Source organism: Sphingobium fluminis, assembly GCF_037723805.1.
Lineage (GTDB): Bacteria > Pseudomonadota > Alphaproteobacteria > Sphingomonadales > Sphingomonadaceae > Sphingobium.
Window position 1 is genome coordinate 1 of the sequence record NZ_JBBJUK010000003.1, and the last position, 57671, is coordinate 57671.

Here is a 57671-nt window from a genome sequence, read left to right on the forward strand (position 1 = left end):
TATCGTACGATTAGCGTTCGACCCGGAACAGGGTCGCCGCGCTTCGGGCATGAGTTGGAAGTGCCGGGACTGCGGAGCAGAAAAATTGCACGGTTCCCTTTTCTGATCTTCTATCTGGAGAGGGATAATTACGTTGACGTTTGGCGCGTCCTCCACGCCCAGCGCGATCTTGCATCCTGGCTCAACCAAGAAAGCTGACAGTCACCTGACGACCTTTCCATGTCATTCAGCCAACGATTTTCCATTCCCAAGTGCGGAACAGCCGCTTTCCCCGTGCGGTTAGGAAGGAGATTGCTCCTGACGCTACTCTGCAATACTAATGATCTATTCGGATCGTTGGTGGACACAACTGCGTTATATTTCGAGATACTTCGCCTCCTCCCCGGTCTGCAGCCCGTTGTGCCGCTGCCTAACGATCTTCTTGGAGACGACGCGGACACTGGGAATGGTGCGGTGTAACTCACGAAACGCGGCCGCATGCGATGGGCTTGCAAATGATGTGGTCGTCTGCCCGTCGGCTGGTGCACTTAGAACGCCTTCCGGGATGCTGTCTTGCTCTCACTCCGCCAAATGCACGCGGATTGGTTTGTGATGTCCCTCCCCGAAGAACAGAGCGTTATATCGCTCAAGCGATTTGAGCCGGTCGGCCGTTTGCTTCTCGTCTGCCGAAGCACCCGTCATTCGGGCCAGCGTGCGGGCATCAGCTTCTGTCACACGCATCGTGAGGTAGTTGCCAACGGCTGAGAAGAGTGACGAGTTGAAGTCTTTCGCTTCCTGCGAGGCTAATATCAATGACAGGCCATACTTCCGGCACTCCTTCGCAAACTGTGGAATCAGCTTCAAACGGGCTGCCCGATGGGCTTCGTCGAAGATGATGGCGTGCGTCAGCCCCATTTGCACTCCTCGCCTGAACATATCCTTGTAGAGACTGTAGAGAATGAAGGACGAGAATGCGTTCTGTAGCATCCCATTCGTTGTCCCGTGGATTCGGATGATCGTGGGACGCGTCTCATCGAGCAGGCTGGGTTTCTCTCCAACGCCGTCGAAGAATCCGTAATCGGACAATTCTCGCAATCGGGCGAGAAGTCCGGCGTTGGGCTTCGGTTTCCCGCAGAGAATATCGTAAAATGCGCGAAATCTGGGTGTCCGACGTCCGGATGGAGAAGGATCTGCCCATCCAGCATCGTCATAGCTTTGCTTCAGTGCCTGTCTGAGCTCCTCGAGCTGGATATCCCCCAGGTCGGGAAAGATCGCCCCGAAAACGTCGCGCAAGGTCCCAGCAACATCGACATGCGCGGTCGGCTGGGATGAGTCGATCCGAAACGGATTGAAGCCCAGTCCGTCATAATCGACGAAATTCAGCGGTCCTAGTTCATCCGCGAGCTTGGCGTCTATGTCGTCATGATATGAGAATATGATCGGGCAGATGCCCGCTCGACTGAGCTGGCGACATATGTTGATCAGACAGGTTGTTTTGCCCATTCCCGGAAGACCGACGAGCATCAAATGCGGATTGGCCCGTATCGACAGTCGCCAGTTCACGTCATCATGGCCACCAGCCGTAGTACCAAGGTTGATCTCGGCGGGATCCAGCGGTCGCGGTGACTGATCGCCGGCAGAAGAGCAATCGACCGGTTCAGACCTAAAGGACGCAGCTGCGACCGGGGGCTCATCCTGCGCGAGGTTGGATTTGCTGCTCGTTACACCCTCGTTTGGGAGCAGCATTGGCACTGGCATTTCTAGTGGTTCTGGTGGGCCTTGGTCGTGCGGCGAGGGCAGAGTCCCCGGATCGTCGGGCAGCAATGACGGCCCAAAGAGCCACAACCTGGCTTCTTCGGCATCCGCCGCCTGGATGCGTTCCGGCGCACCGGTGCGATGCTCGGGACAAAAGACGTAACCGATGTCGGGTTGCTCGATCTCGGTCGGCACATAGTCGGCGTTGAGCACAATCTGATCGATCTCCCGCAGAAGCCGCGTCTTTGCGGCTGGCTGGAGACGATGGCGCGCGGCCCGTTCAAGGTAGAAGCGCAGGATTCGTGCGAGCTGAGAGCGACGAAGCGAACGCTCAAGCGGATGCAGATCCTTGGAGAAAAAGTAAGCTGACCACCTCCGTCGTAGGTCGCCTGTCTGGGCAAGCATCCCTTGGAACAGTTCGGGTTGACGCGCTGTGCGCAGATGCAGCCGGTGCTTGACCTCGACAAAGCGGAATTCGATCGCCCCGCGTCCGGTGGTTTGAACATGAATGAAGTCGGCTCGGCGGCCGCCTTCGCCATCATCTTCGCTTCCAGTCACCGGTGCCACGTCGAGTATCTCGTCCACTGGCACGAAGAAGCCTCGGCCCAGATCCAGCCATGGGCCGCTACTATCCTCCGCAAGGGCACAATGCGCTTGCATTAGGGCAAGAGAGATCATCTCACCAGTTCGAGAGCTTGGATTTGCCAGCCTTATCGCTAGCCTGCCTGACAATGCCTTGAGGTGCAGCAGCAGGAAGCGGCTGTTCCGCTCGCTTCCGCTGAGCCCCATATCGCCGAGGGCTTCATCGACGAGGGCACGAACTTCTTCCAGATTGCTCGTCGTGGTGACCAGCTGAAGGGCGCCGAGATCCGAACGCTCAGGAATTGCGTCGATAACGAACCGCTCATAGATGTCGGGCAACGCCACTGGCGCATCAAAATATTCCACACATGCGTTCCGATCGACGGTCACTACCCAGTCGCTATGTTCATGCATGAGGTCGATGCGGCCACGGTCCGCCAGCGGAAGGCGCGTCCTGAGAACAGGCCAGTCGTCGGCTGCTCCACCAAGGAATCGAGACGTCGCGCGGGCAATGGCGGCGTCCATGCGGAGCAAGCGATCGATTCCGGTTCGGTTTTCAGGTGCCTTTTCGCCTTCTGTCTTCGGCGGGGCATAGACGATCCATTCCGTATCCTCGCCGAAGGTCACACGGCGCTCCAATGCCCGGCTGAGTCCGAAAGCGTGGAGCGGCCGACTATCTCCCAACTCTTCGGCTTTGCGAATCGTCAGCCGAGTCTCGAAGCTGTCGAATGCGAGAGCAAGGTGACTCGTCCGTGGTACGTCTGACTCGGATCGCTTCGCCCAGCGCAGTCGCGGCGCGACGATTTCTCCGGGCCGCCGCGCCGTCTCCGTCATCCAGCGATCCTCGGCGCTGACGATGCCGCCGCCGGTGCGACGGCGGCGTCCAACTGCATTGAGGAATTTGCCAGATATGGAGGAGGTCTCTTCGGGATGGATGAGATCCAGCTTGAAGCAGAGTTCCGATTCTCGCTCTTCGTCATCGTCGGCTGCTGGCGTAACCGCCCTTAACGTCTCGCCGAGCGCGCGCGCGACTGTGGCTCCGTCACCAGGTCGCCATGCCTGGATATGGAGCATGTCGAGGCCGACACCGGCAAGGCCGCTGCCACGATGGTGGCAATCCAGATAGTGCTGAATCTCTCTCGCCAGAACGGCCGCGCTCTCTATGCCAATGGATGGAGCGATTTCCTGGGTACCACCGCCGAGGCAGGTCGAGAGCAAGGAGATTGCAGCCTTCGGTTCCGGATCGCCGTCCACGGTGAGAGCGACGGCATGGAATCCCAGCATGTCTGCAAAAACAAAGCCCGGCATATTCGGCGTTCCAGGAAGCACTGCCGGAAAATTCGAACCGTCGAGATCCTTTACCGCAGCGCGCACGGACGAAGCTGTCATGCCCTGCTCGTAGCGGGCATGAATGAGAAGCTGATCGTATGCAGCGTGCCACAGCATGCGGAGCGGATGCAGCGGCGTCGCGATGAGACCCCATGTCCGGCCAGATAGTGACCGCACCTCAATGGTTCCGTGAAGACAAAGAGCGGGTGGCCCTGCCTCAAGCGCCGCCGCCCACGCATTCGTATATGCCTCGCCAGCAGGCCACCGGCTCGCCTGAATTCGAGCCAGCAAGCCAAGCGGTCCAAGCTCCGAAGCCAATTTTCGGCAGCTATCGACCACTCGGTCCCAGACATTAGAGGATAGTGTACCGGACGACAGCGCCTCGAAGGCGAGTCCGCCGACGGGAGATCCATCGGAGCGGACCTTCAATATCCATCGTCCTGGCGGCCCGCCAAGACGCTGCCAGTCATCTTCGGCTTGCCGTATGAGCGTAGGGCGTAGGACCCGCGCGCTTCGACCACCCGGAAGGCTCCAACTGATAAACCCTTTCTTGTCCTCCGTGGCACGCGACGCAGGTTGGTTGACGTCCGCAGCTTCATCGAAAGCAGCTCGGTTCAAAATCGCGATGGCGCCGTCGATCAGGCTTCGTTCGACTTTGCCAGAAACTGCCGTGGATTTGCCTTCAGCCTCACCAAACTCAAGGACAAACTCCTCGCTCTGCACGGCCGGAACGTCCATGGCTCCAATGGCACTTATATGCACAGATGCTTCGAACTTGGCATCCGATCCCAGATGATCAAAGTATTCGATGGAGAACACGGCCCGCTGAGGATTCACCTCCTTGTGTGAAACCGTTTGTTCAGCCAGTTCTTCCTCGCCCGCCATAATGGCTACGCGATAATCGACCGCGCCGCGCGGCAAGTCATCTGGTTCTGTAGCCCAGCGAACTTCAAGTCGGCCTTGATCCTTTGTCGCCGCAGTGCGATCCAGGACCAGGCGGGGGCGCTCGTCTCCCGTTTCCTCGGTGGGCCTCAGGCCTGACCAGCCCACCAATTTCCCCGCGCCAGTCCGCCACGACGACAGACGGAGCGCACGTACATCTGCACCGGTGAACTGAGGATCGATCGCGCGAAGCCAGAGGTCTGGCCTGCCACTGAGACAATTCAGAATTTGCAAAGGGCCGCGGCCAGCAGAATCTCGTAGAAAGGATTCGAGCGCTGCAGCCTGGTCGCCATCCGGGTCATTCGCTAGCAGCAGACCGCGGACGCGATCACCAATAGCACGGTCATCATGTGCATAGAGCAGCCGCTCGGCGAGGGCTCCGCTCAGGTCGAGGTCGTTCTCGTCCGGAACTCCTTCAATGGCTATTGGCCAGAGGCCCAGCCGTGCCACCGCTGCCCCAGCGCCCACCGACTCGGCGGTCACAAGAAAATCGAAAATCTGGAATGGCGTTAAAAGGTGCCGGCGCCCGAGACGCTCAGCTCTACGTTGCGCAGCCCTGAGAAAAGCGCCCTTCCCCCAAAGCGGGCGGCGTGCACGCTCCTGTGCGCCCCTGAAAAGCTCTGCTTCGCCGATCTCTCGCGCCGCACTGTAGATGCCATCCAGACCTGCCCCGGCCCGAAGAGGGTCGATTATGAACAGAATAGGGTCGGCCTTGTTCTCGCGCAATTCGACGGCCCCATCGGCCGTAATCCGATTTTCACCCGCCGCATCAACCACCGCCCGAACTGTCCAGCCGTCAACGATCAGTCCCGGGGGAGCGACCAATGCGTCGACAAGCTCGGAGGAGAGGCATCGAAGGAACGCGATTTCACCTGACACGGGCGCGCCAAGAATCTGCGCGAGCGCCGTCGCAATATGGCCCGCGTGAACGTCTGTGATCATATGGCGACTGCCTCTTGGGATTCGCCCATGTCATCGTTTGGGATGTAGCGGGTGCGCAGCTTCTTCATGCGTTCGGCGTCATTGACGCCCACGAGCAGGCCAAGATCGCGTAGCCGACGCTCCAGCACTCGGCGGTTTCGTTGAAGGAGTTCGTTGGGGACCGCCATATTTGGGGGCGGCTGATCGATGTAAAATCCGTAGCGCTCGCGCAAAAGTTGCAGGAACTCTGGAAAAGAGAGGTCTTTTGGCTTGTTGCCCTTTCCGTCCCTTCTCAGATGGCGGTGCACCAGATACTCGAGTGCCGTGTTGGAAAGGACGAATGAGATTGCGTCCATCGTCTTTCGACCGCTGGGCAGTGCCTTGCGCAAGGTAATACGGCGGCGACGGGCCAGGCCGTGAGGTTCATCGGTCATGAGAGCCGCGTGAAAGCTCTCCTGGATTCGGCTCTTGGAAGATTGTTCCAGTGCGAGCGTCAGCGCTTCAGCAAGCCGTACCCCGTGCTTGCGTCCGTCCGTTTCGTTCTCAAGGATGTCGAGACGTAGATCCGTTGGCTGCTCGGGATCAGACGCCTGCACCAGTTTGCGGGCGGAATTGCGAAAGAATTTCTCGGCATCGCGTGATTCGTCATGGGCACCGCGAGCCAGTGATCCGAGTAGATTGAGCCATTCGGTAGCATCGGGCTCTTTGGGTGGCAGACCGTTCTTCTGTGATGCGAGATCCGACTCCGTGCTGACAAAAAAGTCCAGTAGACGCAAATACATGAGTATCGTCGACAAACGCTGCAATTGACGCCGGGCGAGATCGCCCGATTGTTCCGACGCGTCTCGCAATTGCGGATCAGCCGAGCCCGAGCAATCGACGAACCGCTCCCATGGCTGCTGCTCGTTCTGCTCCGGCACATTACCTTCGGTGAGCCAATGCTCGAGTATGCGAACGGTCGAGAGAATGATCGTGGAAAGCCCAACGGCGATGGCGCTTTCGAGCATTGGGAGGAGCGATAAGCGAGGAATCGTGCCGTCGCGGCCGTAGCTCTCAAAGAAAACGAGGAGATCTTTACGGAACTGGGCAGCCGCCTTGCTCGCGATTGGACGCTGATTGGGAATCGGACCGGGCTGCCCCTTCCCAACGGCCTTGCTTGGGGCCTCGCCGCAAAGTTGCGCCATCCGTACAGTCAGCAACTGGTCTAGGCCGACGGTGGTCTCTTCGCTGAATTTGTCGGATCGCAAGTTGGTCCTAAGATCGCCGTCGACCGATACCCCTGGTGCAAAGGCGGCGACGAACTCATTATCCGCTATCCGGGCGCCAACAGGATAGCGGCCACCGCGGGCGTCAAGTTCGAGGTTGGCGCCTTTGGGTTGATCGGCAACCAGCGCAACGATCATTTCGGGGACGCCACGCAGGTTGGCAGCATCCACCGGGAGGTCAATCCACGAAGCCATATAGTGCGGCGCGAAGCAGCGTTGGACCTGCTCGTCATGCCCTTCCGCATGTCGTCTGTTTTCGAGGATCGCGGTCAAAAGTAGGTCGCCGAGGATGGTTCGACCGGTTTCGGTATCGAAGCCAGCAAGGACCTCGCTTTGGGCAAGAACGTCAGCCACGCTCCGGATCGTCGGCTTGCCGCCATCGGGCCCGAATGAGCTGTTGAATTTGCCCCTACCGCGCCGATGCCCCCAACGAAACAAATACAGGATCATCGGCATCAGCGCCCCGATTGCAAAATCCTGGGGCGTGAAAGGGAAAACCGGTGCATAGTTGCCGGTCCAGATCTTGGCCGTCATGTGATTGCCAAGGGCGTTTTCGACAGTTTTCCGGGCTTCACTCGCCATGGTTCAGACCCTCATTTCAGCACGCTCAAGCGTGATGATCTGACCAATAGAGTTCATGTCGATGCCAACCGTGTAGACACGCTCTTCATCTGCTGGATTCCATGCCCGCATTCCCCGTTCATCTTCCTGGGCCAGCCGCTGAGTGAAAATCGCGAGGTTGGCGAAAACATCGTCCGAAAAAGCATCGAGGATCTGGACGCCTTCCGCGAGTTCCCGCAGCAGCGTGAAGAGGTCGAGCGGTACGATGAGGCGCTCGACACGATCGTTTGAAAGCCAGTAACTTAGCACGAGATGTCGATGAAGCGTCTCGAGGCCTGGCGCGCGCGCAAATTCTTCGGCCGCCAGCGTGAACCGATCAAGGGGCTTCGCGACCCAGAAGGAACTTTCGGTCGGAGTTCGTGGGACGATACGAACGGGAACGAACTCACGATCCCGGAAGGCAATGTCGGGTAGTGCTTCGAGCCGCGAAAGACCGCGGCAAAGCTCATCTCGTATCTGGGTTATGCGTTCATCGGACAATAGAGGGAAATCCCTGAAATCCGCGAGATGGCGTCCACCATGGAGGCCCAGCGCATCGATGCTCCGGCCAACCTTTGAAATCTGATCCGCGTTCCAGGAGAAATAACCTCGGCGTCGCGCGCTTCGGAGGGTCGCCTCGGGAAAACGAGGGGCTCCGTGTGCGGGATCGGGCGCGGCCGGACTCAACAAGTAGCGGTCTATACGGGCATTGGCATCGAGCGCCGGATCAAGCCGCGTGAGTTCCCGCAACAACTCTCCTTGCCGTCGCGGCGCTGATGGATCGAAACAATAGTCAGCTGGTTCGTGCTTTCCGATCGAAACGTCTTCATGCAGATCATCGCAGGCGTAAATTCCGAACAGGATATAGCTCAGCGCCGCCTTGAGCTCTCGGGCAGTAATGTGGACCTCATTGCGCTGATGGACTGCTTGCAGGGCATCCGTCAGGCGCGTCCGCAACAGGGCTCCGCGTGCCAAAGTGCTGGGATCACGGCTGGCGCCCATCATCGCAGCAGAGGCTTGCATGGAGCAGCGTGACTGAGCCGTGCAGCGGTTGCACGCCTCCCAGATTTTCGGTGCGTTCGATCCGCCGACCAACTTGGCGATCATTTGATCCACGAATTGCGTGGATACCTGATCGACCCCGTCCTCAATTCCGCCGACCAGCGACCGGAAGTTGAGCTCGATCAATCGAACATGGGCATCAAGCCCCTCGCCTTCACGCCCAAGCGCGTCGGCAAGTTGCTGTGTGAGCCGGCTCTGGCCGTTCCTTTGCTCGTAGGATTTAATCCATTCCATCAGGCGGCCATCGTTGACAGCGACAAGATGAATACGATTCGTCGGTGCTTTTTCGTGGAAGGGCTCAAAAATCTCGTCGAGCAATTCGTCGGCAGAGCGGCCATTCCACGATGCGGCACCATCGAGGTTGATCTTGATTTTCAGGCCGCCAATCAACGCATCGTGCACGCGGCGCTCCGAACGGAGGTCGTCGATGCCCAGCTGTGATGCCAAGCGCTGCAGAAGTGCGGTCTTTCCGTCACCGGCATTTCCGCACAGGATTACCAGAGCAAGATCGCCAGCCAGAATGGCGGGGCCAAGCATCCGGTCAAGCCCGGTTTCGACATAAGTGTCTGCTGCAAATGAAGAATCTAGACCACGCGTTTCGGCGTTCCCAAAACGGGAGCCCGGATAGGATCTGAGAATCTCGGTGACGCGAGGTACGACCATTGGACGAAGAGGTTCGGGTTCAGTCGATGCTATGGGTGCATCCACCGTTCCAGCAGAAGCGCGATCGAGCTGCCGCAAGGCATCCAAGGCCTGGCCGGCTCCGGTGAAACGGCGAGATGGGTCGGGATCGCAGGCCCGGTCGGCGAACTGTGCGAACAACGGGAATCGGGAACGATCCTCTTGTGACCAAGCCACTCCGGCCCCATCGCGACGGATCCCCTCAAAGAGAAATGGATGCTGGTCTGTCAGCGCATGGTACAGGCTTGCCGCCAAGGCAAAGACGTCGTCTGCCGGCGTCGCGGGCCGTAGCGCCCGCCGCTCGGGTGAGGCATAGAGTGTCGTTCCAGGGCTGTTGATCACCTCCCCGACGGGTCGAGCGAGATCGAAATCGATCAGGCATGCGGTCCGGCCATCGACGAGAATGTTGGAGAGGCTGACATCCCCATGCACCCAGTTCTGGACGTGAAGAGCGTTCAGTCCTTCACAGAGCACCTTAGCCCAGTTGAGGATCAGCGACTGTGCATCGAGCGGGGAATCGTCCTGGAGTTCATCAGCAAGGAGGCCGACATATTCGCCACGGAGGTTATCAAGCGGGTCACCGGGTCGCCACTTCAGCAAGGCCACCAGGGTGTCGGCTCGCCATTTGGCCGCGGTCTGATAGATTCCGGACAAGGCTGAGTGATCGGCGATGGAGCGTATCTTGCGATAGGCGATCAGTGCCGTCTCGCCGACCTCGGGATTGAGGACAACCTTGCCAACAAATGTGCCTATCGGTTCGTCAGTCTGGCCATCGAGTTGCTCAAGCTTGAACGTCCGGCCCGCCGCCCCCTCGCCAAGTCTTGAAACGACCCGAAACCGCTCATCATTCCATTCGATGATCGCTCCCTCGTCCCAATGAAGCGGTGATTTAGGGGGATTCGCTTGGCTTGGAACAACGGCTCCCGCTGTCAGAGCGTCGGCGATCTCGCGCGCGGGCACTCGATGCGCGGGCGCGTCGCTAAGTCCCTGCTGCAGGATTACACAGGCGTGGTCGGCCTCGGCAGAGCCGCCTGCAAAGAGTTCCAGAAGCACCTTACAAAGGCTGTACACGTCCGACCGTACATCGGCCGTGGCAAGGCCAGACCGTAGAACCTCGGGCGCAGCATATTGGTCAGCGCTGACATTCGCGCCAGCGCCAGCAATCGTCTCCGCCTTTGGCAATCTCGCCCACCGCCATCCGGCGAACAATGGCCGCCCGTCCGAACGAACGCGCACTGTTTCCGGCGTTAGAGAGCGGTGAACAAGCGTTTCTCCGTCCAGAGTGGGCTCGTGGAGATCTGAGAGTTCGCGCAAAGCTGCCGTGGCGAAGGCAAGCCGGCCAGCCATTGTCCAATCCAGATCCGTAGACGCCTCAGCGATGGACGTCGCAGCGCTATCAGCGGTCGAAAAGAAAAACAGCTCACCTGCATAGTCGGGCAACGCTTGAAAGCTGTCGACCAGGCTTGGAAGTGCGGGCGATTTCTGAAACCGGCGGACAGTGTCGAATTCACGGCGGGCCAGATTCTCCGCGTTTGAGGCGCTGCTGGCTGATAAATCATACAGGTAGATTGTAACATGGTCGCCACCGCTGACATCCTGCGCGGAATAGACGCGCACGAACTGATCTTCAGCCGGTGATAGGCGTTGAAGCTGGGCATAGCGGCCGAGGCGCCTCAACTCACCGCGTGTGACGGAAAGCTCATAAGGCGCGAGTTCCTTCGCCAGCCGCTGGGTATCAACGATCGCGCGGTCCGTAAGGATGTCCGCAAATGCCTCTTCGAGGTCTACCAGACCGTATAGCTTGACCCCTCGGACAGAGGGCAGTTGTCCATCGCGGCGAGCCGTTTTCGGCCCGGTGGTAAGCAACATGCCTGCTGCTACGTAGCCGAGCTCGGGATAGAGGCGTCGCAAGCGCGTAGCGACACGCTTGGCCTTAGTCGTGATGAGGTCGGCATGATGCTCGAACTCGCGCGCACGGCCCTTCAACCGCCCAATATCCCAATGCTTGACCTCGATCGCCGTCGCGCCACCAGGACCAATCACGACCAGATCGATTTCGTCAGGCTGACCGTCGGACTTCAGCGCATGGGCCAGGTTGGTCAGAACATAAACGGTGCCCTCGCCAACCGCTGCCCGAAAATGGGCGTCGACGGCGCGATAAGCGAGTTCCTCGCTCCGGTTTGCAAAAGGCCCGCAGGGAAGATGTTCAACGCGCAACTTCGTCCCTCGCTAATTCAAGCCCGGCGATGCGCGATTGATTGAAACGGTGCGCTGGCGTTGTCCTCACGAAGAAAAAGTTCACGCCGCCACCCCCATAAACATTGCGCCCAGTTGCCCCACGGTACCATAGGCGATTGCCCTCCCGTTCGTCGATGACGAAGATGCATTGATATCACCTTTAGGCGTTTTTGGTTACGCCCCGCGGGATAGATATCTCTCGCATTTTCACTGGCTTCTGGACATTTTCCCTGGCCGGAAGAGTCTGGTAGATGCGAGCTAGTGATAGTCTCAGGTAGGCCCGCTCGCCACCAGCGGACCGTTCGGAACGGCCGCGCGGACATCGCGGACCGATCTCCCCTCCATGTGAACTAACGATCGTTTACGTTTGAAATCCAAGGTCGGCCCTGCTCTTAGCCGGGAATCCGAGCGATCGTCCGCTTGTGCCCCTCACCTGTTGTTGCTGTCGGTCGGTGATCGACCGCCTTTGTTCACTCAGGAACGTAACGAAACTCAACGAGAGATAGATTCTGCCGGTAGTTGATGCTGCAAGGCTTGCCGGGAATGCCTAAGGGTGATCAGCGGCCCAAGATTGAGAGGTTATCCAAGGAACGTCCGCTTCCATACAAAATTATAGTCGCAGGGACGCCGATACATGACGTATTGCTGTCGCGGGCTATTCGTCACAATGCCTGCTGGGAACGTCCGTCAACCAATTGGTTGGACTCCGAAGCGGACAGAGCAAAATGTCCCAAGGCCTGCCCAAACCCGACCTTCCGCAAACTACCCTAGTTTCCAGCGGAGGATACATAATGGCGCTCTTAGATTTCGACCACTTTGAAAGGATCGAACGCCAAATTCTCTGGGCGACCTCCGAGCTTGAACGGACCGTAGCCCTTCGGATTGCAAACAATTCGGGTGTCGCCAATTTTGTAATCAAAGCTGGAGTGAGTGTGACCGTGAACCCAGACCCTAGCGCCGGACGCTTCGACGAGCTGCGAGAGGTCAGAGCAAAAGGCCGGGTTCAGACTATCCCCCGCGTAATGCGATGCGATCGATCGGGGGTGGGGGAGGTGATGCGTGACCACCACGGTTGCGCCATCAAATGCGCCTGGGCGCAGTCTCTCCTTTAGCCATGAAATGGAAGCCTTATGCCACTCGCGCGCTTGCTGCGGCCGCAATGGTTCAGATTCTTTGTCCGGGAAGATGAGACGATGATCGTTCATCATTGAGGCGGCGACGTCCATCGACAGGCGTCGCGTACCGTAAAGGTCGTAGTCGGTCCAAAGACTGGCACCGAGGAAGCGTACCCCTTCGATTTCCACCGATTCGTCGAGGAGTAGATGGACGCCGAGTTGTTCAGCAAGCTCACGGGCGCGGATAACCTCCTCCGCGACGGTGAACCTGTGTTTGTGGGCATACCATTCGTGATTGCCCATCACATACACGATCGGTCTATCTATGCGTTCGGCCATCCATCGAATACCATTACTCGCCGGATCGTGAATGTCGCCGGCGGCGATCAAGACATCGAAATCCGGAGGTGGGTAAGGCAACTCCCAAACCGACTGCTCAATATGCAGATCGCTTAAAATCCAAAGCCGCATGATATTCCTCGTGCATCGCCTCACGGGAGAGGATCAAGCCCATTGTGTTCCCATGCCCAATTAGAAGGATAATTCGACGCAGCCGGACGAGTTCAGCGTCGACATGTTGGGGTTGTCGGGACAGGAATTTTTGCTGGCGAACAGATGCGAGGGCAATTCATCGCGCTTCTACCGCTCAAAAGAGCGTCAAATTTGATCTTTAGAATGCCATTCTATCGATCAACGGTCTGCGATTTAGCGGAGGTGGCGATCAAGGATGATGCCTAAGTCACTGTCCATCCGTCGATTTTAGGGTGAGGGGGCCATCCCGCATTGACGGGTGGGCCGAGCATCCCGCTAGGCCGACACATATCGAATGGACCCGAAACTGATGTCATCCAAAGTAAGCCGGGCAGGCCGCCCGGTCGTGAAGCCTGCACATTCCAAGCGCGGCCCTAAATCTATCCCGTTTGCCGAGAAGCCTGTCGCCCGATTTGGGGAGTGGATCGATCCCGCAAACTTTCACGCTGCGCTCAATCTCCAGTTAGAACGTCACGACGAATCCCATTACCAGCTTTACAAGGCGATTATCCGGGCGGGAGACACGTTCGACAGGGTTACGTTGAGAACGTGGGCGGAAGGGAAGAAGGCTCCGCGTAGCGTCGCCAGCCTCGAAATTCTGGCCCGGATAGAGCAACGCTATGACCTACCAAGTGGCTATTTCAAAAGTAAGCTACCCCACCCAGGGCGTGCGCCGACAGGACATGCGCTGATCGGCGTTGCCGCCTCCGAACAGCGTCGACTGTCCTGGCATTTGCCGGACGATTTCAATCTTCGCAGCGAGGCCGAGCGAACTGAAATTCTCACATGGGTCAGGACCGTCATTATCTCCGGCGCAACCGAATATCGCCGGTATCAAGCCGCCGCTGCAAAGCATCGATACGCGATCCGGTTTCCGGCGCTCACGGGGCGTAAATCTCAGACAGGACGGCCGGTCTTCAATCCAGCTTTGGAAGAGGATAGCGACGCGGACCTCGTTTCCTACGCTTCGGACGCGCCATCCAGCTTGGAAAATGAGATGCGAGACCTTCTCCGTTTCAAGACCGCGACCCTCACCGATATAGGCTTTCAACGGAGCGGCGTTTGGGGCGAGGAGACATCCTCCCAAAAGGTCGAACATCTTGGCTTGATGTTCGGCGCGCTGGCCGCTTCTCCGAGAAGCGCTATTGCGGGATATGGGGTGCGCCGATCGGACCTGAGTTTCGCGATGCTGGTCTTTCCCAAGGTTTGGGACTGGTATGTGCAATGGCGCGAGCGAAGGCGGGGGTTCTACACGCATTGGGAACTCGACATGCTTCGTCTGGGCATGGCGCTGGCAAGGGTTGATACCGGGTGGCTGCGTCAGACGCCCCGGCTCGCGGACCGTCTATGTCCGATCGAAGGATTGATATCGCCGGAGGACATCGAGACTGCACGCGCCGATTGGGCGGGCGCTTGCGAAATCCTTTATGTCCACGCTGCTGCCCGCGCCAAGGAGATCGATCGCGTATCGCGGGTTCACCGCGATCCGTTCGAGCCGATCATGCCTGTGCTGGAGGCGGACAGCCCGCTAGGAGAATATCGAAAGATCACCGAGGAAATCCTACGCCTGATGCCCGACAGTGGCCGTTATCCTCGTCCAGCGGCAGAAGCAGTCCGGTCTTTTTTGATGATCCGGTTGGGGCTTCACTCAGGGCTCCGGCAGAAGAATTTGCGCCAGTTGATGGTCTGTCCGCGCAATCAGATACCGAGGTCAGATAGGCAGCTTGAAACTTTAAGGCGCGGGGAACTCCGCTGGAGCGAGCGGGCGCAAGGCTGGGAAATCGTCGTTCCCTCAATCGCGTTCAAAAATTCCGGATCGTCCTTTTTCGGCGGTAAGCCGTTTAGGCTCGTTCTGCCCGATCTAGGTGGCTTGTACGGTCATATAGCCCGATACATTGAGACCCATCGCGCTGCGCTCCTTAGCGGAGCAAGCGATCCGGGGACGTTCTTCGTCAAGACCGTGAAAGCTACCAGCGGAAGCGCCGAATATGATCAAAACACCTTCTACGAGGCTTGGCGGTTGATCACGCAGCGCTACGGCGTCTTCAATCCTTACACCGGACGGGGAGCGATTAAAGGGCTGCTACCGCATGGGCCGCATAACGTCCGTGACGTCTTAGCGACTCATATCCTCAAACAGACAGGATCGTACGAGCAGGCGAGCTATGCCATTCAGGACACGCCAGATATGGTTGCCCGGCACTACGGAAGGTTTCTTCCGCAGGACAAATCAGCGCTCGCAGCGCAAATTTTGAATCAGGTTTGGGAGGCCGCCTAAACTCCTGGGTCGGCGGTACTGGAAACGACGCCGACCCGCAAATCTGCTTCGCCGATGACGGGATATTTTATAAGATGCTCGGTTTTCCCTATGGTCGCGTGCCAGCAAGGAGCCGAGTTCCAGGATACGATCTCGTTAAAAGCCATCGACGTCAGGTCATGCCATTACAGGCGCGCCGGCTGTGAAATGCGCTCGGTATGACGCACGATCGGCTCGATCTGAGCGGTCTTACGCCTATCAACCGGTGATCGCGCAGGGCGCGAACGCGGGTACTTGAGGATCGCATCATCGGTCGGCGGTTTGAGCGCCCCCCGAGTAAGCTGCACAGGTGCGATTGATCGCCAACGGCCCATATTATGGTCCTTGGATATCAATTGTCAGTCTAAGGGGTGGGAAACGGATCGGGAACACCGCTAGACCCAAGCGCACCTGCATGTTAGTGCCTCGTGCTCCGTGGTGGACGAAAATCGTGGACGGTCCAGGTTGGAATGGGAGCGGGCATGCAACTCTGGAAGACTTCTGCCGCCGTCGTCTTCCTCGGTTCCTACCTCCCGCTGAGCGTGATCTTGATGGGTCAGGATCTCGATTTTCCGGCTCTGGGGAGAGGCGCTTGCCCGCTCCGCGATCTCGTCCATTTTGACTGCGCGAGCCCTCTGAGGCATCCTTTCGCGTCGGTGACGGCGATCGTCGTCTGTGCTCTTTGCTTTCTCGCTAGCCTATTGGCGCTGCGAATTCTTCCGACGAAGCACAAGATTTCAATCGTAGAATCAAAGCACATTCCGGCTGATCTCATCAATTATGTGATTCCATACGTACTGTCTTTTATCAGTCTCGACTTCGGCGATCCGGCCAAACTTTTGGGCTTTGCAATCTTCTTGGTCTGGCTATTTTGGATAACCTACAAATCTGGCCAAATAGCGTTGAACCCGATCCTTGCGGTCCTCGGATGGAAGCTTTTTGAGGTCAAATATAGTCATCTCGGGAGCACTGACGTCCTGACCGGTCGTATACTTTCGTCGACCGAAATCGGGCCATCGGAAACCTATAGGCAGGGCAGCCTTCAAGACGTGATGGTTGTGAAGGCATAGATTGGGAAACCCATGGCAGAATTAGCGGACCTAAAGGCTTTTGACATAGGCGAGGCAACCGTCTCCGTGTGGGTATTCAAGACATCGACGAACGACGGCATTCCCAAATTTACCGGGCATTGGATCGGCACGACCGATGCTCTGGACGACGCCGTGAAGGAGGCTGTCGTAGGGAGCCTAGACGGCATCTCCGAGACGATCGAGTACGACATCCTCGTCCAGAATAATGAAGGCAGCGCCCTTACGATTATGACGGATGAGACGTACGCCCATCTAATCGCCGCACAAGTTGTAAATGAAACGCTTGCGAAGAAAGTGACGAAGCTCAAGGAGCTTAGGAATTCCAAGTTTTATGCAATTAAATTTGTAGGCGAGGAAGGTACGATGCTGGCCGTCCGGCGCGCAGACCAATCTTGGAGTTCGCGCAAATCCGGCGGCATCATCAAAGTGGTTTATTCGGACGACGAGCTGGATCTAGACGAAAACCCGACGTTCAATATCGAACCATATTTCGACTTCTTCATATTTGATGATCGAATTTTCATCTCCAGCAAAAAGAGCTTTGAGACTGTGCTGGCCTACAAAGCCGGGCATGTCGAGGCGTTCGTAGAGCTTCAGAACGAGAACGAATTTGCCGCGGTATTCGCTGACATGGGGCCGATCGCGGAGTTCGTGGGGGCGAACAAGATGCACCTTCGGCGGGCTCTCGCGATCCGAGAGAAGGGACACTATAAAGACGCCGCGTTCATGGGCAACCTTCGGCAGCATGCGGTGGCGATGAACCTGCACATAGATTTCGATGAAACCGGGCGGATCGTCCCGACAGCGGAGAGCTGCCGCCACATCTTTCAGGCCCTACTCGACCATCGCTTGGATTCGCGGTTGTCCGCTCAGATGTATGACGTGCAGAACACTGAACCTGTCTCCTGAGAGACTTGGCGCCATTCACTTGCCCAAGTTCGATGCGGTGAGTGCGGTTAGATACTGGCGCACCACGGCTTTCAACCGTGAACGTAAGCGTGAGCGCTCGTTAGGCTGAACCACGCTGTTCGACAGACTGAAAGCTGACGGCGAGTGACTGTTTTGCCTTTCTTCTCCCTACAATCGCCATGCGACATGATCTGTCGCCCGAGCCCTCCACATTGTCCGCAGCGATAAACACGAGTCGCGGCAACGATGGAGAACGCAATGAGCAAGGGTCGAGGCGGCGGCTTCCGCAGCGCGATCAATGGGCGGTACGTCACCGCCACCCACGGCAAGGCCAATCCAAACACGACCTTGCGCGAGAGCGCTGGGCGGAGCGGCGGATCAGGCAGCCACTTCAGAAGTGCCATCTCGGGGCGGTACGTTACCACCGCGAACGGGAAGGCTAGCCCCAACACTACCGTCAAGGAGAACTAAAAATGGCCAAGCGCTACGTCCGCGCCAGCGGCAAGAACTCGCAGGGCGACATCACCCGCCTTTGTAATTCGGGTGAAAGTTGGTCGCCCCGCAGCAAGGTTGATGCGATCAGCGACATCGAAACCAACACCCATGAATATTGGGTCAATTGGACGCATTACCCGGAAACGAAAATTCGGGTCGTGAACGGTCCGACGGGGAAATATCTCCGCACCGACCGCGATACCACGACGCGGAACAACCTGGATGATTTGCCGGATTGCTGATGTCTGGGCCGGAGCCTCGCTCCGGCCCCTTATCGATCAAGGCATCGAGGAGAAATCCGAGCGTCTATGATCTTTGACCATCGCCGCGAGTTGGGGCGGCGATAGCACCTCTACCGTGTCACCCCACATGTAGAGATGCCAACACATTTCCAGCAGGCCTGCCGCGCGGAATCGAACGATCAGAGAACCGTCCGTGTCTTGCTCGGTCGTTTGTGTAGGATGGAACAGGAACCCCTCCGCCCGAGCGACCGCTTTCGGCGCGAAGCGCCACACGACGTCGTGAACCCCGCTTTCCTGCTGATAGGAGCCGAAGCAGCGTTCGGCATGCTCATCCAGATCAAACCCTTCCTTCTTTACGAACGACTTGGGCAGGACGGTCGCATCCTCGATCGCGTCCACGCGGAAGTGCTGCAATCCGCCCCCGACCTTTCCAAGATCGATGGCGACGAGGTAGCGGCGTGCGCCGAGCAGAAGGCCATGCGGCGCTAGCGTGCGATTACGGGCTACAGAATCTTTCCAGCCACGGTATCGGACTTGCAGGAGGGATGGTCCCTTGAGCGCGGTTGAGATCGCCACGTCGACGTTCTCCCGCCCCACCTGCCTCGGACCCGGTCGCGCCGCGTGGCCGAGTGCCATGAGAAGGGCTTCTTCGTCAGCCTCGATGCGGCGGCTACGATCGCCGGGGATCAGCGCAAGGATTTTGGCGTGCAGGCAGCGAAGCGCTTCGACCTGATCTATGCCCGCACCCTTGCCGAGTATCTCCTCCGCCAAAGTGAGGGCGGCTAGTTCTTCGGCCGTTGGGGTCAGCAGTGGTGCGACCGCCTTATATGGCAGCTTCCACCTTGCCTTACCGGTTTCCTCGTCTTTGACCTTCTCAAGTTCCGGAAACCGCTCGCCAAGTGCAGTGATGACGCGCTGAGCGGTTCGATAATCCCGTTCGAGGATTTCCTCGATTTCGGCGAGACTGATGCCCCTCATGGAGGCGGCACGAGCCGCGATCGTCAGCAGATCAATCGCGTTGCGATAGGAAATGTGAGCCTCCCCCGGATATGACAGCTTTTGTCGTCTACCGCGATCATGATCATTTGGCATCATGAGTCGAGCGGATCATGATCCGCATTGGGAGTGACGGGAATGCTGAGGCACCAAGGAAGGACGATCTTTTCGGCGAGCGACCTCGTCAACTTCATGGGATGCGCTCACGCCACCTTGCAAGACATACGGAACTTGGTCAGTCCCGCCAGCTTTCCGCCCGACGACGAGAGCGCGGTCCTTCTCCAGCAGAAGGGGATCGAGCATGAGCAGGCTTATCTACAGCGACTCCGGGACGAGGGCCGATCGGTCGTCGAGATTTCTTCAGACGGCAAGCTGCAGGATCGAGCGGATGCTACCCGTCGCGCCATGCAGGGCGGACACGATGTAATTTACCAGGGCGCGTTCCTGGTGGGGCGGTGGCACGGGTATTCCGATTTCCTTTTGAAGCGAGACGGCGTGACCTCGTTGCTCGGCAACTTCGCCTACGACGTGGCAGATACGAAGCTCGCCCGGTCAGCCAAACCAAAGCATGTTCTCCAGCTTTGCGTGTACGCTGACATGTTGGCTGACGTGCAAGGAATTGCGCCGCCATCGATGCATGTGGTGCTCGGGAACGGCGAAATCGCGACACTTCGTACTACTTCCGTGCTCCATTATTTTGCGATAGCGCGACAACGTTACGAAGCGTTCGTGGAGGACGTGCCTGCGACGTCGGCCGGAGATCCTTGTGGTCATTGCACCTTTTGCCGTTGGTCGGAACGGTGCAAAGACGACTGGGAAGCCGCAGACCATCTTTCGATCGTTGCCGGCATGGGCCGCAGCCAGACCGTCGCGCTCCGCGAGGCCGGTATCGATGACATCACCGCCCTGGCGACGGTGCCCGTCGGCACAAAGATCGCGGGTATTCAACCGGCAACAGTCGCCAAACTCTCGGCGCAGGCGCGCCTGCAAGCTCATCAGCGGCGGACGGGCGAGAAGCGCGTCGAACTTCTACCGGCTACCCGAGGTCGTGGCTTTGCTCGCCTGCCTCGCCCGAACGACGGCGACATGTTCTTCGACATGGAGGGAGACCCTTTGTTCGACGGTGGCTTGGAATACCTGTTCGGCCTCGTCGCCATGGACGGGGAAGAAGATCGCTTTCACGACTTCTGGGCGCACGACAGGGCTGCCGAGAAAGTTGCATTCGAGCAGACGGTCGATTTCATGACCGCGCGTCTCGCGCGTCACCCAAGCGCGCACATCTACCATTACGCGTCCTACGAGCAGACAGCTCTGAAGAAGCTGGCGATGTATCACGGCACGCGCGAGCGCGAGGTCGACGATCTGCTGCGCGGGGATCGTCTGGTCGATCTCTATAAGGTGGTCGCTGAGGCGATCCGAACGTCGGAACCGCGATACTCCATCAAGAACATGGAAGCCTTCTATTTGCCAGGCGGCCGTCACGGAGAGGTCAAGACCGCCGGCGACAGCATCGTGATTTACGAGCGCTGGCGTCGCCTCGGCGGCGAACAGCTTTTGCGGGAGATCGCCGACTATAATGAGATCGACTGCCGCTCGACACGCATGTGCCGGGACTGGCTGCTGTCTTTGCGTCCGACGGAAACTGAGTGGTTCACCGGTAGGGCTTTGAAGCCCGCCGATCCGGTTAAGGTGGCGGCGCGTGAAGAGGCGGATGAGCGCACTCGCCGATTGGCCGAAACACTCATTGCTGGCGATGACGCCCCCTGGCGACATCTGCTCGTCAATCTGCTTGAGTTCCATCGTCGTGAGGCCAAGCCCACATGGTGGGCAATGTTTGCGAGGCAGGACATGGACGCCGACGCACTGTTAAACGATGCGGAGAGCATCGCCAACCTTCATCCTCACCCGACCCGCCTGCCATGGAAAGACAAGAGGTCCATGGTTCACGCCTTCACCTTTCCCGCGCAAGACTTCAAGATGCGGGTCGGCGACGAGCCGTTGCGGTCCGGAACGTTGGAACCCGCTGGCGAGATCGTCTCGCTCGATGAGGATGAGCGCTTCATCGAGCTGAAAGTCGGGCCAAGCCGCTCGCCGATCGAGGCCGGTTGCGCGCTGATTCCCGAAGGACCAATTGGTGACAGGGTGCTCCGCGCAGCCGTTCACCGCTATGCCGAGGACGTTGCGGGGGGCGGCAACAGGTACTCCGCGGTCACCGCGATTATGTGCCGTGATCGACCGCGCCTCCAAGGCAGAGAACTAGGCCGAGCTGTCGTCCCCGAAGGCACCGATGTGACCGAGGGCGCGTTAGATGCCCTCCGAGCGCTCGACGACAGCTATCTCCTCATACAGGGCCCGCCGGGAGCGGGTAAGACCTATACCTCCTCGCAGGCCATCGTCGCGCTCCTGGCGGACGGTAAACGCGTTGGCGTCGCCTCCAATTCGCACAAGGCGATCAACAATCTCCTCAAGGAGGTGGAGATGATGGCCAAGGCGCAGGGACTGTCGTGCCAAGGCGTGAAGAAATCAACGCGAGAAGACCAGATGGTCGGCACCGGTGGCTGGATCGTCGATGTCGTGGGTGGGAGTGGCAGCGGCGTCGCGCCGCACCACCAACTCGTTGCCGGCACGGCCTGGCTCTTCGCCCGTGAGGACCTCGACCAAACGCTCGACTATCTGTTTATCGACGAGGCGGGACAAGTCAGTCTCGCTAACGTCGTGGCGATGGGAACCTCCGCGCGGAACGTCGTCCTGGTGGGTGACCAGATGCAGCTATCGCAGCCGATCAAAGGCACGCATCCGGGCGATAGCGGGCGGTCCGCCCTCGATCATCTGCTTGAGGGACATTCCACGGTCCCGCCCGATCAAGGCATCTTCCTTCCGATTACTCGTCGGATGCACCCGGACCTGTGCCGTTTCATCTCGGAAGCGGTGTACGACCGGCGCCTTGAGGCTGAGCCGACAACCGCGCGCCAGCGCATCGAGGTTGACGTTGCTGAAGACCCCGATGCGCTCGCACCCGCTGGACTTCGTTTTGTCGAGGTGGACCATGCGGGATGCACCCAGCGTTCGCAGGAGGAAGCCGAGCGCCTCGCTATCACCTATCGCGCGCTGATCGGGTCTCATTGGAACGACCGGCACGGTGAACGTCACCAGATCGGAACGGAGGAGATTCTCGTTGTCTCGCCCTACAACATGCAGGTCGAGATGCTTAGACGCTTGCTTCCTGAGGGCGCGCGTGTCGGCACCGTGGACAAATTTCAAGGGCAGGAAGCGCCGGTCGTATTGGTTTCCATGGCGACGTCATCGGGCGAGGATTTGCCGCGCAACATTGAGTTTCTTTACAGCCGCAACCGCCTGAATGTCGCAATAAGCCGCGCCAGATGCCTCGCGGTGATTTACGCGAATCCGCGCCTGCTCGAAATTCCCTGCTCGACAATCGCACAGATGGAGCTTGTCGACGGCCTGTGCTGGGCAAAGCAGTTCGCCGATGTGCAACGCGCACAGGTTGGCAACCCATCACCGCTATCTTAGGTAGGTCCTACCAGACCCGGTCGTACAGGTTTTCGGAGCCGCCAGATGACAGCTGCAGATGTGCTGCCGCTGTGAACCTCTATTAGCGGCTGACTGTCACGCGTGGTGATCAAGTCAGCCTGGAGGTGTGCAGCATGGTGTCTCTGGGAGGAGGTTGGGGTCCGACCATTTTGAACCAGCCGGCCTAACCGGAATCACTTTTTGTTCCAATTTTCAATTGACAATTCCCATGTGTGTGTCGATGGTGAACACGACGTACATCCAGGGGAATTCGGATGACTGAAGCTGGATTGAGAATTCGCGTAGACGATACCTTGCGCCGTGATTTCATCGAAGCCTGCAAATCAAAAGACAGCACGGCTGCCCAAGTCTTGCGGGCGTACATGCGTGCGTATGTCGAGGAGCACGGAGCGAGGTTCCTTCAAAGGAGTCTTTTCGACGCTCGTTCCCCGGTTCCCGGCGATACCCCTCGGGCAACGGACGCTCGGTCGTGACCGTCCATCGGCTGAGGGAGTTTTCTGCCGTTTCCCTTTTTGCAGGTGGCGGCGGTTTGACACTAGGAATCGAGAAAGCTGGCTTTGAATCGGCGTTCGCTACCGACTTCGAACCGTCTTCCGCTAAGACATTTGCCCGGAACCTCCGCGACGTACCGTTTTTTTTGGGGGATATTCAGCGGTTGACGCGAGGTGAGCTCGAAGAAACCCTGCGAGGACGGCAGATCGATTTGGTGGTTGGGGGGCCTCCCTGCCAAGGCTTTTCAACGCTTGGTGACCAAAATCCCGCCGATCCTCGCAATGGACTCTTCTGGCATTTCGTCAACGTCGTCGGCTGGTTGCAGCCCTCGTCATTTCTGATGGAAAACGTAAGCTATCTGCGGACACAGTACGGTGGACGGTACGAACGCGAAATTGTCGCTGCGTTCGAAAAGCTAGGTTACCGCGTTGATGTGAGGACGCTGAATTCTGCAGACTTCGGTGTCGCGCAGGTACGGCGGCGGGTCTTCTTTTTTGGTACTCGCCTTCCAGGTCAATTTGAGTGGCCCGCGCCGACGCACGGTCCGGGATTACTGCCATACGTCGGCGTTGGCTCGTTGCTGGATGGTATCCCAGACGATGCCCCAAATCATATTCATCTCAATCACAGCGATAAGGTCATCGCCCGATATAAGCTGATCCCAGAGGGTGGGCGAATGCCCCCCCCTGCCGAACTGCCGCAGGAAATCCGCAGGAAAAATTTCGGCAACACGTACAAGCGACTGCATCGGGGGCGTCCCTCACTTACCCTCGTTCCTGGCAACAACGCTTTTGCGATCCATCCCACTGAGGACAGAAGTTTGTCGCCGCGTGAAGCTGCGAGAATCCAGGGCTTTCCGGATGACTATATTTTCGTGGGATCCCGCGCTGAACAGTGCAAGTTAGTCGGGAATGCGGTGCCGGTTCTCCTCGCTCAACGGATCGGAGAGCGCATTATCGATCACATTTCGAGCAGCGGGGCTGTTTCACGGACGAACCAAGTTTCAAGAAAAGTGACCCGAATGACCCCACCTGTAACTGTAAAGCCTACAGAGTCGCTGGCGAAATCAAGTGGCCTGAACGCCGTTAGCTTTTTCACCGGGATCGGCGGACTAATGCTCGGCTTTCAAAATGCTGGAGTCGCCGTCCGTGCATCTTATGATTTGAAAAATAGCGTCTCGCGAAATTTACAAGTCAATTTCCCGCATTTGACCCACAGAACGACTGATGTCGCGACGCTCACCGCCGACGAGGTTCGGCGAGACGTTGGTCCACACGAGATAGACATCGTGTTTGGCGGTCCGCCATGTCAGGGTTTTTCCATCTTCGGCAGACGACGGTTTGTAAACACACAGGATCATCGACCCGACCAAGATCCAAGGAATGAGGTGTCGCTCAAGTTTATCGACTTGGCGATACAACTGATGCCGCGCGCAATATTTATGGAGAATGTGAAAGGTTTTCTCTCTACCCAACGCGGCGATAGCTCTTACCTCGTCGAAGTGGAGGAGCGGCTTTCTGCAGCCGGCTACGAGTTTGAGCATCGTGTGGTAAATTGTGCAACCTACGGCGTTCCCCAGTCGCGCGAGCGGTTCATCCTTATAGCTTGGAAGGCGGGCATAAAGTTTATTTGGCCCGAAGCGAAGCACTTCGGAGAACCAAAGGCTTGGCAGCGAAAAACCGTAACTGTTGGCGATGTAATTACCGACCTAATGCACGAATCCACTTATGGCGAAGAATTTAGCCACGTCCCGATGAATCATAAGAGCCTAGTGGTCGAGCGCTACAAGCTCATACCGGAGGGAGGTAGGCTTCCAGAAGGGACAATGCCCGACTGGCTGCGTAAGGGTTACCGCTCGGACAATGTCAAGAACTACAGCCATGTTTACAAACGGCTATCCATGAGTGCTCCGGCTACCACGATGGTCCCTGGGCACAATGCTTTTCCAATTCATCCGGTGTTGCACCGTACCCTGACTGTGAGAGAAGCCGCTAGGATTCAGACATTTCCAGATTGGATGAAATTCGTTGGAACCAGACAACAGCAATGCACTCTCGTCGGAAATGCTGTTCCTCCATTGTTGGCTGAGATCTTTGCGGCGGCAATTGTGAAAGCCGTCAACGGGAACTTTGCGCATATTGGTTACAAACGGGACATCTATGATCTCGCTGCTGCCTCATGAATACCCATGATGTCCTGGCTTATGCGATTGCTCAAGAGGCTGTCAGGCGGGTGGCGGCTGCGGAAGGCTCTTGGGCTGAAATATTGTCGCCCACGAGTTACATAACTTCGTCGCGAACTTGGCCGGTGCCAGATTTCGTTTTGGTTGACCCGGTGAGTCGGGTCACGATTGGAGCGGAATTTAAACCTCCGCAGCAGTCGAAGCGGGAGTACCTGACCGGCTTGGGACAGGCCTTAGCCTACTCTCGCGACTTTCATTACGGTGTTTTGATTATGCCGACCATTGCGGATGATGGCTATCCCATCGGCCATCATATCGCGAGCGTCTTGGCTGAATCTGATCTCATAAACGCGCCAGTCGGGCTGTTTACATATGATCCTGCAGTCCTGTCGCCGGCAGCTCCAGGTTTTGATGAGACCAGATTTTTCAATCATAGGGCAAAGCCGCCATCTGCACCCGCTTCATTGGACAAAAGTTTCTTCGCGAAGTGGCGGGAGATGAGTCCTCAGGAAATGCTCATTCTGTTGGGTGCCAGCTATGATGAGATGAGGGCCCCAACGCTCGGCGGGGGTACCGTCAGGGATAAGGCGTTCGCTGCACTTTGGCTTAGAATCCAGGCTGGTACGGTTAATCACTGGGCAGGTGGGGTACGAAATTACAAGGATACGGCAGCGCAAAAAATTGCCGTATCTAAGAATTATCGGAATTTTCTGTTCCACATTGGATGGACTGAAAATGGAGGTGCGCTCACGCGCGAAGGCTTGGAGGCTTTCCATGTCGGAACGCTCTATGGGCCCGACTCGCAGCCTTTCTTGGACGCCATCGCAAGATCTCTTCTGTTGGATGGGAAGCACCTTATCCTGTTCAATGCGATTTCCGAGCTACAGGATGGGCTTACGGCCATCACTGATGAGGCAACGTGGCTGCAAAAGCTTGAAGACGATCTTGAGAACCGTGGCTTGCTTAAGCGAAACCCTGCGCGGCATAGCGCCGCAGTGGCAAACTCTTCCCGCCAATTTCTCAAGGCGGAGAAGCAAATCTGGCGCAATCTGCGATTAATTGTGCCGAGAGGCCCCCGAGCCTATCATCCTGGTCGCGGGCTCATATTTAACTGGTCGAGAATCACTAGTCTCTTGCAGGGGGCCTCCTGAACCGCCAACGATTAAACGCCAAGGTAGCGTCCCACCCTAGCGGGTGGCCGCGCTCTATTCTGCTGCGCTCCACCGAGCCGCTTTCAGCGTCTCGTCCCTTCGGGCGACGATCGCTGACGCGGGGCCGGCCGTTCGCCGGCAATGCGGGACGCGAGGACGAGTGTGCGCGCACTGGCGGACTTCTGCGAAGCCGCCAGAGGTCGCAGGAATTTTGTTTTCCGCGTGACACGCTCGATCCGGCCGGAGGGCGCGGCGACGGCTGACCCCCAGGCCCGCGCGCACGCCGCCGCGACGGCCAGCCGGATTCGAGGGTGCATCCTTGTTGGGCTCTGCTGGAGCCGGGCAGCGCTCGCGCTGCGAAGAGCTGCGGACATCGCGCGGGCGCGATGGCGTTGGCCTCCGGCTTATGAATAGCGCGGTGGGCCTCGCTGCCCTCTAGTCCCGTCGCGGCAAGCGGCAAACCGGGCAGAGCCCGGCTCCTCCTCTTCGTTCCGGTCCTCCGGATGCAATGTCGTCGAACAGCGATGGTCGGACGGCGCAGTGCGGGGCTCAATGGCCGCACCATTCTTTACAACTGTTCCATTCGACTGGTCCCGGCATCTTCTACAACAGCTGTTGGTCGATGCTTGCTGCAGAAGCGGAATCCCGAAAAATCCGCGTGGTCAGTGTCGGATCGGAGCTCGTACGCCGCAGCCGATGCTGTTGTCTGCTCAGTTACCTCATCCGCCGCCATTGGTCCGTTTATAGGCGCCAGTTTCGATGCTGAGCTAACCATCTTCATGCACTCCCGTGACGGCAGGTTCTAGCCGAGCAGGATTCACCCCTTTTCAAGACTGAGGATGCCCCTGACCGAACCCGGCCGGGATGCGCAACCCGCGCGCTGCAAGGGCCGTGTTGTCGTCCTTCGGCCGCCTGCCCGCACCACCCCTTTTGCGCGGAGTTTCCCTCGCTTGCGCTCGGTGCGATCCCGACCGTGCCCGGTCCTTTCGGGGCTCAGTCAAGGGAAGAGCCCTGGACGGATCGAACAGCATCAGGAAGGTCAGCTCATGAAGAATATGGTCACTCTCGTCGGCTTCGTCGGAAACGCCCCCGAAACCCGCAAGACGCGCGGGGACAGCGCGATCACCAGTCTCTCGCTCGCCACGAACCGCAGCTTCCGCGACGGGGCAGGGGAGCGCAAAAACGAGACCGAGTGGCACCGCATCACCTGCTTCAACGGTGTGGGCAAGACCGTCGCCGAGCATGTCACCAAAGGCGCGATGGTCATGGTGACGGGCAGGCTTCACTATTCCCGCTGGCAGGACAAGAACGGCGCCGAGCGTTTCGGCTGCGAGGTCATTGCCGAGCGGGTCGACTTCCTCGCCAAGGCGAAGACCCAGGCTGACAACCGACAGGGTCAGCTCTTCGGTTAGGGCCAAAGCCCGGCGGTTTGCGCCGCCGGGCTTATGAGGTAGCGAAGCTTTTACCGTCGCATGGTAAGTCGCGGTCATGAAGAGGGGCGGGCATCGCAATTGGGCAAATGCGCATCACCGTGCGATGATGCAGCAGAAGCGGAAAAGCCGTTGGCGCATCGAGGGCGACCCGATCGTCATGCTTCTCGCTTCGGTCTGTATCCTCTCGATCGCAGTGCTGGTCTACCTGTGGTCCCCATCTTGGTTTCAAAGCGACCGACCTTCATCGGCGGATGCTGGCTTCTCCTGCCCAGTGGCGGCAATCACCGATGGCGACACTTTACGTTGCGCCGACGGCACGCGTGTCCGCCTTCATGCGGTCGCTGCACGGGAAAGCGACGAAACCTGTTCAGTCGGGCACCCATGCCCGGACGCATCTGGCGCGGCTGCTACTGCTCAGCTTGCGGCACTGGCCGAGGGACAGACTTTGCAATGCTATCCTACTGGCACCAGCTATGATCGAGTCACCGCTATCTGTCGCAATCAAAGCGATGTGGAGGTCAACTGTGCGATGGTGCGAACCGGCACTGCTTTGATCTGGCCTCGGTTCAATCGCGAGCGGGCGATCTGCAACTGAGCCGATCGGCTGCCAATTTTTCTGCACATTTGGATTCGAACGACCCTAGGGCGGCATCAATGCATGAGGGCGCGGACCGTCTTAGCGTCTCGCCCTTGGGCGATCGCGCTTTATTCCACTGCGTTCCACCGAGCCGGCGCTTCGCTTGTCTCGTCCCATCCGGGTGACGATCGCTGACGCGGCAGCCTTTGGCTGCTGACGGCCATCGCGTGCCGCGATGACGTCGTTATTTGGCCGCCGAAGAGGCAGGGTGGGCGGCGTTCCCCTTTAGGCCCACCGCGTCGGGCCGCAACTTGGCGCTATGCGCCAAGTCCTTCACTTCGTTCCGGTCCTGCGGATGCAGCCCGACTTCATCGGTGGGTCTGCCAGTCCACGCCTTGCCGCCCACCCCGCCTCTCCGGCGGCCGGTGTTGTGAAGAAGGAGGACGTGCAGTGCGGAAGGACATTCCGTCGGTTCTGGCTCTGTTGCGGGAGGCGCGGGAGTTCATCGATGCCATTCCGCCTCTGGCGCTTCTCAATGCGCCGAGGCGTAGCGGCCGGATGCTGGTGGCGAAGATCGATAACCTTTTCGCCGCCAAGTCGTGGCAAAAGGCTTCGGTGGAGGCGGTCGACGAGGTCCGCGCGCGATGGGGGCAGGAGAGCGCAATCCGTGTCGATGACGGTGCGATCACGCAGGCGGATGCTGCTGGCCTTTGGGTAAGCGGGTGGCTCTTGGCCGGGCGGGCGGCCGATTCGATCGATGTCGAGGCGTTCAGGCGGGCGCTGGATAGTTTGCCGTTGATGGCCCGCGAGGTCTATCAACTGCATCGAATCGAAGGGCGCGCTCTGGGCGAGGTAGCGCAACGCCTTGGCATGTCTTCCGACGAAGTCGAAACGCTCCTGTTCGTAGCGTTGCGCGGCCTGCATGCCCGCATCTACGGGGGCGGGGCTTAACCGAAACCGCGCCGACTTATCCTTGAACCGGGCCGCCCTGCCGGTCATAGAAATGACAGACCGATGAAGACTGATCTTTCCCATCTGCCGCAGGCCAAGCAGCGCGAGTTAGCCCGCATCGTCCAGTTCCTTTTCGAGGAATTCGGCGATGCAACGGTAATGGCGGAGGGGAAGCGCAAGGCGGGGCGCATTCTCAAGGTGATCCTGTTCGGCTCTCATGCCCGGCGAGATTGGGTGGATGAGCCGCATACGGCGAAGGGCTATGTCTCCGACTATGATCTGCTGGTCATCGTCAACCAGCAGGACCTTACCGAGCCTGACCTGTGGCACAACGCTGAGGAGCGGCTGATCCGTGAGACCCAGGTAACGAAGGTGCTAAGGACGCCTACCAACTTTATCGTTCACAGCCTCAAGGACGTAAACGATGCGCTGGCGCAGGGGCGTTTCTTCTTCATGGACATCGCGCGTGACGGGATCGCACTCTACCAGTCAAGCGACACCGCACTCCATCAGCCCAAGCCCAAGGAGCCGACCGACGCCCTTGAGCTGGCGCTGGAGTATTTCGAAGAGTGGTTTCCCACCGCGAGTCATTTCCACGGCTCGGCCCTCCATTCCATGCAGCAGGGATGGTTGAAGAAGGCGGCTTTTGACCTTCATCAGGCGACCGAGCGGCTGTATCATTGCCTCCTCCTCACTCTCACCTTTTACACTCCACACCGCCACAACATCGCATTTCTGCGTTCTATCGCTGACAAGCTGGACATGAGGCTGGTGAACGTCTGGCCACGCGATGACCGGAAGGCGCGGAACCTCTTTACGAAGCTGCGTGATGCCTATGTGAAGGCGCGTTACTCCAAGCACTATACGATCACGGCCGACGAACTGGAATGGCTGGCCGCGCGCGTCGAGGAGCTGGGCAGCGTGGTCCATGAGGTATGTTCCCAGCGAATCGCCGAACTGAAACGAACGGCGGGCGTCCTTTAGCCGCTGTACCACCTCTCGACAGCCGCCAGCGCTTTGCGCAGTCTTCCTGCGAGAGGACAGCCGCATGCATTTGTTCCATCCACCCGAAGACCTTGAGCCGCCGCTTGCGCCGCCCCGGTTTTGGGTGCCGTTGGCGGTTCTGGTGCTTCTTCTCGGCATCTATGCGCTTACAGGTTTGTGGCTGGAGGCAAGGGTGGACTGGCCCGAAGTCGCCAACCTGCATTGTCATTATCGGGCTTGCGGATGGATCGCGCTCTCCAAGAGCGGCTCGCTATTTAGGCGGTCGGGATATGACCTGATGTATTTCGCCTGGATGTGGGCTGGTCCGGCCATCGGGCTTTCGTCGGGCGTTTTCGTCCTGGTGCGAAGATGGTGGCGGCGGCGGCAACCCTCCTAAGCTATCCGACACGCCGCCACTACTCGGCCTTGATCCCTACACAGCGATGTTGACGGCTTTCCCCGTCCGCCGCCCCGCCGCCTGCATCATTAGCAGACCGCCGATCTTTTCCGCTGCATCCAGTAATGTCCCATCAGCAAGGTGGGCGTAGCGGGCCGTGGTCTGTATGCGACGATGCCCGAGCAGCCGCGAAGTCGTCAGCAACGTCTCTCCCGACATGACCGCATGACTAGCGAAGCTATGACATAGGTCATGAATGCGGAGGGACGAGGGCAAGTCCGCTTGCCTCCGAACACTATGCCAGACGCTTCGCACATGACCGTATCCGCGTCGGGAAGGCAGAGGGAATACCGCGTGAGACTTGCGCGCGGGCAGAGGGGTTTTCGCGCGGAGGGACTGGTTTGCATTGGAGCGAAGCGCCTTGAGGAACTGGCGGACTGGGGTTCCGAGCGGAACGTCACGGGGGCCGGTCTTACTGTCCCGCAGCCGCAGCCGATCGTTCAGCACGTCGCCCCATTCCAGATCGATAGCCTCGCTGACCCGGCATCCGGTCAGCGTGAGGAACCGCAGGAGCGACGCAGCGATGCAGCCGTCCGCCATTCGTAGGGCAAGGACTTCACCTAGCCGCTCCAGTTGCATTTCAGTCAGGAAGGTGCCGACGATCTTGCGCCGATTATGCCGGACGCCGGATACAGGATTGATCCAGTCCGACGACAGATGACCCCAGCGCTTCGCGCAATCGATCATCTGGCCAAGGATGCCCAGCGCGCGATTTGCCCCGCCGGGGCTTACGAGGCTGTAGCTCTCGAACCATCGTACGACGTCGGGGCGGGTGATGGCGTCGAGCGCCTTTCCGGCGAACGCGGGGAGCAACTGAGTATGTACATAGCTTCGATAGGCGCGCAGTCCCGAGGGCTTGAAGGATCGGCCGTGCTTGGCTTCATGCTCCGCCTGAAAGACCTCGAATAGCGGGGCATCGGACAGGAGCTTTGGCGCGGACGCGTTCCCGGCCAGCAGCGCATTGGCTACCTGACGCGCGGCCTTCACGCCGGTTTTGGGGAACGTCCCGAGGGAATGCTTGGCCTGCCTCCCGTTCAACCTGGCACGCATGATCCAGCTTCGCGCCCCGCTTGGCTGGACACGCAGGCTAAGGCCCGGCTGACGACTGTCATGCAGGGCATATTCGGTCGCCTGTGGCTTTGCCCGTTTACAGATCGCATCCGTGAGTGAAAGGCGTGGATTAGCCATGACGCACCTCCTTCCCGGAGACGGGAGAAACGGTTTTGGCCTTCCGGCGAGGGGAAGGCTCCCCGGTTTTGCAGCCCGCAAGTGAGTGGTCGATGCGCGCAGAAACCCGGCTGGCCGACTTCACCAAGGTTTCCGTAGCGAGGTGAGCATATCCCAGGGTGCTGTCGATATCACGATGCCCCAGCAACTGTCCGACGACGCGCAGATCTATACCGTTGGAGACGGCCACAGAGGCAAAGTGATGCCGCAGATCATGCACGCGCAGGCCGGTGATCTTCGCCTCTTTCAGGATGGCTCGCCATTGCCGGTCTATTACCGTCATTGGGCCTTTTCGCTTGGGCGCTGGAAACACGAACGGGCCGCTTGCCGCTTCCGCACGCCGATCCAGAACGGCGCGGGCGAGGGCGTTGAGCCAGACCACATGCGGGCCCGTCTTGGAGTCGGCAAGGACCGCACGCGGGCCTGAAAGGCAGTCCCATCTCAGCCCCAATATCTCGCTTCGCCTTGCGCCAGTGAGGAACAGGAGCCGCACCGCATCGCAGGCGTCGGGCATCCGGTTTTGCAGCCGGTCGAGCGCCTGCCAAAGGCGCGAGACGGTTGCCGCCGGCAACTGTCTTCCGCGCGTGCTGACCTCCTTCTTACGGAGGCTACGGCAGGGATTGGACCCTGCGGGGCGCAAGCCGTGATCCTCCGCATAAAGCATCATGCCCGACAAGGTGGACAGGGCCATGCGCGCAGATGTGGTGCGTGCCGATACGTCGAGATGCCAGCGCGCTACCTCCTGTTGCGTGATATCCCGAACCTCGCGCGCGCCGAGCGAGGGGAGGATGGACGTGCGGACGATGGACGCCATCTGCCTTCCAGTGCTGGCTTTCCATCGACCTTGCGCCCCGAATGCAAGGTAACCGGTCATGACTTCATCGACACGCGCGTCGGGCAGGAACCGGGCGGGCTTGGCGTCAGGTTCGGACGAGGTTTCGGGAGGTTCGCTCACTGCCGATGCCATCAGGCGGGCAGATTTCAGGGGGATGGACGTGGCATCCCCGAGGGTGTGCCGGGTCGTTTTCCCGGCGCGTTTCTCGAAGTGGACCCATGTTCTGGACCCGCCCGACCGGAGGCGCAGACCGAGGTCGGGGACCCGCGCATCGCGCAGGATACCTTCTCCTATGATGGGGAGATCGAGTGTCGAAAGATCGAGGTCGGTGAAGTCTACAGTCTCGGCGCTGCGCATGGCGTCGCTCCATAAATCCCGGCCCCGAGGGTCCGGTGAGCGTGAGCCTTTGGGATAAATCCCCAGGGCTCACTGGGATTTATGGGCAGCACTGATTCGTACGGCTCGACCAGCCATCCGGCTGGTCTTTGCCGATCCTTTCAGGCCCGAAAGTTCCTGTTTCGGATCAGCGATTTAGCCCCCACCCGAGCATCGATTTGAGCGCATTCGCAAGCTCATGCGAATGCAGCGACGCACGCCTGAAAGGCGTAAATTGTAATGCACCGTACGCACGGGTGCTGCGGGCGCGAATCACCAGTGTTGCTGCCGCTTTTGCTGCGTTCCGCATTGATATTGCGGTGGCACTGTCTGGCACCGGTGGCACCTTTTGGCTGTCCAGGACGGTCGCCTTGCGAACAAGCCACTGATCTTTCTTGGCAACCTTTGGCTGCCAGCTCTTATACATCTATTCCCTTGAGATCAGGGTAGATTTCGGCTATCTACGGTCTTGCTTCATCACCGTGATCAGGCGTCGAACAGGAGTTCGGCGCTTGGCAAGAGTTACCATCAGATTCAAAGACGCGCTTTACGAGCGTCTCATCGTCGGCGCGCGTGCTGCCGACACGAACGTCGCGGATTATGTCCGCAACATTCTCGATCGCTACGAAGGTATGGACGCAGGCGGCTATCATGGCCGCTTCGACGAGCTGCATGCGACGAACATCCAGGTGTTCGCTATCCTCGCAGCCTATATCAGTGCACGCCATCCCGACCTCCTCGCTCGGGGTACGGCCGATGCTCGCGCTCTCCTCCTCGAACGGGGCCTTATCGATCCCGTGGAGGAGCGCTCATGAGCATCTTCCGCAACGACACGCTCGGGTCCTGGACCAGGGGCGGACAGGCGATCGTTCACAATGTCCGCATGACCACGCAGGTGTTTGTCCAAACCGTGGTAGCCGGCCTCGTCCTGTGGGTAGGCGGCACGCTCTGGTATGTTCTGGAGAAGGCGAACGACTATCAGCGTTACGTCGCGTTCAAGATCGTCGAGGCGACCCTCAAGAGTGACGTTCCAGGCGGCGCGCCCCTCCTGTTCCGGGGGGCCGAAGGCCCCGAATATTGGACCAACTCCGATAAGCTGTTGGAGTCGGGCGTTGCCGCCCAGGCGCTCCGGGAAATGGAGCACCACCTCCTAGTCGGCGCGGCCTTGGTGGGGAGTTTCTCCCTGATCATGCTGTTCTGGGCCTGGTTCTTCTTTACGAGGACGGGGAGGGGCCTTGGATCCAACCAGTTCCTGCGCGGCGCGCGCTTCGGGACGCCCAGGCAGTTGCGACGCTTGCTATGGGGGAGCCGCAAAGGCAGCTTCGCCATCGGAGGTGTGCCGGTTCCGGACGCCTTCGAGCCCGAACATATATTGATCTGTGGCGCCCCGGGGACGGGCAAGACCAACATCATAGTCAAGATGCTTGCCGGCATCCGCGAGCAGGGCCGCAGAGCCATCGTCTATGACGCGGCGGGGACCTTCGTCGAGAAATTCTACAGGCCCGGGCACGACATCCTGCTCAATCCGCTCGACGCGCGGGCTGACAACTGGTCGCCCTGGGTCGATGTGCCTCGCGACTATCATTACGATCAGATCGCCGAGTCGACCATTCCCGACAAGTCAGGCGATCCCTTCTGGGCAAAGGCTGCCCGGGGCACGCTGGTCGCCGTTCTCCGCAAGCTCGCCCGCGACGACCGCATGCTTGTCTCGGTTCTCCTCGATACGATTCTGCGTTCTCCGCTCAAGGAGTTGGCGACCTTTGCCGAGGGAACCGACGCTGCCGCCTTCATCTCGACGGAGGGCGATCGCACATCGGCCGGCATCCGCGCCGAGCTCGCCTCGGTCATGCGCAGCTTCTCCTATCTCGACGACACGCTCGATGGCTTCTCGATCCGTGATTGGGTCTCCAATGAGGAGGACGACAGCTGGCTGTTCATCACGGTGAAGGCCGATCAGCTGCCCTCGCTACGGCCGCTGATTACCGTCTGGCTCGACATCGCCATCAGCGCGATCATGAGCCTCACGCCCGATCGCGCGCGACGCCTTTATTGCGTTATTGACGAGCTTCCCACACTCCAGAAACTCCCCTCGCTCTCGGACTTTCTCGCCCGTGCGCGGAAATATGGCGGCTGCGGTATATTAGGGTTCCAGAGTTACCCGCAGCTCGAGGCGACCTACGGCATCCAGGATGCAGCGGCGATCACCGGCTATTGCTCAACCTGGGTGGCGTTGCGCGCGAACGACACGCCGACCGCTAAGCATGTCTCCGAGAATTTGGGACAGGTCGAGCAGGTCGAAGCCAATGAAGGCATGTCCTATGGCGTGAACGATATGCGTGACGGCGTGAACCTCTCGCGCATGCAGGTCACGCGGCCGCTCGTCATGCACACGGAGGTGACCAATCTTCCTAATTTGACCGGATTTCTTCGCTTTGGCCGCAATCTTCCAGTTGCGCGCTTCGCCGACAGTTACAACCGGTCCCCGACATGTTTTCCGGCTTTTGAGGACCGGACGGCGCCTGCAGTACGACTGTCCGCCACCGTCCCGTCGCCTGTTCCGGACGCGTCCAAGACCATGGCGAAGAAAGCGCGCCCATCGCGTAAGGAAACCCCATCGCCTGAACTCCCGCTTGAGGGGAGCGGCCCGCCGCGATACGAGGCCGCTCCTTCTGCCGGCAGTGTGGCGCAGCCACCCCGATCGCCCACGCCGGGACCGGAACTTTTGGGTCGCTCATCCGGCTTTGGCCTGTCTCAGCACGGCCGCAGGGGCGGTGCGCGTAGCGCGTCGAGGCCGGCATGATGCATCCTCGACGACTGACCGGCACAGCCGGCAACATCGCGCGCTACTACACGATCGGCGACTACTACACCAAGGGCGGGACGGAGGGCTCGCAATGGGGTGGCGAGCTTGCAGACGAACTCGGGCTTTCCGGCGAAGTCGATCCGAAAACCTTCGAAACTCTGCTCCGTGGCGAGGTCGCGGGCCAGCAACTCGGGCGGCACCGCAAGGAGGGGATCGAGCACCACCCAGGCTGGGACTTCGCACTCAGCGCGCCTAAATCGGTCTCGGTCATCGCACTGGCGGTCGGCGACACGCGGATCGCCACGGCGCACGAACGCGCGGTCAGCGTCGCGCTGTCATGGCTCGAGGAGCAGGCGCAACTGCGGCGCCGGGAGGAGGGTACCGTTCGGCACGAGACGACCGGGCGGCTTCTCTGGGCGCGCTTTACCGAACATGCGAGCCGTGAACTCGATCCGCATCTTCACACCCATGTGGTGGTTCTCAACATGACCAATCGCGAACGCGACGCCCCCATGTCGAGCCTGGAGACCCGGGCAATGTACAGCGAGCAGATGAGTTCCGGGCAGATTTACCGAAACGAACTCGCGCACGGCCTGCGGACGCTTGGCTATGAAATCGCTGCCGACCCGCGCCGGGGCCTTTTCGAAATCCGCGGGGTGCCCAAAGAGCTGGTCGCGGAAATGTCGCAGCGGGCGGAACAGATCGATGCCCATGCCCGCGAACATGGTCTGGAAGGACAGGCCGCGCGCCGACAATCTTTCTACGCGACGCGGGGCCCCAAGGAGAAGATCGGCCTGGAGGCGCTGCATCTCCAGTGGCGGGCTCGGCTTGGGGAATATGCCCCAGCGCTCGACAGCCTGCGCCAGGCTGCGGAGCGGCGCGAAGGACGTACGATCATGGTCGCGCCCGCCGACTCGGCGCGCGCAGCCTTATTTGGGATCCGGCAAACCGAGGGGCGCGAGGCGGTCAATCCATTTGGCCGATTTCTTGCGAACGGGCTTGCCGCGCATGTAGGCGAGGTCCGTTTCCGGGATGTGCGTCCGCTCATCGATGAACATGAGGCGCGCCGTAAGTTGCTCGCGACCCGGGAGCAGACGGGCGACCAAATCCTCAACCGCGGACGTACGACACGCCGCTCGGCTCGGTTCGAGCAAGCGCTCGCGCTGCACCTCGCCCTTTCGATAGAAGATGGCCGGCCGATCGCTTCTGCCGATCGCCTGCTTGCTTCGCTCGATAGGGCTGGATTGTCTCCGATGCAGGAGCGAGCGCTTGTGGACATGGCCCTGAGCCGCGATCGGGTAACGGCTCTCCATGGGGTGGCCGGCTCGGGCAAATCGACACTGATCGCCACACTGCGCGCAGCTGCTGAGCCCGGCTCCACGCTACATGCTTTAGCGCCAACCTCTTCTGCCGCTGCCAACCTTGGCGACACGGCGGGGATCGGATCACGAACCGTGGCGAGCCTGCTTGCTGAGGGCGGTTATGGCCTTTCCGGGCAGGATGTCCTGATCCTGGACGAAGCGGGCCAGCTGGGGAACCGCCAGGCACTGCGCGTCCTTGAAATCAGTCGCGCAACTGGGGCGCGGTTGGTCCTGCTGGGCGACAACAAGCAGACGGGCGCAATCGAGCAGGGCAAAGCGTTCTGGCTCATGCAGCAGCTCGGAATGCCAACCTCGCAGCTTACCGAATCGCGTCGACAAGAGACGGCGCGCATGAAGGATGCGGTCGCCCGAGCGCGTGCCGGCGATTATGCGGGGTCGCTCGAGCAATTAGACAAGGTCGTGGCCGGGGCCGACGCGGAGGCGCTGGCGAAAGGACTCGTTGGTGAATGGACAAGGCTCCGGCCCGAAACCCGGGCAACAACCAATATACTTGTTCTGGACAATGCCACCAGGCTGGTCGTCAATACGCAGGTCCGCGAGACATTGCAGCGCGAAGGGGTGGTCGCCGCGCAGGACAGCAGACTTTCTATTTTGGCGCCGGCGGGCTTTTCCGAACAGGAAAAGCATCTCGCTCGCTTCTATTCATCCGGTCAGATCGTCACCTTTGGTCGCGCTCACGCCGAAGCGGGCTTGGCCCGTGACGCAGAATATCGTGTGCTCGGTAACGCGCGCGACGAACGTGGCCGACCGATAGTACGCCTGGTTGATGAACATGGCCGCGTCATTCGTTGGGATCCACGCCTTACCAAGGCGGGACGGGTCAATGTGTTCGTTCCGGAAATCCGTGACCTCGCCCAAGGCGATCGCATTCAGTGGAGGCTTGTCGCCCACGAACTTGGCATCAAAAATGCCCAACGTGGTACCGTCGAGCGCCTCGACGGCGCCATCGCCACAATTCGCTGGGACAAAGCGGATCACACCCAGGAGATCGACCTCGCCAAGCATAAAAGCTGGGATCATGGCTATGCGGAAACCATTTATTCCGCCCAGTCCCGCACTTATGCCCGCGTGTATGTGCTGGCACCGATCGGATCGCCGCTCGTCACAGCTCAGAACTATTATACGGCGATCACGCGCGCTCGGCTGGGCGTCAAGCTCTGGACGCAAGACAAGGATCGCCTCGTTGATAAGCTGGAGCGCGCCTCCGGGGAAAAGACCTCTGCAATCGAGGGATTGGGACGGCTCGAGCGTGACCGAGCGGATCGGATGGCGGCGCACAATCCATCGCAATTTGCGATCCTGCGTGAGGACCAAGAGCTCGAACTTAGGAACCAGGCCGACCGCTGGCTCGGCGCCCGGCTCGTCCGGCGGAGCAGCAGGAAGGGAGGGCTGGCTGCCCGGCTTGCCTCCAACGCCCAGAATATGGCGGAAGCATTCGACCGGCATCTGACGGCTCTTGGGCTTCGAGCCGGTGCTCAGGAACAGGGTAGTGATCGTACAACGACAAACGACGTGCGCGGGGGAGGTCGTGATGGACTGGATCGCTAAAGCGAGTCTGTCCGCGGTCCTCGCGATGCTCATGGCCAATCCAAACTTTCCGGCTCAGGCCAGCGCTCCCTCCGAAAGTCAAGAACGCCAGATTGCTGTCTGCATCAAGGCGGCATCTCATGGCGTGGTCTGGCTTGAACAAACCCTTTGGGGTCTTCGCGACCAGGAGGCGGGATGGATCGGCGCTGAGGTTCTCAACACGAACGGAAGCCATGACCTGGGGCCTTTCCAGATCAACAGCTGGTGGGTTCCCAAGATCGCCAAAGCTCTCGGTCGCGGTCAAAGGGAGGTCAGGCATTGGCTGAAATTCGATCCTTGCTTCAACGCGCATGCGGCGCGGTGGATATTCACGTCTCAGCTAGGCGAGGCGCGGGGATATTGGGATGCAGTAGGAGCCTATCACAGCCCAACGCCGTGGCGTCAGCGTCGCTATTCCCGATCCGTGGCAGACCATCTTGGCAGGCGCTTCGGAACGACCGTGTTCCGCTCCGTCCAGCGTGGACAATCCGAAAATTTCAACTCTCCCCTAGGGTCAGGGAAGGGGAGGGAGATGTGAAGAGACGGAAGGAGGTGGCTAGCAGGAAGGATTGGAAAACAAGCCTCTTCGATGACGCGGTTATCGACCTTGATCGAAGGATCTCGCGCGCGATCGCTCAGCGAAGGGGCATCCGCCTTTCCGCAGAAGACCTCGATGTCCTCGCTGACATCGGCCTGGTCGAATCCCTGGCCGTCTCCAAAGCGCATTTGTTGAAGGAGCAAGCCCGATGTCGGCTGTCAAAGGGGGAATATATCAGCGCGGAGAGTTCTGGCTCGACTATGCCCGGGGGGCCGGCGGCGAACCAATCAGCAACCGATGGTATATCTGGTGGTATGACACAGACTCAGGACATCAGCGCCGCAAGACGACGGGCACGACAGACGTTCGACTAGCATGCGATGCTTTGGACGTTCATTATCTTGCCGTTCACCGCCCGACTGTCGGGGAACAAGTACTCTACAGTGTCCCCGAGGCAATGACCGACTACTGGCTCGAGCATGGCAGCAATCAGGTGAGCGCTGTGGCGATAAAGGCGCGCCTGAAGCTGATGACCCGTTTCATGGACGTTGAAGCGGATGCGGGGAGGTTGACCGACCCATTCCTTCCCGACGACCTCGATGATCGTTTTCTGAATCGCTTTCGGCAATGGGCACTGGCGGAACCGATCATTGCACGCAAAAAAGATGCTCAAGGCCAATGGATCGAAGGTAAGCGACGCCCTCGCAGCGCGGCCACGGTAGAAGAAAGCATCATCCAGTTGAAAGCGGCGCTTGCGCACGCATTTAAGGCGCGACGCACGCGGTACGTTCCGCCTCTCCAGCACAAAACGCGTGACAAGGTGACGCCACAGCGGACATATCGTTTATCCGTCGACGCGATTGCGGAGCTGTTGGACTTCTCGCTTAACGGAGCGGGAACCTACAGCGGACATGCCGACCGTCTCCTCCCGTTTCGCCGATATCTAGTCGGATCGATAACGACCTTGGCCCGACCCGATGCGATTCTCGATATGAGCGTTCGGCCTGGGCGAGGCCAGTGGATGCAGGAAGAACGCCTGTTTGCGCTAAACCCGGCGAGCCGCATACAGACCAAGAAAGTGCGGCCAACCGTTCCCGTGATCGACCTCTTGCATTCATGGCTGAGTGCTACCGACGACTGGCTCGTATGCAGGGAGCGAAAGAGGTGTGACCCAGAAGAGCAAGCCGAACTGATCGAGCAGATTCGCGTAGCCTCCATCAAGAGTAGTTGGAACAGCGCCCGCGACAAATTGGGCATTCCGCTTGGCTGGGGGCCAAAGCTTCTGCGTCACAGCATGGCAACGATCCTGGCCAATCGGCGTGTTGACCTCATCGAACTGGAAATCGCGCTTGGTCACCGGCCTTTCGGCAAGACGTCCAGCCGCTACGCCATCTTCGATCCTGATTATTTAGGCACAATCAGGGATGGGATCGAGGATGTCGTCTCTGATCTCACCAAAAAAGTCGGGTCGGCGCTTCACCCAAAACTCACCCAACAGCACGCAAATGTCACCGTCTTGCGCGCCTAACAAAAAATCCGCTAAGTCCTTGGACCTAGCGGATTTTTCGATGGTGGGCGTGGCAAGGATTGAACTTGCGACCCCTGCGATGTCAACACAGTGCTCTACCACTGAGCTACACGCCCACGGGAAGGCAGCCCATAGCGGGGGGTATCCTGCCGTGCAAGCCGAAATCTGCACTATCGCCGCCTAATCCGCTGGACAGGGCGGGGGCAGGCCATATGTTCGGCGCGAACAGGGGGACCAAATTCGATGCTGCCCACAACGTCACCGATCCAGGCCGCCCCGCGCCTGCCATTTTACCGGCAACTCTATATGCAGGTGCTTGTGGCGATCGCGCTGGGCGTCACTATCGGCCATATCTGGCCGGACGCGGGCGTCGCGCTGAAGCCGCTCGGCGACGGCTTCATCAAGCTGGTAAAGATGATCATCGCGCCGGTCATTTTTCTGACGATCGTCACCGGCATTGCCGGCATGAAGGAATTGGGCGCGATTGGCCGGGTCGCGGCCAAGGCCTTCGCCTACTTCCTGACCTTCTCCACCCTGGCGCTGGTCGTCGGCCTGATCGTCGCCAATGTCGTGCGTCCGGGCGAGGGGCTCAATATCGATCCGGCGACCCTCGACGCGGGCAAGGTCGCCGATTTCGCGCTCCAGGCGCATGACCGCACGTTAACCGGCTTCCTGCTGAACATCATCCCCAGCACTTTGATATCGGCGGTGGCGGAGGATAATATTCTCCAGACCCTGTTCGTCGCGATCCTGTTCGGCATTACGATGGTGCTGATCGGTGACAAGGGCAGGCCGCTGATGACGATCTTCGAATCGGCGAGCCATGCGATCTTCCGGCTGGTAGCGATCCTGATGAAGGCAGCGCCGATCGGCGCATTCGGCGCGATGGCCTTCACCATCGGCAAATATGGCGTCGGCACATTGGCCAACCTCGCCGGGCTGGTCGCGACCTTCTATCTGACGTCGCTGATCTTCGTCCTGGTCGTGCTCGGCACCGTCGCCTGGTTCGCGGGGTTCAACATCCTCCACCTCCTGCGCTACCTCAAGGCCGAATTGCTTCTGGTGCTCGGCACCTCCTCGTCGGAAGCAGCGCTGCCCAGCCTGATCGAGAAGATGGAGCGCGCCGGTTGCCGCAAGTCGGTAGTCGGGCTGGTCGTGCCGACCGGTTACAGCTTCAACCTCGACGGCACCAACATCTATATGACGCTGGCGGCCCTGTTCATCGCCCAGGCCTGCAATGTGCATCTGAGCCTGGAACAGCAGATATTGCTGCTGCTGGTCGCGATGATATCCAGCAAGGGCGCGGCGGGGGTAACGGGTGCGGGCTTCATCACGCTCGCTGCGACCTTGTCCATCGTGCCCTCGGTGCCGGTGGCGGGCATGGCCCTCATTCTCGGCGTCGACCGTTTCATGAGCGAATGTCGCAGCCTGACCAATTTCATCGGCAACGCGGTGGCGACCGTGGTCGTGTCGGCATGGGAAGATGGGCTGGACCGGGAACGATTCCGCGCGGCGATGGCGGGCATCCCGCTCGATCCGACGCCCGATGTCGAGGAAGTCATTCCCGACTGAAAGGCTCTTCAACTAAGGCCGGTCAGGCTTTCGCTGCCGAACATGCGCTCGACCTCCAGCACGAGGTCGCGCAGGTGGAAGGGCTTGGACAAGACCTTGGCCTGCGGCACGGCCTTCCCGGCTTTGAGCGAAACGGCGGCAAAGCCGGTGATGAACATGATCCGCATATCCGGGGCCACGGCCGCTGCATGCTGGGCCAGTTCGATGCCGTCCATTTCGGGCATCACGATGTCCGTCAGCAACAGGTCGAAGCGATCGGCGCCGATATGGGGCAGCGCCTCTGTCCCGGTGCTCACGGCGACCACGTCATAGCCTGACCGTTCCAACGCCCGTGCCAGATAGGTGCGCATGCTTTCGTCATCTTCCGCCAGCAGGATTCGCACCATCGCCCCAACTATCCCGTCATCAGCCCTGTGGCTATTCCATGCCCGTCCCGGCTTGCATCAGCGCAGCGGGGTGGCACCCCCCGCCGATATATGCGACAAGGTTTAATTATTATCCAGCCAGGTAACTATTTTTGCCCGAGGCGCTGAAAGGACACCTGTTGGCGAATTCCGCACCGCGTCCTCCGGTCGAAATGACGCCTGCCTTTCATCGCTTTGGGCCGGATATCCCCATAAGCCCGGTAATCATATCGGTCCCCCATGCGGGACGCGCCTATAGCGACGCCTTGCTTGGTGCCGCGCGCGTCAGTCTGGCGGTGCTGAGGCGGCTGGAGGACCGCTGGGTCGATTGTCTTGCCCATGATTTGATCGCGAGCGGCTCCAGCGTGATGATCGCGCAAGCGCCGCGCGCCTGCATCGATCTCAACCGCCACGAGCGGGAGATCGACCCGGTCATGATCACGGGAATACCGCCAGGCGCGCCGCTTCAGGCCAGCATCAAATTGCGCGGGGGCCTCGGCCTCATCCCTCGCCGCGTGCCCGGCGCGAATGAATTGTGGCGGGCGCTGCTGCCCTGGTCGGAAGTGCAGCGGCGGATCGCCCTGATCCACCGGCCCTATCACGCGGCGCTGACCCGATTGATGCAGGCGGCCCGCGAGGCTCACGGCCATGCGATCCTCATCGACTTGCATTCGATGCCGCCATTGCCCCCGGCGGCGGCGGGGCGGGCGGCGGCCCAGCTGGTCCTCGGCGACAGGTTCGGGCGCAGCGCGTCGGCGCGGCTGATGACGCTGGCCGCCGATGTCGCGGCCGGGCATGGCGTCGTCGCCGCTCAGAACCACCCCTATCCCGGCGATCATCTGATCGAACGCCACGGCCGGCCCGCGCATGCGATGCACGCCTTGCAGCTGGAGGTCGACCGCTCGCTCTATCTCGATGCCGCGCTGGACGGTCCGGGACCGGGGCTGGCCGTCGCGCGGGCGATGATCACCGCGATCGCCGGCGCGCTGGCGCAGGAACTGCCCCGCGCTTCGATCGCGCTGGCGGCGGAATAACGTCTCAGCCGTAAGGCGAAGCTCGAGCCACGATCAGGCGCGCCGCCGTCAGGCTCGGATGATGCGAATCGAAATAAAGCGGCTTGCCCTCGCGGACGATGTCGCATGTGGCTTTGCGGCATAGCGACGCCACCGGTTCTATGACGCGCACGCCGCTCCGCCGCCAGCCGTTGATGAACCCCCGCAGATGCACGGTTCTCGCTTCGATCGTCGCGCGGTCCATGCCCAGCGCGCGTGAGAGTTGCCCGGCCCGCGCAAGGTGCGCCAGGCGGCGAGGCACGTCGAACGGCTGAGGCGGCACGGGGCCGATCAGCACGACCTCACGACCCAGCCGCCTCAGCGCGCCGATGGTGCCGTCCAGCTTGCGAAGAAAGGCCGGGTCGTCAAACTGTCCATTGGCCCAGAAGGCGGCAAGATAGACGCGGCGCAGATGCGGGTCCGCACGGATGGAATCGAAGGCCGCGTTGTTGGCGCGGACGCAGCGCGGGTCCTTCGGCGCGTCATAGCCCAACACCGGCGGACAGCTTGACGTGGTGCGTTCGATCAACGCGTGGCCATGCGCTTTCGCAGCCTCCGACAAGGCATAGGCCATTTCCACGCCGTGACTGTCGCCCCACAGCATCGCGTCGGGCCGCGTACTCGCGCCCAGCACACAGGGCGCTGCGCCCCGCATGAAGCTATCGTGGCAGCGTTTGCGCATCGGGCTGATATCGTCGCGCCCGGCGATCAACCCCAAAACCTCTGGCGAGAAGCGCGAGGACCACGGCCCGGCGAAGATCAGGGCCGCCGACAGCGCGCTTAGCAACAGCATCGCGCCGCTGGTGAATTGAAAGACGCGCCGGGAGGGCACGCGCCGCGCGTCGCGAAAAGGCCGTTCGACGAAGCGCCAGGACAGGGTCGCCGCGGCGATCGAGGCGGCAATCACGATGATTCGCACGGCACCCGTCAGCGGTATGTCCGTCGCATATTCGGTGAGCACGATCAGCGGCCAGTGCCACAAATAAAGCGAATAGGAGATAAGGCCGACCCCCACGACCGGCGGCAAGGTGAGCAGGCGGCCGGCGAGCGTATGCGGGGCGCAATGCAGCAGCGCCGCGGCGCCCAGTACCGGGGCGAGGGCGGTGACGCCAGGGAATATAGTGTCGCGATTATAGCAGGCGACGGCCAGCGCGATGGCCACCAGCCCGCCGAACGCGATCACTTCCCGCTGCCATCGCGTGCGAACCGCCGGAACCGCCCCGAGCGCCAGCAGCGCGCCCGCTAACAATTCCCAGGCGCGGGTGGGCAGCAGATAGAAGGTGAAGCCGCTGGTATCGCGCTGCATCAGGATCGCGAGCAGGAGCGACGCCGCCGTGATGACGCCCACAGCCGCCGTTCGCCAGCGCGGCGCAAAGCGCGCGACCAGCATGAGCAGGATCGGGAAGCCGATATAAAATTGCTCCTCCACCGCCAGCGACCATGTGTGGAGCAGGGGCTTGGTATCGGCCCCGCCGGAAAAATAGCCGGTATCGGTGAAGAACCAGAGGTTGGACGAAAACAGGGTCGCGGCGAGTGCCGACTTTGGCACGCTTTCGATATCGCCAGGCAGATAGAGCCACGCTGCCGCGCCCAGCACGACCATTATCATCAGGCTCAGTGCTGGCATGATCCGCCGAAACCGCCGCTCATAGAATCGAACGAGCGAAAATCGCTGCTCGTCCACTTCGCGGGCGATGATGCCGGTGATGAGGAAACCCGAAATCACGAAAAACACGTCGACGCCGACATAGCCGCCCGAAAAACCGCCGATATGGGCGTGAAACAGCAGCACAGGCAAAATCGCGATCGCGCGCAACCCGTCGATATCGGGGCGATAGCGATCACCCGTCGGCAGGGCGGATGTGATCCCTGTTGCTGACGCTGGTCCGTGCATGCAAGCGCTCTAGCGCGAAAGCCCTGCGATTCCTTTACCATCTGCACCAGGTTATTGATCGTTAATCTCGATCAATCCGTCTTGCATTCAGGAGTTTCTTTCGCTGTGATACCTCATTCGCGTTTCGAGCGTTAGACGGGATATGCAAGTGCTTCAGGACATGGATGAACAGGCTCGGACCGGAGTCGAGGGACTGGATGAAATTCTCGCAGGGGGGCTGACGCGCGGTCGGCTGTTCCTGCTGGAAGGCAGTCCGGGAACCGGCAAGACCACGATCGCGACCCAGTTTTTGATGACGGGGGCGGCACGGGGCGAATCCTGTCTTTATGTCACCCTGTCGGAAACCGACGAGGAGTTGCGCGACAGTGCGGCGTCGCACGGCTGGGACCTGACAGGCGTCGAGGTTTTCGAGCTTGTGCCGCCGGAAAGCCTGTTGGACGCCGAACAGCAGCAGAGCCTGCTTTACTCGTCGGACCTGGAACTGGGTGAAACGACGAAGCGCATCTTCGAGGCGTTCGACCGGATCAAACCCGACCGGGTGGTGTTGGACAGCCTGTCGGAAATCCGTCTTCTGGCGCAGAGTTCGTTACGCTATCGACGCCAGATCCTTGCGCTAAAGCATTTTTTCGCGACGCAAAAGGCGACCGTCTTGATGCTCGACGATATGACCGCCGATGTTGCGGACAAGACGGTGCATAGCGTCGCGCATGGTGTCGTGCGGCTGGAGGAACTATCCCCCAATTACGGGCCCGAACGCCGTCGCATGCGCGCCATCAAATATCGCGGACGGCGGTTTCGCAGCGGTTTCCATGATTTTTCCATCGATACGGGCGCTGTCCGGGTCTTTCCGAGGCTGGTGGCGGCTGAACATAAGGGCGATTTCGCGCGCGATATTTTGCAGAGTGATATTCCTGAACTCGACGCGCTTCTCGGCGGGGGCGTGGATCGGGGGTCGAGCATCCTCGTCCTAGGTCCGGCCGGAACGGGCAAGTCGCTACTGAACCTGACCTTCGTTACAGCAGCCATTGCGCGTGGCGAGCGGGCGGCCATGTTCATCTTCGATGAAGAAATTGGCCTGCTGTTCAATCGCGCGCTTGCGCTGGGCATCGACATGCGCCGGCTGGTCGACGATGGACAACTGATCGTTCAACAGGTGGATGCGGCCGAACTCACGCCAGGCGAATTTTCCCATCGCGTGCGTAGCTGTGTCGAGGATCAGGCGGTTCGCACGATCGTGATCGACAGTCTAAACGGCTATCAGGCGGCGATGCCTGAAGAAAATGCGCTGGTTCTTCATATGCACGAACTGCTGCAATATCTCAATCGTCAGGGCGCGACGACCTTCCTGTCTGTCGCCCAGCATGGACTGGTCGGCGACATGAAGGCGCCGATCGATATCACCTATCTCGCCGACACGGTGATTTTACTGCGCTATTTCGAAGCGTCGGGCCGCGTGCGCCGGGCTATCTCCGTCATCAAGAAACGAACTGGATCGCATGAGGACACGATACGCGAATATCGGATCGGCAGTACCGGCATCCGGATGGGAGAACCGTTGGTCGGCTTCCACGGCGTGCTGCGGGGCGTGCCGACGTTCATGGGCGATGCGCCGGGGCTGTTGGGAGATCCGCCGACGTGATGTCCGGTCTGTTCGAACGCGCGCTCATCCTCGCACCCCATGGGCGCGACGCCTCGGTCGCCGCGACGATCCTTCAGGAAGCGAGCATCCAGTCGACGCTGTGCGCTTCGGTGCCGACGCTGGTGGACAATCTCGAACAGGGCGCGGGCTTTGCGCTGCTGACCGAAGAAGGACTTCGATCGGCGGATCTCAGTCCGATCGCCCAATGGCTTGCGCAGCAGCCCGAATGGTCCGATTTTCCGTTCATCCTGTTGACGCACAAGGGCGGGGGGCTCGAGCGCAACCCCGCCGCCCGGCGTTTTCTCGACGCGCTTGGCAATGTGACGTTTCTCGAACGGCCCTTTCACCCTACGACCTTGATCAGCCTTGCCCAGTCCGCCCTGCGCGGACGGCGACGCCAATATGATGCGCGCTCGCGCCTCGCAGAGCTGCACCGCGGCGCGGCCAAATATCGGTCCCTTTTCGATTCGATCGATTCGGGCTTTTGCATCATCGAAATGCAGTTCGACGACGCCGGCAGGCCGATCGACTATCTTTTTCTGGAAGCCAATCCCGCCTTTGCCCGGCAGACCGGTCTCACCGATGCGGTCGGCCGGTCGATGCGATCGCTCGTGCCCGATCATGAGCAATATTGGTTCGACCGATATGGCGATGTCGTAAAGAGCGGCGAACATAGCCGGTTCGAGGAATATGCCGGCGCGCTGGGTGATATCTGGTATGAAATTTACGCATTCCCGGCGGGGGAGCCGGCCTCCAACCAGCTCGCGGTCCTGTTCAACGATATTTCCGAGCGCCGCCGCATGGAGGGCGCGCTGCGCGAGAGCGAAGAGCGGCTGCGGCGGCTGAACGAAACGCTGGAAGAGCGCGTCGCCGAACGCACGCAAGCGCTCGAAAAGACGCAGGACGCGCTTCGCCAGTCGCAAAAGCTCGAATCGATGGGCCAGCTTACTGGCGGCGTCGCGCATGATTTCAACAATCTGCTGACTCCTATCGTGGGCAGCCTCGACCTGCTGCACCGCCGGGGCATCGGCAGCGATCGCGAGCGCAAGCTGATCGAGGGCGCGATGCAATCGGCGGACCGCGCCAAAACGCTGGTTCAGCGCTTGCTGGCGTTCGCCCGCCGACAGCCCTTGCAGGCGACGGCTGTCGATACGGCGGCGCTGGTCCGCGATCTGGCAGACCTGATCGGTTCGACATGCGGGCCGCGCGTCCGTCTCACCTTCGCGATCGACGACAATCTTCCGCCCGCGCTGGCTGACGCGAACCAGATCGAGATGGCGCTGCTCAATCTGGCGGTGAACGCGCGCGACGCGATGCCCAACGGCGGTGCGCTGACCATCGGCCTGGCCAAAGAAAGTCTTGCCGCGGTCAATGCCGTCGGCCTGCCACTGGGCGCCTATATTCGCCTGACCGTGACTGACACCGGGATCGGTATGGACAAGGCGACGATGGCCAAGGCGATCGAGCCTTTCTTCACGACCAAGGGCATCGGTCAGGGGACCGGGCTGGGCTTGTCGATGGTTCATGGCCTCGCGGCGCAGCTGGGCGGAGCGCTCGGCATGGAAAGTATGCCGGGCCGGGGAACGACCGTCAGTCTGTGGCTGCCGGTGAGCCGTCAGCAGCCGACATCGCTCGCTGCGGTCAACAGCATCGATCTGTATGGCGTGGATCGCGGCACGGCGCTGGTGGTCGATGACGAGGATCTGGTCAGGGCGAGTACCGTGCACATGCTGGGCGAGCTGGGTTATGAGGTCATCGAGGCGGACTCTGCCGAAGCCGCGCTGACGTTGCTGAACGATGGCCCTCATGTCGACCTGCTGGTGACCGATCATCTGATGCCCGGCCTGTCGGGCACCGACCTTGCCCACCAGGTGCGGGTGCACCATCCCGACATCCGCGTGCTCGTGATCTCGGGCTATGCCGAAGGCAAGGGGATCGCGCCCGACCTGCCGCGCCTGACCAAGCCGTTCAAACAGCAAGACCTCGCCGCCAGCCTCGCGCTTCTGGACCGGCCGGAACAGCAGATCACGCGCACGCATTAGGCGGACAAATTCGCGCGAACCCGAAAAGGAACAAGCATGCGGAATGCTAATATCGGCGCGGCGCTCTTTACCGACCGGCCGATCAGCCGCAACAGCCTGCTCTGGCTGGGGCTGGGCGTTACGGCAGCCATTTTCGCGGTCGCCCGCCACCATCCCTTGCTCTATTGGGGGCTGTTGATCACTCTTCCGGCGCTGGTCATCGCGCTGGTCGATCTGGTGCAGAGCGAGCACAGCCTGCGGCGCAATTTCCCCGGCACTGCGCGGTTCCGCTGGCTTTTCGAATGGCTGCGGCCCTTCCTGCGCGCCTATATCGTCGAAAGCGATCTGGATGGCCGGCCGTTCAGCCATGACGAGCGCGCGCTCGTCTATGCGCGGGCGAAGGGCGATGTCGACGCACATCCGTTCGGCACGGAACTCGATGTCTATTCCGGGGAATATGAATGGCTCGCCCATTCGATCACGCCCAACCCGCAAGCCCCGCGCGACATGCGCGTCATGGTCGGGTCGGATCAGTGCGCACGGCCCTATTCGGCGTCACGCCTCAATATTTCGGCGATGAGCTTCGGATCGCTGGGGCAAAATGCGATCGAGGCTCTCAATCAGGGCGCGAAGATCGGCGGCTTCTACCATGATACGGGGGAAGGCGGGATTTCGCCCTATCACCTCAAACATGGCGGCGACATCGTGTGGGAACTGGGATCGGGCTATTTCGGGTGTCGCGATGCGCAGGGCCGGTTCGACCCCGCCTTGTTCCGTGACCGGGCCAGCCATGAGTCTGTGCGGATGACCGAGATCAAGCTGAGCCAGGGCGCCAAGCCCGGCCATGGCGGCCTGCTGCCCGGCGCGAAGGTGACAGCGGAGATCGCGGCGACGCGCAATGTGCCGCAGGGCGAGGATTGCCTTTCCCCGCCGGGTCACAGCGCTTTTTCCACCCCCAAGCAACTGGTCGAATTCGCCGCCCGCATGCGCGACCTGTCCGGCGGAAAGCCGGTCGGGATCAAGCTGTGCGTCGGTTTCCCCCATGAATTGTTCGCGATCGTCAAGGCGATGCTGGAGACGGGCATCTGGCTCGACTTCATCGTCATCGACGGAGCGGAAGGCGGCACGGGGGCCGCGCCGCAGGAATTGTCCGACCGGGTCGGCATGCCGCTGCGCGAAGGGTTGATCATCGCGCGTAATGCGCTGGTCGGTGCCGACCTAAAGGGCCAGGTGAAACTGGCGGCATCGGGAAAGGTCGCGTCCGGCGCGGCGATCGCGATGAATGCGGCGCTCGGGGCTGACTGGTGCAACGCTGCGCGCGCGTTCATGTTTTCGCTCGGATGCGTGCAGTCGATGCGGTGCCACACCGACACATGCCCCACCGGGGTCGCCACCCAGTCGGCCGCGCGGCAACGCGGCCTCGTCGTCCCGGATAAGGCCGAGCGGGTGGCGCGATTCCACGAATCGACGCTGCATGCGCTGCACGACATTGTCGTCGCCGCCGGGCTCAATTCGCCGGACGACTTCCGGCCCGGCCATCTGCGCCAGCGGATCAACGTCGCCGAAATGCGGCAGATGGACGAAATCTATCCGTTCGTGGCGCCGGGCGAACTGATCGCGGGGACCGCACATGCGACGCTGCGCCGCTGGTGGAACGCCGCCGATGCCGACAGCTTCCGCCGTCGCGATCTGGCCTGAATGGTGCGCCGCTGGCGCGTGATTGCAACTTTTCTCCCCTTTCGCGCCGATCCATGCTAGGCGGCGCGCTTCCCTTTTTCATCACTTCCAAGGACTATTCGAAAAATGGCCTCATATAAGGCGCCCAGTTTCAACGAACGCACGGCCCTCGCCGCGCAGGCGCGGCAGAAGGCGCTCGAAGCATTGAAAGCCAAGCCCCCGGTCGACCCAGCGGTGTTGGAAGAACGCAGGCTTGCGGCTGAAGCCAAGGAAGCCGCCAAAATCGCCGCCGCCGCCGAAAAGAAAGCGGCGCGGGAGGCCGAAAAGGCACGAATCGCGGCCGAAAAACAGGCTGCGATCGCGGCAAGGCCAGTGAAGGTCGAGAAAGTCGAAAAGACCGAAGCCGAAAAGAAGGCCGAGCGCGACGCGCGCTATGCGGCACGCAAGGCGCGCAAATAAGCGCTCCCCTTCAGCACAGCTCCTCTGACACCCCGTCGTCCCCGCGCAGGCGGGGACCCATTTACCCCCCCCCCTTGCGCGTCTGCGCTCGGGAAGCGCAACGTCCATTCCAGCGCGCGTCAGCTTGAATGGATCCCCGCCTTCGCGGGGATGACGGCAGTGGGAGAGAGGCACGCCTCCCTCCCCACGCCTCAGGCCGCCGCGCGGCGTTCCTTCAGTTCCTCGTTCAGCATTTCCGCCAGCAGGAACGCCAGTTCCAGGCTCTGCGCCGCGTTCAGGCGCGGATCGCAATGGGTGTGGTAGCGGTCCGCCAGCCCTTCATCGGTGATCGCGATCGCGCCGCCGGTGCATTCCGTGACATTCTGCCCCGTCATTTCGGCATGGATGCCGCCACCGAAGCTGCCTTCGGCGCGATGCACGGCGAAGAAGCCGCGCACTTCGGCCAGAATGCGATCGAACGGCCGGGTCTTGTAGCCATTGGCGGCCTTGATGACATTGCCGTGCATCGGATCGCATGACCAGACTACCGGATGGCCCTCGCGCAGCACCGCGCGCACCAGCTTGGGCAGGCCGGCCTCGATCTTGTCATGGCCATAGCGGGTGATGAGTGTGATGCGACCCGCCTCGCGGCTCGGATTGAGCAAGTCGAGCAGGCGCAGCAGCGCGTCCGGTTCCAGGCTGGGACCGCACTTCATGCCGATCGGATTGCCGATGCCGCGCAGATATTCGACATGGGCCGACCCTTCGAACCGGGTCCGGTCGCCGATCCACAGCATATGCGCGCTGGTGTCGTACCAGTCGCCGGTCAGCGAATCCTGCCGCGTCAGCGCCTGTTCGAACGGCAGCAGCAAAGCTTCGTGGCTGGTATAGAAGCTCGTCCCGCCAAGCTGCGGCACCGTTTCGGGGTTGAGACCGCAGGCGCGCATGAAGGCCAGCGCCTCGCCGATCCGATCGGCCATCGCCTCGAACTTGCTCGCCCACGGGCTGCGGCCCATGAAATCGAGCATCCAGCCATGCACCTGATCGAGACTGGCATAGCCGCCGGTCGAAAAGGCGCGGACCAGATTGAGCGTCGCCGCCGACTGATTATAGGCGCGCACCATCCGCTCCGGGTCCGGCTCGCGGGCCTCGGCCGTGAACGCCATGTCGTTCACATTGTCGCCGCGATAGCTCGGCAATTCGACGCCGCCAATGACTTCGGTATCGGCCGAACGCGGCTTGGCGAACTGGCCCGCCAGCCTGCCGACCTTCACCACCGGTAGCTTCGATGCAAAGGTCAGCACCACTGCCATCTGCAACAGCACGCGGAATGTGTCGCGGATGTTGTTGGGATGAAATTCCGCGAAACTCTCCGCGCAATCTCCGCCTTGCAGCAAAAACGCCTCACCCGAAGCTGCTTTGCCCAGTTCGGCCTTCAGGTTGCGCGCCTCGCCTGCAAACACCAGCGGCGGAAAGCGGCCGAGTTGCGCCTCCACGGATGCGAGCGCATCCGCGTTGCGATAAGCGGGCATTTGAATGCCCTTATGATCGCGCCAGCTCGCTGGCGTCCATTTCGCCGCCACGTCACTTCACTCCTGCGGATTGAAAATAGGAGACGCACCTAAGCGCTGACCCGCGCAAAGGCAAGGCTGCCCCGTCAGCCGAGCGCCAGTCGCCAGTCCCAGCGCAACGGATCACCGTCCATCACCTCCACGCCGCGCGCGATCAGGGCGTCGCGGATCGCGTCGGAGGCGGCGAAATCCTTGTCGGCGCGGGCGCTCGTGCGGCGGTCCAGTTCGGCCTCGATCTCGTCCGGGGCGATCTGCGCATCCTTGGGCGTGATGCGCAGGTCGGCGCGGGTCAGGGTGAGCAGGTCAAAGCCCAGCGCCTGGTCGAAGGCAGCGATGAGGCACAGCTTTTCATCGACCGGCACTTTCTTGAGCGCGATCGCTTCTTCGAGCAGCGGCATCGCTCGCGGCGTCATCAGATCGTCGCTCAGTGCCGCGTCGAACTGCTCCAGCAAGGGTATGAGTTTGGGATGCAGATTGGCGCGCAAATAATCGAGGCGCGGCGATTGCCAGGTCACGCCTTCCGCCCGCGCCTTAAGTCCCTCGACACCCATTATAAGCCGCTTGAGCCGCGTCAGCGCGCCGGCCAGTCCGTGCGCGCTGAATTCCAGCTCGCTGCGATAATGGGCGCCAAGGCACAGCAGGCGATAGGCGATGGGGTGCACGCCCGCATCGATCAGCGAGAAGAGGGTGGTAAAGCCGCCCTTCGACTTCGACATCTTTCCCTGTCTGTCGACGAGGAAATTATTGTGCATCCACCAGCGCGCGCCGGTGAAGCCGGACACCGCATCCGTGCAGCCGCAATAGGCCTGATGATATGCCTGGTTTTGGGCGATCTCATTGGGATGGTGGATCTCGCGATGGTCGATGCCGCCGGTATGGATGTCGAACGGATGGCCCAGCCGGTCCAAGCTCATCACCGAACATTCAAGGTGCCAGCCCGGCGCGCCCTTGCCCCATGGCGAATCCCATTCCATCTGCCGTTGCTCGCCCGGCGGCGACTTGCGCCAGATCGCGAAATCGGACGGGTTGCGCTTGCCCGCGACCGGATCAATCCGGGCGTGAGCCGCGTCGTCCCGACCACCTGCCAGAGCACCGTAATCGGGCACGGTAAAGCTGTCGAAATACAGGCCGCTGTCCAGTTGGTAGCAATGGGTGGCAGCGATCTTTTCGGCAAAAGCGATCATCTGCGGGACATAATCGGTCGCCACCGTCCATTCGGTCGGCGCCATGATGTTCAGCGCGGCGATATTGGCTTTGAAGGCGTCGGTATAGTGCGCCGCTATGTCCCAGATGCTCTTCGCCGATGCGCGCGCGGCGGCCTCCATCTTGTCGTCGCCGGCGTCCGCATCCGACGTCAGATGGCCGACATCGGTGATGTTGATGATCTGCGTGACGTCCAGCCCCTTCCACAACAGGGTGCGCCGCAGCGTATCCACGAAGACATAGGCGCGCAGATTGCCGATATGCGCATAGTTGTAGACGGTCGGCCCGCAACTATAGACGCGCGCGTGGCCGGGGTCGATCGGGGCGAAGGGGTCGACCGCGCGGGTCAGGCTGTTGAACAGGCGCAGGGGCGCGTCGATATGCTTGGCGTCGGACATGGGTGGAGCGATGACGCCAAGCGGGGCGGGGGTCAATCCTTCCTGATGCCCGGTCAGTTTGTAACAAAATGTTTCCAGGCAAGCGGACCCCTTGCGCGGCCGCCGTCTGCCCCCGATATTGCTGGAGCGGGCCGGGCCCCTCTGGCGGTTGGTGAATACCAGCCGTGATGTCGGACCGCATCGAGTGTGCTCGGTGCAGGTTCGGGGATTTCGCCTCCCCCCTTAGAAACCCCCGAAGACCGCGCCGGGCCGCTCGATCCACTGGCAGATATGGATGGAGTTTTACCTGTGAACAATCCCGTACGCATGCCGGGCTATGGCGCCAGCCGGTCGGTGGATACCGATGCCGGCCTGCGCGCGCATATGCTGGGCGTTTTCCGCAACATGGGGCTTGGCCTCGTCATTACCGGCCTCGTCGCCGCCTTCATCGGCAATACGCCGGTGCTGGCCGCCGCGATCTTCGGTACGCCGCTCAAATGGGTGGCGATCTTCGCGCCGCTCGCCTTCGTGTTTTTCTTCAGCTTCCGCATCGACAAGATGACCACGGCGACCGCGCGCATGGCTTTCTGGGCGTTCTCCGCGGTGATGGGCGTGTCGCTCGCCAGCGTCTTTCTGGTGTTCACCGGCGGCAGCATCGCTCAGGCCTTTTTCTCCGCCGCCGTGATGTTCCTGGCAATGTCGCTATGGGGCTACACGACCAAGCGCGACCTGACTAAAATGGGCAGCTTCCTGATGATGGGCCTGATCGGCATCATCGTCGCCAGCCTCATCAACATCTTCATCGGATCGTCGGCGATGCAGATGGTGGTCTCGATCCTGGGCGTGGTGATCTTCACCGGCCTCACCGCCTGGGACACGCAGCGCATCAAGTCCGACTATTTCCAGTTCGCCGGGCATGAGGTCGCGGAAAAGGTGCAGGTCATGGGCGCGCTGTCGCTGTACCTGAATTTCGTTAACCTGTTCCAGATGCTGCTCAGCCTGACCGGCGATCGGGAGTAAAGGGATGCGCGATCAGGCCGCAATGTCGGCCATGCTCTGCCCGGTCTGTCATGTGGGGCTCCAGATGACGGACCGGCAGGGGGTGGAAATCGACTATTGCCCGCAATGCCGGGGCGTCTGGCTGGACCGGGGCGAACTGGACAAGATCATCGAGCGGTCGGCGGGGCAGGGCGCGCCGCTTGCGGCGCAGCGGGCGATTCAACAGCCGATATACCGGCCGGACCGGGGCTATGGCGACGACGGGCGCTACTATCAGAAAAAGCGCAAGAAAAGCTTTCTGGAAGAGCTTTTCGATTGAGAGAAGGGCGGTCCGCGTGGATCGCCCTTTCGTTTAATGCGCCGCGCCCCAACTCGCCCCCGAGCCGATCTCCACACCCAGCGGTACGCTCAGCGTCACGATCGGCTCGGCGGCGGTTTCCATCACGCCACGGATCACCGCGCTCGCCGCCTCGACGTCGCCCTCCGGCAATTCGAACACCAGTTCATCATGCACCTGGAGCAGCATCCGCACCCGGTTCAGCCCCGCCTTTTCCAGCGCCGGTCCCATCCGCACCATCGCCCGCTTGATGATGTCCGCGCTCGTCCCCTGGATCGGGGCGTTGATCGCGGCGCGCTCCGCACCCTGCCGTTCGTGCTGGATCGGGGCCTTGATGCGCGGAAACCAGGTCTTGCGGCCGAACAGCGTCTCGGTGAAGCCGTTCGCCCGCGCCTTTTCCAGGGTATCGGTGATGTAGAGGCTGATGCCGGGGAAGCGCTCATAATATTTGGAGATCATCTCCTGCGCCTCGTCCGCGCTGATTTCGAGGCGTCCGGCAAGGCCCCAGCGCGAAATGCCATAGAGGATCGCGAAGTTGATCGTCTTCGCCCGCCCGCGCGTGTCGCGATTGACCTCGCCCCATAATTCCTGCGCGGTGCGATTGTGGATGTCCTCGCCCGCCGCGAACGCCTCCTTCAGCGCCGGCACATCGGCCATATGCGCGGCGAGGCGCAGTTCGATCTGGCTATAGTCGGCGGCAAGGATGACATTGCCCTGCTCCGCAACAAAAGCGTGGCGGATCTGGCGGCCGATTTCGGTGCGGATCGGAATATTCTGAAGGTTGGGATCGGTCGAGGACAACCGCCCGGTCTGCGCGCCGGTCAGACTGTAACTGGTATGAACGCGGCCCGTGTCCGGATTGATCTGGCTCTGGAGCGCGTCGGTATAGGTGGATTTGAGCTTCGAGAGCTGCCGCCATTCGAGCACCAGCCCGCACATCGGCGAGCCCTCGGCTTTCAGCTTTTCCAGCACCGTCACGTCGGTCGAATAGGTGCCGCTCTTGCCCTTCTTGCCCCCCTTAAGGCCCATTTCGTCGAACAGCACGACGCCGAGCTGCTGTGGCGACCCGATGGTGAAGCTATGCCCTGCCAGCTCGAAAATCTCCGCTTCAAGCCCCGCGATCGATTGGGAAAAGCTGCCAGACAGGCGCGACAATTCGTTCCGGTCGACCTTTATGCCGTGCCGTTCCATGCGCGCGACCACCGGGATCAGCGGGCGGTCGACCAACTGATAGACGCGGGTCACGCCCTCCTGCGGCAACCGCTGCGCCAGTTTGCGCCACAGCCGCCACGTAATCTCCGCATCCTCGGCGGCATAGGCGGTCGCCTTGTCGAGCGGCACATGGGCGAAGCTGATCGCCTTCTTGCCGGTGCCCGCGACATCCTTGAAACTGATGCATGTATGCTGGAGGTGGAGGCTCGCCGC

At 60.6% G+C, this 57671-nt stretch carries 39 protein-coding genes and 1 tRNA gene (1 of these 40 running past the window's edge); 26 read left to right on the forward strand and 14 right to left on the reverse strand.

All coding sequences use genetic code 11. From position 1 onward, the window contains the following. A partial coding sequence (locus WG907_RS09315) for a type II toxin-antitoxin system RelE/ParE family toxin (protein ID WP_445326796.1) occupies window positions 1-198 on the forward strand: 198 nt, incomplete at its 5' end. Between the two features lie 360 nt (window positions 199-558). On the opposite strand, the gene WG907_RS09320 is transcribed toward WG907_RS09315, so the two are convergent. From WG907_RS09320 to WG907_RS09335, 4 genes are all read right to left on the reverse strand, one after another. Further along, on the reverse strand, window positions 559-5529 hold the full coding sequence (locus WG907_RS09320) for an ATP-binding protein (RefSeq protein ID WP_340232506.1): 4971 nt from the start codon (window positions 5527-5529) through the stop codon (window positions 559-561). Further along, entirely contained in the window at window positions 5526-7355 is a 1830-nt protein-coding gene (locus WG907_RS09325) for a methylation-associated defense system protein MAD7 family protein (RefSeq protein ID WP_340232507.1), read from the reverse strand. The genes WG907_RS09320 and WG907_RS09325 overlap by 4 nt, the downstream gene beginning before the upstream one ends. Window positions 7356-7358: 3 nt before the next feature. Next, window positions 7359-11333, reverse strand: coding sequence for a protein kinase domain-containing protein (locus WG907_RS09330; protein WP_340232508.1), 3975 nt, complete (start codon window positions 11331-11333; stop codon window positions 7359-7361). 821 nt (window positions 11334-12154) lie between these two features. Further along, window positions 12155-12940 (reverse strand): metallophosphoesterase, encoded by a 786-nt coding sequence (locus WG907_RS09335; protein WP_340232509.1) that lies wholly within the window; start codon window positions 12938-12940, stop codon window positions 12155-12157. A 355-nt stretch (window positions 12941-13295) separates the two neighbouring features. Here WG907_RS09335 and WG907_RS09340 point away from each other — a divergent pair, with 355 nt between their 5' ends. From WG907_RS09340 to WG907_RS09355, 4 genes are all read left to right on the forward strand, one after another. Then, window positions 13296-15278: a hypothetical protein gene (locus WG907_RS09340; RefSeq protein ID WP_340232510.1), complete on the forward strand. Its 1983-nt coding sequence runs from the start codon at window positions 13296-13298 to the stop codon at window positions 15276-15278. A 500-nt stretch (window positions 15279-15778) separates the two neighbouring features. Continuing rightward, the gene (locus WG907_RS09345; protein WP_340232511.1) at window positions 15779-16366 is read left to right on the forward strand and encodes a KwaA family protein; all 588 of its coding nucleotides are present in this window, start codon (window positions 15779-15781) and stop codon (window positions 16364-16366) included. A 12-nt stretch (window positions 16367-16378) separates the two neighbouring features. Continuing rightward, window positions 16379-17296, forward strand: a complete 918-nt coding sequence (locus WG907_RS09350; RefSeq protein ID WP_340232512.1) for a Kiwa anti-phage protein KwaB-like domain-containing protein — start codon at window positions 16379-16381, stop codon at window positions 17294-17296. A 473-nt stretch (window positions 17297-17769) separates the two neighbouring features. Further along, entirely contained in the window at window positions 17770-18033 is a 264-nt protein-coding gene (locus tag WG907_RS09355; protein WP_340232513.1) for a DUF3892 domain-containing protein, read from the forward strand. Between the two features lie 36 nt (window positions 18034-18069). Here the strand turns inward: WG907_RS09355 and WG907_RS09360 are convergent, their stop codons facing one another. Next, on the reverse strand, window positions 18070-19011 hold the full coding sequence (locus tag WG907_RS09360; protein WP_340232514.1) for a helix-turn-helix transcriptional regulator: 942 nt from the start codon (window positions 19009-19011) through the stop codon (window positions 18070-18072). A gap of 156 nt (window positions 19012-19167) precedes the next feature. Here WG907_RS09360 and WG907_RS09365 point away from each other — a divergent pair, with 156 nt between their 5' ends. From WG907_RS09365 to WG907_RS09400, 8 genes are all read left to right on the forward strand, one after another. Continuing rightward, entirely contained in the window at window positions 19168-22560 is a 3393-nt protein-coding gene (locus tag WG907_RS09365) for a TM0106 family RecB-like putative nuclease (RefSeq protein WP_340232515.1), read from the forward strand. A gap of 490 nt (window positions 22561-23050) precedes the next feature. Continuing rightward, complete coding sequence (locus tag WG907_RS09370; protein WP_340232516.1) at window positions 23051-25255, forward strand: DNA cytosine methyltransferase; 2205 nt, start codon at window positions 23051-23053, stop codon at window positions 25253-25255. Further along, entirely contained in the window at window positions 25252-26406 is a 1155-nt protein-coding gene (locus tag WG907_RS09375) for a hypothetical protein (RefSeq protein ID WP_340232517.1), read from the forward strand. Before WG907_RS09370 ends, WG907_RS09375 begins: the two co-directional genes overlap by 4 nt. A 1046-nt stretch (window positions 26407-27452) precedes the next feature. Continuing rightward, entirely contained in the window at window positions 27453-27818 is a 366-nt protein-coding gene (locus WG907_RS09380) for a single-stranded DNA-binding protein (RefSeq protein WP_340232518.1), read from the forward strand. Window positions 27819-27942: 124 nt separating this feature from the next. Next, window positions 27943-28434, forward strand: coding sequence for a thermonuclease family protein (locus tag WG907_RS09385; protein ID WP_340232519.1), 492 nt, complete (start codon window positions 27943-27945; stop codon window positions 28432-28434). 432 nt (window positions 28435-28866) lie between these two features. Next, window positions 28867-29367, forward strand: a complete 501-nt coding sequence (locus WG907_RS09390) for an RNA polymerase sigma factor (protein ID WP_340232520.1) — start codon at window positions 28867-28869, stop codon at window positions 29365-29367. 63 nt (window positions 29368-29430) lie between these two features. Next, window positions 29431-30351 carry a HEPN domain-containing protein gene (locus WG907_RS09395; protein WP_340232521.1) on the forward strand — a complete coding sequence of 307 codons (921 nt, stop codon included), beginning with the start codon at window positions 29431-29433 and terminating at the stop codon, window positions 30349-30351. Between the two features lie 64 nt (window positions 30352-30415). Next, on the forward strand, window positions 30416-30748 hold the full coding sequence (locus tag WG907_RS09400) for a hypothetical protein (RefSeq protein ID WP_340232522.1): 333 nt from the start codon (window positions 30416-30418) through the stop codon (window positions 30746-30748). Between the two features lie 36 nt (window positions 30749-30784). On the opposite strand, the gene WG907_RS09405 is transcribed toward WG907_RS09400, so the two are convergent. The 3 genes from WG907_RS09405 to WG907_RS09415 form a co-directional block, all read right to left on the reverse strand. After that, window positions 30785-31996 (reverse strand): site-specific integrase, encoded by a 1212-nt coding sequence (locus tag WG907_RS09405; protein ID WP_340232523.1) that lies wholly within the window; start codon window positions 31994-31996, stop codon window positions 30785-30787. After that, window positions 31989-33227, reverse strand: coding sequence for a tyrosine-type recombinase/integrase (locus WG907_RS09410; protein WP_340232524.1), 1239 nt, complete (start codon window positions 33225-33227; stop codon window positions 31989-31991). Before WG907_RS09410 ends, WG907_RS09405 begins: the two co-directional genes overlap by 8 nt. 166 nt (window positions 33228-33393) lie before the next feature. Further along, entirely contained in the window at window positions 33394-33672 is a 279-nt protein-coding gene (locus WG907_RS09415) for a hypothetical protein (protein WP_340232525.1), read from the reverse strand. Between the two features lie 85 nt (window positions 33673-33757). On the opposite strand from WG907_RS09415, the gene WG907_RS09420 reads away from it, so the two are divergent. The 5 genes from WG907_RS09420 (at window position 33758) to WG907_RS09440 (ending at window position 41062) form a co-directional block, all read left to right on the forward strand. Further along, complete coding sequence (locus WG907_RS09420; RefSeq protein ID WP_340232526.1) at window positions 33758-34060, forward strand: hypothetical protein; 303 nt, start codon at window positions 33758-33760, stop codon at window positions 34058-34060. Next, complete coding sequence (locus tag WG907_RS09425) at window positions 34057-36045, forward strand: type IV secretion system DNA-binding domain-containing protein (RefSeq protein ID WP_340232527.1); 1989 nt, start codon at window positions 34057-34059, stop codon at window positions 36043-36045. The genes WG907_RS09420 and WG907_RS09425 overlap by 4 nt, the downstream gene beginning before the upstream one ends. Beyond that, window positions 36042-38978, forward strand: a complete 2937-nt coding sequence (gene mobF / locus WG907_RS09430) for a MobF family relaxase (protein WP_340232528.1) — start codon at window positions 36042-36044, stop codon at window positions 38976-38978. Before WG907_RS09425 ends, mobF begins: the two co-directional genes overlap by 4 nt. Beyond that, on the forward strand, window positions 38962-39534 hold the full coding sequence (locus WG907_RS09435; protein ID WP_340232529.1) for a lytic transglycosylase domain-containing protein: 573 nt from the start codon (window positions 38962-38964) through the stop codon (window positions 39532-39534). Before mobF ends, WG907_RS09435 begins: the two co-directional genes overlap by 17 nt. A gap of 208 nt (window positions 39535-39742) precedes the next feature. Beyond that, window positions 39743-41062, forward strand: a complete 1320-nt coding sequence (locus tag WG907_RS09440) for a site-specific integrase (RefSeq protein WP_340232530.1) — start codon at window positions 39743-39745, stop codon at window positions 41060-41062. A gap of 41 nt (window positions 41063-41103) precedes the next feature. Here WG907_RS09440 and WG907_RS09445 read toward each other — a convergent pair. Beyond that, window positions 41104-41178, reverse strand: a tRNA-Val gene (locus tag WG907_RS09445). Between the two features lie 127 nt (window positions 41179-41305). Here WG907_RS09445 and WG907_RS09450 point away from each other — a divergent pair. Then, window positions 41306-42634, forward strand: a complete 1329-nt coding sequence (locus WG907_RS09450; protein WP_340232531.1) for a dicarboxylate/amino acid:cation symporter — start codon at window positions 41306-41308, stop codon at window positions 42632-42634. An 8-nt stretch (window positions 42635-42642) separates the two neighbouring features. Here WG907_RS09450 and cpdR read toward each other — a convergent pair whose 3' ends face one another. Beyond that, window positions 42643-43020, reverse strand: coding sequence for a cell cycle two-component system response regulator CpdR (gene cpdR, locus WG907_RS09455; protein ID WP_340232532.1), 378 nt, complete (start codon window positions 43018-43020; stop codon window positions 42643-42645). Window positions 43021-43178: 158 nt separating this feature from the next. On the opposite strand from cpdR, the gene WG907_RS09460 reads away from it, so the two are divergent. Beyond that, window positions 43179-44072 (forward strand): N-formylglutamate amidohydrolase, encoded by an 894-nt coding sequence (locus tag WG907_RS09460; protein ID WP_445326797.1) that lies wholly within the window; start codon window positions 43179-43181, stop codon window positions 44070-44072. 4 nt (window positions 44073-44076) lie between these two features. Here WG907_RS09460 and WG907_RS09465 read toward each other — a convergent pair whose 3' ends face one another. Beyond that, window positions 44077-45984 carry an acyltransferase family protein gene (locus WG907_RS09465; RefSeq protein WP_340232533.1) on the reverse strand — a complete coding sequence of 636 codons (1908 nt, stop codon included), beginning with the start codon at window positions 45982-45984 and terminating at the stop codon, window positions 44077-44079. A 142-nt stretch (window positions 45985-46126) separates the two neighbouring features. On the opposite strand from WG907_RS09465, the gene WG907_RS09470 reads away from it, so the two are divergent. From WG907_RS09470 to WG907_RS09485, 4 genes are all read left to right on the forward strand, one after another. Continuing rightward, complete coding sequence (locus WG907_RS09470; RefSeq protein WP_340232534.1) at window positions 46127-47623, forward strand: ATPase domain-containing protein; 1497 nt, start codon at window positions 46127-46129, stop codon at window positions 47621-47623. Continuing rightward, the gene (locus tag WG907_RS09475; protein WP_340232535.1) at window positions 47620-49665 is read left to right on the forward strand and encodes a hybrid sensor histidine kinase/response regulator; all 2046 of its coding nucleotides are present in this window, start codon (window positions 47620-47622) and stop codon (window positions 49663-49665) included. Before WG907_RS09470 ends, WG907_RS09475 begins: the two co-directional genes overlap by 4 nt. 36 nt (window positions 49666-49701) lie before the next feature. Beyond that, window positions 49702-51342, forward strand: a complete 1641-nt coding sequence (locus WG907_RS09480; protein ID WP_340232536.1) for an FMN-binding glutamate synthase family protein — start codon at window positions 49702-49704, stop codon at window positions 51340-51342. Between the two features lie 105 nt (window positions 51343-51447). Further along, window positions 51448-51780 carry a DUF6481 family protein gene (locus WG907_RS09485; protein ID WP_340232537.1) on the forward strand — a complete coding sequence of 111 codons (333 nt, stop codon included), beginning with the start codon at window positions 51448-51450 and terminating at the stop codon, window positions 51778-51780. A 191-nt stretch (window positions 51781-51971) separates the two neighbouring features. Here the strand turns inward: WG907_RS09485 and WG907_RS09490 are convergent, their stop codons facing one another. Together WG907_RS09490 and WG907_RS09495 are read right to left on the reverse strand one after the other, a co-directional pair. After that, window positions 51972-53342: a class II 3-deoxy-7-phosphoheptulonate synthase gene (locus WG907_RS09490; RefSeq protein ID WP_340232538.1), complete on the reverse strand. Its 1371-nt coding sequence runs from the start codon at window positions 53340-53342 to the stop codon at window positions 51972-51974. A 74-nt stretch (window positions 53343-53416) separates the two neighbouring features. Then, window positions 53417-54931 carry a cysteine--tRNA ligase gene (locus WG907_RS09495; protein WP_340233014.1) on the reverse strand — a complete coding sequence of 505 codons (1515 nt, stop codon included), beginning with the start codon at window positions 54929-54931 and terminating at the stop codon, window positions 53417-53419. Between the two features lie 306 nt (window positions 54932-55237). On the opposite strand from WG907_RS09495, the gene WG907_RS09500 reads away from it, so the two are divergent. Next, complete coding sequence (locus WG907_RS09500; RefSeq protein ID WP_340233016.1) at window positions 55238-55930, forward strand: Bax inhibitor-1/YccA family protein; 693 nt, start codon at window positions 55238-55240, stop codon at window positions 55928-55930. A gap of 4 nt (window positions 55931-55934) precedes the next feature. Then, the gene (locus WG907_RS09505; RefSeq protein ID WP_340232539.1) at window positions 55935-56228 is read left to right on the forward strand and encodes a TFIIB-type zinc ribbon-containing protein; all 294 of its coding nucleotides are present in this window, start codon (window positions 55935-55937) and stop codon (window positions 56226-56228) included. A 33-nt stretch (window positions 56229-56261) separates the two neighbouring features. Here the strand turns inward: WG907_RS09505 and polA are convergent, their stop codons facing one another. After that, on the reverse strand, window positions 56262-57671 hold the 3' portion of the coding sequence (gene polA / locus WG907_RS09510) for a DNA polymerase I (protein WP_340232540.1). The gene runs 1380 nt beyond the window's last position; the window shows 1410 of its 2790 coding nt (coding positions 1381-2790); the start codon falls outside the window, past its right edge — the gene reads right to left on this strand; it ends in the stop codon at window positions 56262-56264.

Bases quoted from the DNA above. Each gene is read 5' to 3' on its own strand.
- WG907_RS09425 (WP_340232527.1), top strand. From the start codon at position 34,057: ATGAGCATCTTCCGCAACGACACGCTCGGGTCCTGGACCAGGGGCGGA.
- WG907_RS09355 (WP_340232513.1), top strand. From the start codon at position 17,770: ATGGCCAAGCGCTACGTCCGCGCCAGCGGCAAGAACTCGCAGGGCGAC.
- WG907_RS09495 (WP_340233014.1), bottom strand. From the start codon at position 54,931: ATGTCCGACGCCAAGCATATCGACGCGCCCCTGCGCCTGTTCAACAGC.
- WG907_RS09335 (WP_340232509.1), bottom strand. From the start codon at position 12,940: ATGCGGCTTTGGATTTTAAGCGATCTGCATATTGAGCAGTCGGTTTGG.
- WG907_RS09395 (WP_340232521.1), top strand. From the start codon at position 29,431: ATGAAGACTGATCTTTCCCATCTGCCGCAGGCCAAGCAGCGCGAGTTA.
- WG907_RS09405 (WP_340232523.1), bottom strand. From the start codon at position 31,996: ATGGCTAATCCACGCCTTTCACTCACGGATGCGATCTGTAAACGGGCA.
- WG907_RS09340 (WP_340232510.1), top strand. From the start codon at position 13,296: ATGGACCCGAAACTGATGTCATCCAAAGTAAGCCGGGCAGGCCGCCCG.
- WG907_RS09325 (WP_340232507.1), bottom strand. From the start codon at position 7,355: ATGGCGAGTGAAGCCCGGAAAACTGTCGAAAACGCCCTTGGCAATCAC.
- WG907_RS09435 (WP_340232529.1), top strand. From the start codon at position 38,962: ATGGACTGGATCGCTAAAGCGAGTCTGTCCGCGGTCCTCGCGATGCTC.
- WG907_RS09485 (WP_340232537.1), top strand. From the start codon at position 51,448: ATGGCCTCATATAAGGCGCCCAGTTTCAACGAACGCACGGCCCTCGCC.
- mobF (WP_340232528.1), top strand. From the start codon at position 36,042: ATGATGCATCCTCGACGACTGACCGGCACAGCCGGCAACATCGCGCGC.
- WG907_RS09440 (WP_340232530.1), top strand. From the start codon at position 39,743: ATGTCGGCTGTCAAAGGGGGAATATATCAGCGCGGAGAGTTCTGGCTC.
- WG907_RS09380 (WP_340232518.1), top strand. From the start codon at position 27,453: ATGAAGAATATGGTCACTCTCGTCGGCTTCGTCGGAAACGCCCCCGAA.
- WG907_RS09410 (WP_340232524.1), bottom strand. From the start codon at position 33,227: ATGCGCAGCGCCGAGACTGTAGACTTCACCGACCTCGATCTTTCGACA.
- WG907_RS09400 (WP_340232522.1), top strand. From the start codon at position 30,416: ATGCATTTGTTCCATCCACCCGAAGACCTTGAGCCGCCGCTTGCGCCG.
- WG907_RS09375 (WP_340232517.1), top strand. From the start codon at position 25,252: ATGAATACCCATGATGTCCTGGCTTATGCGATTGCTCAAGAGGCTGTC.
- WG907_RS09505 (WP_340232539.1), top strand. From the start codon at position 55,935: ATGCGCGATCAGGCCGCAATGTCGGCCATGCTCTGCCCGGTCTGTCAT.
- WG907_RS09450 (WP_340232531.1), top strand. From the start codon at position 41,306: ATGCTGCCCACAACGTCACCGATCCAGGCCGCCCCGCGCCTGCCATTT.
- WG907_RS09385 (WP_340232519.1), top strand. From the start codon at position 27,943: ATGATGCAGCAGAAGCGGAAAAGCCGTTGGCGCATCGAGGGCGACCCG.
- WG907_RS09345 (WP_340232511.1), top strand. From the start codon at position 15,779: ATGCAACTCTGGAAGACTTCTGCCGCCGTCGTCTTCCTCGGTTCCTAC.
- WG907_RS09465 (WP_340232533.1), bottom strand. From the start codon at position 45,984: ATGCACGGACCAGCGTCAGCAACAGGGATCACATCCGCCCTGCCGACG.
- WG907_RS09470 (WP_340232534.1), top strand. From the start codon at position 46,127: ATGCAAGTGCTTCAGGACATGGATGAACAGGCTCGGACCGGAGTCGAG.
- cpdR (WP_340232532.1), bottom strand. From the start codon at position 43,020: ATGGTGCGAATCCTGCTGGCGGAAGATGACGAAAGCATGCGCACCTAT.
- WG907_RS09320 (WP_340232506.1), bottom strand. From the start codon at position 5,529: ATGATCACAGACGTTCACGCGGGCCATATTGCGACGGCGCTCGCGCAG.
- WG907_RS09480 (WP_340232536.1), top strand. From the start codon at position 49,702: ATGCGGAATGCTAATATCGGCGCGGCGCTCTTTACCGACCGGCCGATC.
- WG907_RS09365 (WP_340232515.1), top strand. From the start codon at position 19,168: ATGCTGAGGCACCAAGGAAGGACGATCTTTTCGGCGAGCGACCTCGTC.
- WG907_RS09500 (WP_340233016.1), top strand. From the start codon at position 55,238: ATGCCGGGCTATGGCGCCAGCCGGTCGGTGGATACCGATGCCGGCCTG.
- WG907_RS09350 (WP_340232512.1), top strand. From the start codon at position 16,379: ATGGCAGAATTAGCGGACCTAAAGGCTTTTGACATAGGCGAGGCAACC.
- WG907_RS09415 (WP_340232525.1), bottom strand. From the start codon at position 33,672: ATGTATAAGAGCTGGCAGCCAAAGGTTGCCAAGAAAGATCAGTGGCTT.
- WG907_RS09360 (WP_340232514.1), bottom strand. From the start codon at position 19,011: ATGAGGGGCATCAGTCTCGCCGAAATCGAGGAAATCCTCGAACGGGAT.